Here is a 57,671-nt window from a genome sequence, read left to right on the forward strand (position 1 = left end):
AACTCGACGACGTGCTGCACGGCTTCGGGCGGTAGGAGACTTCGCTCATGCTTCTTGTGCCCTGGCTGACCACCGGGGCGGCGGCCCGTGGGCTTCTTCAGCGGACGCGGCGTGCCGGGGGCATCCGCGGAGGGGGGCTTCGAGGAGTTGCTCGAATTGAGATTCAGCCGCTCCTTGAGCTGCCGGTTCTCCTCGCGCAGCTGCCGGTTCTCCTCGCGCAGTTGCCGGTTCTCTTCCTCCAGGTGTGCGATGCGCTCCAGCGCCGCTTCCAGCAGCGCCTCCAGCTTCGCAATCCGCGCGTCCCGGGGGTCGAGTTCCGCCACGAGTGGCGGTGTGTCACGCCGCGTCCAACACCGTCGAGCGCCGTCCCGCCCACCGTCCGCTGCCCCGATGTCTCCTCAAGCAGGCACCAGCCGGTGAACGGTTACTCGCCATTTTGGGCCCGCCGCTCAAGCCGCCTGTGAGAGCGGCGGGCCCAAAGGGTGCGTCCCTTCCCAGGACTTCCGCGTCTACGGGCTGAACATGCCGGTGAGCACGCTAGCGCGGCCTCGAGGCAGCGAGCGCTTGAACGGGCTCGTCGCGAGGTTCGAGCCGGGCTGGTACCAGCTCTGGATTTCCGCGAAGTACGTCCCGCCCGCCCGCAGCACGTCCGGGGGCAGGTGCACGCTCTGGAGGTCCGTGTGGATTACCGCCACGCGCGACGCGGTGGTGGAGCCGTTGCTCGTGCCCAGCCGGTAGATGTTCACCACGTAGTTCGTGGCCGTGCCGACCGACGGCTTCGACCAGCGCAGCGAGGCGTCTGACCCCACGCCCGTGAGGTTCTGGAACGCGCCGCGCGTGTTCACCAGGGGCGCCACCACCGGCCCGACGAGGGGCTCCACGGGCGCGGCGGTGAACGCGCTCTCCTCCTGCTCCACTCGGATGTCCACGTTCATCGTGTAGGGCGTCGCGGTCCCCAGCGCGTAGCTCTTCGTGAAGCCCGCGGTGGCGGTCGCCACCTTCTGCCACGCCGCCGGGAGCGGGTTGTTGTAGGTCATGCTCCCCGTGACGATGTCCGTCCGCTGCGAGTCAGGATTGAGCTTCACGAGGAGCGGCGGCCCGCTGATGGACGCGCCCGCCGAGCTCAGCGCGGCCGGCCGGGAGGACATCCAGATCTCGTTGTACGTGCTGACCGCGGCCGGGTTCACCTGGGTGCGCAGGGCTTCGAAGGCCGAGCGTCTCCAGTCCACCGAGAAGGTGCCGGTCGCGGCGGGCTGGGTGAAGGTTCCGCTGATGGAGTTGGGCTGCCCCTCCACCTGCGTCACGCTTGAGAGGAGCACCTTGTGCATCGCGCGGTAGGGCACGCCATTCGCGCTCGTCCGAAACCGCATCTGAGCCAGGGAGAGCAAGTCCCCACGGCTGCTATCGAGCAGGACGGGGTTGGCCATTCTGGCGTAATCGAAACTCAATCCCGAGAGCGACGTGGCGCCCGTCAGGGGGCGTCCCGTGGCGATGGAGCCCGCGTAGCCGAACGCGCCCGCATTCAACGAATACACGTCCAGATAATCCTCCGGCTGCCAGGGAGACATGCCGGTGGCGGAAACCGTCATTTGCGTGGGCTGCGAGACGAAGGTGCCATCGCGGCCCCACGCCGTGGAGCCCAGGTCGAACGTGCGGCCGGTGCTCACCAGGTAGCGCGAGCCCAGCTTCAGGTACATGCGGCCGGAAGGGACGTTCGGCACGGAGATGGTGCCGTCCGCGGAGCCCGTTCCCGGGTAGGCCGTGAACGTCCCATTCGATGAATCCCGCGTGTATGCCACCACCGAGGTGGCGGACTGGTCGTAGGGCTTCGTCTCGTTGCCCGACATGGCGATGAAGGTGACCTGGCTGCTCCCGGTGACCTGGGTGGACAGGCCTTGCGTCGATTCAGAGGTCGCGTCCAGCGACGCGGAGACCTCCACCGCGTCAGCCCCGTCGAGCCCTCCGCAGCCAACCCCTGTCATGCCGACCAACAGCCCGACTGAAATCAATGACACTTTCATGGTGAAAGAAACCCTTTCGGCGACGCCATGAAGGCGCCGCGCAGGGAGATTCATACCGGATCGGTCTGACGTTTCCGGGGGCGCTTCGACTCCAACTTTCCCTCGGGGCTGTGAAAGCAAGCACGCTTGTCGGCAGGTGAGCCCGGCAACGGACTCCGTGACGACTGGCGCCATCCGACTGGTGACTGCGGTCACCGCCGGGGGCCTGGAGCGCGTTGCGCGGTGCCATCCCCTCGCCTCCCTGCCTTGCTCCCAGCAGCATGGCGAAAGTCGAGTCTGAGACGGGAGTCCGAATCCTCGGACTCGTTGATGTAGCGTGAGTGCAAGAGGTTGAATTGTTGTCCGTGTTGAGAGCGCGCGGGCTGTACGCCCCGCGACGAAAGTGAGCGAGAGCACATGCAGAGCGACATGAAGGGCATCATCCAGGCGGCGGTGGCGGAGGCGGTGGAGAAGAAGATGGGGCGGCAACTGGAGCTGCAAGAGCGCCAACTGGAACTGCTGGGGAGGATTGCCCACTTCCTGGGCATTGAGTCGGGCCCGACTCCAGTGGCGTCCGCGTCGAAGAGCCTGCCCGCGTCGAAGAGCCTGTCCGCGTCGACGCGCCCGACCTCGGTGCCCGTGCGGAAGTGGGCGAAGACGGATGCCACGGCGAAACCCACGCGGGCCGGACCCTCGCCCCAGAAGAGCCGCGGGCGCCCGCGCACGGCGGGCCGCACAGCGCCGGTTGCCGCAGCCGCCCCCAGCTCCAGTCCCAAACCCGAAACGCCCGCCTCGTACGAGGTGGGACAGGAGGTGCGCTACAAGCAGGGGCGGGGCACTTTCCCGGCGACGGTGAAGGCCGTCGACGAGAAGGCGAAGACGGTGACGGTAGCGCGCGTCTCCGACGGCAAGCAGGTGGTGCGCCCCTTCGACAAAGTGACTCCCGCCTGAGTCTGGGCCGCGAAGCGCCCTCTTCGGAGGGCGCTCCCGCGGCTCGTCGCTACGGCTCGTCGGCCATGGCGTCGAGCTGCCCCTGGGCGGTGGCGCGGTAGTGGGGCACGACTTCCACCTCGAGCACGTCCCGCATCTCCTGGCGGGCGCTGACGAAGTCTCCCTTGTCCTTGTGCTGGTACATCCGGTGCAGCGCGTCCATGAGCCGGCGAGTGCTCTCGCGGATGCGCCGAGACTCTTCTCGCAGCAGGCCCAGCGCCCCCTCTTCCGTGGCGAGTGCGCTCTCGGCCTCGCTGGCGCTGATTCCCACCTGGGCGGCCGTGCGCTTCAGCAGCGCTTTCTCCTTCCGCGTGAGGGCCAGGCGCTCTCCGTCAGTGAAGACACGACGGGCCAGTGCGCGAATCGGCCCCCAGTCAATGGTTTTACTCGCGAGTTAAATTTCCTTTACGAGCGGCCAGGACTTGCAGGTGAAGCCCTGGCTGGGGCGCCTTGCACCCAGGAGAGACGCTCATGGGGCTTTGCCCTGTCCGCTACGAGTGCCAGAGGGCTTCACAGGGAAGTAAGGCCATGTTAATTCGATGGTAAAGTCAACTAGACCTTGCGTGTCCCCGGAGAGTTGTCCGGTAACGGCGAGCCTCGTTGTCCGTGGAGCCGCACCCTTCTTTCAGGAGGATTCACAGCCATGACGAAGCGTTCGGAAGATGAAGTGACGACGGAGGAGTTGCCGCCCAGCCTCCCCACCCTGTCTGCACGCGGTACGTCGCACGTTCACTTCGAGGTGGAGGGCGTGCGATTCGAAGGCGTGAGGGAGTTGGAGGTGCGGCCGAATGGAGAGCGGCTCCTGGAGGTGGAGCGGCGCGTGGCGGATGGAGTGCTTGCCGGCCCGTGCCTGGTCCGCCAGCTCACCAGCCCAATCACGCACATCCAGCGGCAGAGGATGTACGAGGAGGTGCAGTTGGCCTTCCGCCTCAACCACCCCAACATCGCTCGAATCTTCCATGTGCGGGCGGATGACGAGGAGGACGCCGCCTACGCCGTCATGGAGTACGTGGGTGGACCCTCGCTGGAGACGCTGGTGTGCGCGGCGCTGGTGAGAGGGCAGCCCCTCTCGGAGGGGTTTGGCTTGTACGTGGGTGCGGAGGTGGCGGACGCGCTGCACTACGCGCACACGCTGACGTCGGAGAAGGGGGTGCCCCTGGGCATCATCCACCGTGACGTGAATCCCCGGCACCTCGCCTTGGGCCTCCATGGGGAGGTGAAGGTGCTGGACTTCGGCGCGGCGTACTCGCTGTTGGTGGGGCGTGAAGAGTCGCCGGAACTGCTACTCCGAGGCGACGTGGCCTACGCCTCTCCGGAGTACCTGCGCAAGGAAGGGCTGACGCCGCGCTCCGACGTCTTCAGCTTGGGCGTGCTGCTGGTGGAAGTCCTCACAGGTAAGCACCTCTTCGAGGTGCACGACGTCCCGGTGGTGGCGGCGAAGGAGACGCGGCTCCGCCCGGAGGTGCAGCCCTCACTGCCGCTGCAGCAGATGCAGGCCCTCATGGAGACATTCACTCCGGACGTCGTCGAGAAGGCCGTGGGCCACCTCAACGAGGACCTCAAGGCGGTGCTGCACATGGCCCTGCGCCTCAACCCCGAGGAGCGCTTCGCGACGGCGGCGGACATGAGGGATTCGCTGCGGGGTGTCGCCAACGCCCAACTGCGCGAGCCCTACGGGCGCGCGGAGGCCGCCAAGGAGGCAGCCCGTGTCGTGTCCGAGGGCGGGGTGCTGCGCGACGTGGTGGAGTTCGGCGAGGCCGGCCTCTACCCGGAGGGGCTGGAGAAGCACGAGCTGGGGCTCCCGAAGAAGGAGTAGGCCGCCGATGCTCTGCTTTCGCGTACTGCGCAATGGCCAACACCTCGCCACCGCGGGGGTGTCGGACTTCGGTGTCCTCTCCACCATTCTGACGTGGGTGCGCCGCCCTGATGATGAGACGCGCGACAACCCGGAGGTGGACCTCCATGTGGGGGGCTCCGTGGGCAGGGAGTACCGAGAGCACCTGAAGTGGTGTTACGTCAACGACATCCGCGCGGGCGACGTCCTCACGGTGGAGGTGCGTGAGGACTTGGAGCCTACGCCTCCGAGGGAGCGGCGTGTCGACGAGGAGGCGGGGCTGGACGATGTCGGCCGCCTCCGACTGAGAAAGAAAGCCCTGGAGGCGCAGCTCGCCGACTTGAATGAGGAGTTGGCGGAGCGCGGTGCGGCGTAGGCGTAGCGGGGTGCCTCCTTCTTCGGACGGGGAGGCGCTCCGCCATCGCTAGACCGAGGTTCGCGATTCTCGAACAGGTCGTGGAGCAATCAGGCGCGGAGCGAGCGGCGTTGCCTCGGTGGGCTGTGAAGAATGGCTCCCCGCTCACCTGTCGGAGGTGCCTGGTGGTGGTGAGCGGAGTGCGGGCCATCAGACTTCAAGTCTTGACATCCGGAATCTGACCCGCAGCGCAGGCTTGTCAGTTCTGACCCAGTCCGTGACAGAGGAGCGACGTCGAATCCTTGCAATAGCATTAAGCGCACTCTGTTATACACCCGCCGCGAAACCCTCACGAGAAGTGGAGACACCATGCCCCGAAACCTCTCAAGGTCGGCGTTGGCTGTGCTTTTCATTCCGAGCTTGCTGCTCACCGCCTGTGGTGAGGAGAACCTGGCGCCGAGTCCCAGCCTGGACCCGGAGATGGCCCGAGTGCCGGCGGAGGCCCCGCTTCGCGAGGGCTATGTCTGGAACGTGGAGAGGGAGAAGTACGTCCAGGTGACCTATGCCGAGGTGGATGGCCTGGCCATCCACGAGGGCGACATGGTCCTGGGAACGGTGAAGCAGATGGAGGCGCGCATGCGCGAGGTGAAGGCCCTGGGACTGGCGTCTTCGGGCCCCCGAGCCCAGGGCCTCGTCAAGACCGACCCGAACTCCCGCTGGCCCAACGCCGTGGTGCCCTACATCATCGACTCGGGCGTCGCGAACCAGAATCGAATCCAGGACGCCATCAATCACTGGCATGGCCGGACCCACATCCGGTTCGTGCTCCGCACGGCGAGCAACGCGGCGCAATACCCTGACTATCTTCGCATCCAGTCAGGTACCGGGTGTTATTCCAGTTATGGGCGCCAGGGTGGGGAGCAGGGAACGTGGCTGGATGGCAGCTGCAGCACCGGCACCATCATCCATGAACTTGGACACGTCCTGGGGCTCGACCACGAGCACAACCGGCAGGACCGAGACACCTACGTCATCATCCGGTGGGAGAACATGGTGGCAGGCGCGGCGGCCCACTTCACGCAGCACAACAACGAGGATGATGATTATTTTGGTTATGACTACGGGTCCATCATGCACTACGGCCCGATGCAGGGCTCGAAGAACGGTCGGCCTACCATCGAGGCCCGGGGTGGACAGTCCATCGGGCAGCGCAATGCGCTGAGCACGCTCGATGTGGTGACCATGACGCGAATCTACGCCCCGAGGACCATCGCCCTTCGTGCCTCGACCGGCCACTACGTGGTGGCCGAGGGCGGCGGCGGTGGCATCGTGAACGCCAATCGCGTCGCCGTGGGGCCCTGGGAGCGGTTCCAGTTGGTGGACCTGGACGGCAATGAGCTGAAGACCGGCGACCTCGTCCAACTCCAGACCATCAATGGCAACTTCATCCAGGCCACGAACGGCGGCGGCTCGACGGTGGACTCCCAGTCCATGGCGCCCGGCACCTGGCAGACCTTCCGCATGTGGAAGATGACGGGCACGGGTCTCACCACCATCGACGCTGGCGACGGCGTGGTCCTGGGCACACCCACTCCCGGCTACCCCAAGTACTGGGAAGCGGTGGCCGGCGGCGGCGCTGGAGTGACCGTCAACACCGACAGTGCCAACCTGGGCGCCGCGAACATCTTCATCGTGGAGTTCCCGTGAGCGAAGCATTCGCGCGATTCACGCAAGGACCTTCGCCTTGAAACGACACCGGGGATTCGGCCCGTGACGCGGTGACCGAATCCCCGGTGGAGTCGTAGAGCAAGCGGGCGCGGAGCGAGCGGGTGTGGCTCGACCTGCAGCCGTTCGCGAATCACGATCTTCGGTTTAGGGACCGCTCGGGCTGCGGGCGAGTGCTCCGGTACAGGGGCCCGAGGCATGGGGCCCTGCACGTCGGCTCTGCGCTCTGCGCGGAGACGCCGGAGCACCGGCCGCAATCCGCCTGGCGCTGGAGGGGCGGGTGCCTTCGGGGCGCTGCTTCAGCGGGCCAGCTCGGTGGCGACGTGGACGAGGGCGTCCAACTTCCCCTCGTCGAGCTTCCGTGCGACGAAGATGAGCCGGCGCAAGTTGGTGTCGTCCTCCGGGCGAGCCCGTGCCCCGCCGCTCGAGGATTCGGTGAGGCCCATCAAGTCCTCCGGGGAGACCATCAACTCGATGCACAGCTTCTTCATCGTCTCGACGCTGGGAATCATGTGCCCGCGTTCGATTCTGCTGTAGACGACAGAGTTCAGCCCCACGCGGTCCGCGACTTGGACTTGCGTCAGACTCATCTGCTCCCGAGCGAGGCGGACGATGGCGCCCAGGTGCGTTGCAAGCTGTTGGTTCATAGGTGTAATGGAGTATACCTGAGTTTCGAGTTGTCAAGGCAGTATGACTCCCTCAGCGCACGCCCGGCAGGAGTCGGATGAGGGCGAGCGCCTGGTGTGCGTCCAGCTGGCGCACACGGCGCAGCAGGGCCTCCTTGGCGGCAGCGACGACGTCCGGTGGCAGTGAGGAGGGGTAGTCCAGTACCTCGTTGGGCGTAGTGCGGAGGGCGGCGCACAGACGGTACAGCGTCGGGAGGCTGGGGAGTACTCGGCCGCGCTCCATCCGGCTGTAGACGACGGGGGAGATGTTGATGAGGTGGGCCACCTCTGTCTGCTTCAGGCCAGCCCGAAGGCGGGCCGCGCGCAGGGTGCCGCCGACGATGCCAGGCAAAGGACGGGAGGGCTCCTTCGGAGGGGCGAAGCCACGGGCATCAGGGTGGATGTACATTCCAAGCAAGTTGTACATGAGAGTCTAATTGACTTCACCTTATAGTGTGGCTTGGTGCCTCTGTGGCTGGTGTTTGGAGGTGGGGGAAGACTTCGCGCGATTTCCCCGGGCTTCTGGTACCGTGGGCCGGCGTCGGGGAGGGAGCTGCATGCGCGTGGCCGCAGTCCTGCTGTCCTACACAGTCTCCAGGAGGACGTCGCCATGAGGGACAACGGCCCCCCGGCCGTGCTGTCTCCCGGGGACGTGGTGAAGGGCTACACGGTGGTGAGGCACCTGGACCGAGGCGGCTTCGGCACCGTGTACCTCGCGACGAATGACGGGCAGCCCTGCGCCTTGAAACTCGTTGAGCGGCAGCGCGTGGAGGGGCGGGTAGAGAAGGAAATCTCCATCCTCTTGCTCTTGAAGCACCCCAACGTGGTGGGCATTCGCGGCTTCTCCTACTGGCAGGCCGGGGAGCGCGACTTCGCCCTGATTGCCATGGAGTACGTGGAGGGACGGAAGCTGAGCGCGTGGGTGAAGGAGGAGAACCCCTCGGCCCGGCAGGTGGCGAAGGTGACGCTCGACATGGCGCGGGCGCTGGCGGCCTCGCACGAGGCGGGAGTGGTGCACCGAGACGTGAAGGACGCCAACGTCATGGTGCGCGACGCGGACGGCCTGGCGGTGCTGGTGGACTACGGGATTGGGGACTACAAGGGCGCCCCCGGCGTCACCCAGTTCATGTTGCCGCCCGGGACGATGGAGTACCGGCCCCCCGAGGCCTGGCTCTTCATGAGGAAGCACCTGGGACAGCAGTCGGGCGCCCGTTACGTGTCCGTCCCCTCGGACGACATGTGGGCCCTGGGCACCGTCCTCTACCGCCTCCTCACTGCGAGGCTGCCCTTCGACGCTGGGACGGACGCGGAGTACGTCGAGGGCGTCATGGGCAAGTCGCCTGTGCCCCCTCACCTCGTCAACCGCTTCGTCCCGGAGCGGCTGAGTCAGCTGTGCATGCGGTTGTTGGAGAAGGAGCCTGCTGCACGTCCCTCCGCGAGCGCCGTCTGTGCGGCCCTGGAGGAGCTGCTGCCCGGGGCGGAAGGCGAGGCGTGGGACACCCCCTTGTTCGACACGTATGGCCCGAACTCGGCCACCACGGAGAATGAGGGCAAGGTGGAAGGCTTCGCTCGGTGGGCGAAGCGGCCCCTGCGCCAGATGCGCCGTGGCAAGGCGCCCGGGCCGGAGCTGCCGGGCGAAGGCCCGCCCGCGGCCTTGCAGCCCCAGGCCCCGCTGGTGCCTGCGGCCATTCGGCCTGTGGAAGCTCAGGGGTCGGGCTTGGCGCTCGATGCCGGAGTGGGGGCGGAAGCCGCAATGGAGGCGGACGCCGCGCAGCAAGGGGCGCCTGTGGCCCTCGTCGTCGACGTGGAGCGGCGCTCGTTCCTCGCGCGACTCAGGATGGGACGCGTGCTGGGCACGGGGCTGCTGGCCATGGCCCTCGCGTCTGGGGCGTACTTCTCACTGCGGACGGCCTCGCCGCAGCCGCAGGCTGACCCCAGCCAAGAAGTAGCGGCATATGCAAAGAAACCTCAAGCTGGCCAGGCCGCAGCTCCCACCGGGCCGGAGGCAACACCTGCGGCCGTCGCTTCCCCTGCGACGCTTCCCGAGGTGACTGCAACCGTGACGACGACGAAGAGTGACACCCCTTCCTCCCCGCCGGTGCCTGCCAAGAAGGCCACGAGGAGCGTCAGCAGTGCCCTGGCGACGACGGCCCTCTGCGGCGCGCTGGCTTGTTCGGGCCCCCAGGTGCGCCCTGCTCCGGAGCCCGAGCCGTGCCCGGCAGGAGCTGTGGAGGGCATGAGGAAGCTGGGCATGAAGATTGGGGGCCGGGAGGAGGCGGCGAGCTTCGTCCGGGGAGAGCAAAAATACGTAACGGTGAGGGAAGGCACTGCACAGATCGTCCTGGGCTCGGACAAGGCCACTCTGTCTGGGCGACTCGTCATCGCCGACCGCGTCTATGTCCGACTGACTCGAGTGCGATTTCGCGGAGAGAGCTTCCCCGTGTGCTTGGAGGGGCTGGACACCTCTGGCAACCGCGGGTTGGAGATAGAGGGCGGCGGAGGGGATACCGGAAAGGCACGCGTGTACTCTGCCGTTTTGGTCAAGGCGGTGAGTGAGTTTGAATGACATGCCGCTGTTTGGCAGACGCTCATGAGTCGCCAGCGGCGTTGCTGCTGGCTTGGTCGAGGAGAAACGTCGCGTGCATCATTCAGTGTCGGCCGTGCTGCTTTTCCTCCTCCTCGCGGGAGAGGGGGTGGCTCTGGCGCAGTCGCCCGCATCCACCGTGGGGCTGAGCGTTCGCCGAATCGAGCTGGTCTCGGATGATGCTCAGCCCGTGGCTGAAGTAGCGGTGAGCCCAGGACTCTCGACGGTGTTCATCTTCGATTCGGAGGTGAGCCGAGAGGGGGTGACGCTCGAGGGGCGCGAGCGCTTCTCGGTCCTGGATGCCGGCCTCAGTACGTTGCTGCGCTTGGTTCCTTCAGAGCGATTCAATGCGGGAGACCGGCTCAAGTTGACGGTGCGCTTTCAGGATGGTGCGGCCCCGGCGAGTGCGACGTTTGTCTTGGTCGCGCATCCTGCACGGTCAGAAGCGCTCATCGAGGTCTATCGGCGCAAGAGGAGCGTCGAGACGTACCAGGAGGAAGTCCGCCAAGCGCGCATCGAGGCTGAGCAATGCCGAGAGGAGAATGCTCGCCTGCGCGCGGAGCGGAGTGCTCCTGATGGGCTGACGGGACTCATCTCGACAGACGTCCTCAGTAAGCGAGGCGTTGACTTTATCGACGTGACCAAGGGGGTAACCCAGGCCCCGGGAGGGGCAGCAGCCAAATACGCTGTCTATGCATACCGCACAGCCAGTAGGGTGGCTGTTGAGGTCACCCTCCTTCACGTTGGCGACGCTCAGCCATGGACTGCTGCGGGGGCAATGCTCCGTGGCAAGGCCAACGAGGAGCTGAAGGTACTTCAAGTCTGGCAGTCCGGCCCTGTTGCCCCGGGCGCGGATGGCCAGCGCGTGGTGGTAGAGGCTGAGGCAGCATCCGAGGCCCCTCAAGGCCCCTTTACGCTGAAGCTTTGGGACGCGGATGGGCGCCGCACCGTCACCCTGGGCAACGTTACCTTCCCTTAACCTTATCGCGCACTGCCTCCAAGCCCTCTCGTGGGTTTCCGGCATTGGGGTTCGTGCCGAATGCCAACATAAGGTCCAATGGACTATACATATTGGTGTAGTCCATTCTGGCGTTCCCTGGATGCGACGTGTTCCCCACTGTGCTGGAGTGCAGGCGCGCGACTGCGCGCTTCCTTGGTGGTTGCGGAGAGCGCCCAAAGGGCGACGCACTTGACCCACCTTCATAGCTCCGCATCGAAGTAGGCGTTGGGCTCTCGCGCTGCGCAGAGGCCCCTGCGGTGCCGCGTGAGGCGCGTACTGGCGGAAGCCGTGCGCCGAGTAGCAGTCTGCGCTTCGTCGGGCTGCGTGCCTGACGGTCGCTGAGGAGCCCTTCCTCAGTCATCCCTCTTCGCGTTTGCCAAGCCTTCCTGGCGCCGTGACGTGGCACGTCTGCCCATGACCAAGCGCGGTCAAGGTGTCGGTGATGTCCTCAGTGCAATGCATCTACCCGTGGCCCGGCGCCCTGTCGGACCTGTCGGGGAAACTTCGTCCTTCCGACTGCACGGGGAGTTGCATAGGAGGTGCGCATGTCCAGGAGTCGATGTTGGGTCGCGATGTTGGTGCTGCCATTGTTGTTGCCCGGGATGGGCTGGGCACAGGAGTCCGACACCGCTGCCGGCGGGGACTCGGAGGAGACGCTCATTCTCGAGCCCGACGCCGATGCGCCGCCCGAGTCAGAAGACGGCGAGGCCGAGCCCGAGTCGTTCGCGCCCGCTTCGACACCCCGTCGATGGAAGTACCTGTTGCGGATGGAGGCCATGACGCTGACGCTGCAGCCACGGCACGGCGTCGGTGAGGAAGAGGGCTTCCTCCAGATGGAGCCGACATTTGTGGCCGACGGCGGCCCGAAGCTGGGCTTCAACCTGGGCGCGCCTGTGCGACTGCGGTTATGGGGCGGCGCTGAGGGTGGAGGCCCGGTGCGGAAGGAGGACTGGGACACGCTGTCCGACTGGGGCCAGGTGGTGCGCTTCTTCCGACTGGGGAATGAATCGTCCCGGGTCGCACTGTGGGGAGGTGCACTCGATAAGTACAGCCTCCTGTCCGGGCACTTGGTGCGTCACTACTCCAACCGGAGCAACCCGGACTACCACCCGGCGGGAGTCGTGCTGACGGGCACCGCGGGCCCGCTGTACACGGAGGCCTTCACCTCGGACATCCTGGGTGCCCGTCTCATGGGCGCGGAAGTCGCGCTGGACGTGCAGCATGTCCTCTTCGGACGGCCCCGGCGTCCTGGGCACTATGCGCTGGCGGTGTCCGCGGTGCATGACTGGGGACGGGCGGGTGGCACGTCGAAGCCGGTGACGCTGGCACACCTGGACGGCACCGTCGTCGTGGTGTCGCGACGAGACAGCCTGAGTGGCTTCGAAGCGCAGGTATTCGCCGGGTGGGGCGGGCGCCCGGGCGAGGGCGGTGCGTGGGGCGCGGTGGCCGGCGCGGGTGTGGACGCGGTGTCACCCACGCTGGACTTGCGCGCGCGGCTAGAAGTGCGCCGTCAGCACGGCGGCTTCCGGCAGGGTTACTTCGGCCCGGACTACGAGCTCGCGCGCTTCCAGGCGGCGGGCACCGCCGGCCAGCCATTGGCGGACGTCGCGTTCCGCGAGGGGTACTCGGCCTACGGCGAGCTGCTGCTGGGCTGGGATGCGGTGGGGCTGGGCGAGGTGGTGCAGCGGCATCTGCTCCTCACCCTGGGCGTGGAGGCCTTCAATTGGGGCAGAGTGGACGTGGACGGGCGCCTCGGGCTGCAGCTCTTCCAGCGCAGCCTGGAAGTGTCCGTGCAGGGAGTCGCGGTGGGGGCGCGTCAGCCCGGCACACGCTACCTCGCAGCAGGAGAGGTGCGCTGGCGCTTCCTCGGTGGAGGGCTATATGCGCTGGGGCAGGGGGGCACCTTGCTCTACCCGACACCAGAGGGCCCGCTGCGCCCGGGCAGCTTCTTCTCGCTGGGCATGGGGGTGGACAATGCGCGCTGAGACTCGGCTGCTTCGGTGGGTGGGCCTGTGGCTGACCGCCGCCCTTCTTTCAACTGGCTGCGCTTCGCTGCACTCTCCTCGGGTCGGCCACGACGCGACGTTCTCGCACGCCTTGGGCTTCACTCCCTCGCAGCGAGTGAGGGCCGCCGCCACCGCGAGCCTTCCGGAAAGCTCGTCCGGACTGGAGGACGACACGCCGATGTACCGCCGCTCCCCCGCTACCCAGGGGCAAGGAGCGGGGTGGGGGGAGATGACGCCTCTGCGGGCGTCTCATGCCATTGCCGCCGTGTGCGGCGAGCTGCCTTCCGGCTGGCCACACCTGGACTCGGAGGAGGAGGTGCTGGCGCCCTTCTTCGGGTGTACCTCCCCCGCGGCCTTCGTCGCCTTGCAGCGCACGGTGCACATGCCGCGGCTGGTGGAGTCCCTCTCCGACTGGAGTGCCGTCCGGCTAGGCGCCCTGGGGCCGCTGGACGCGAAGGCCTCGGAAGTCCTCAACCGGAAGCGCGCGGCCTTCCTCGTCACCGCCTCCGAGAAGTACGGCCTCCCCTATACCGAGGTGTTCGCCCTCTTCGTTATCCACTCCTCCTTCGATGATGAGCTGCGAGAGGTGCTGCGGCTGCTGGCCCAGGAGAAGCAGTTGGGCGAGACGCTAGGGCAGATGGCTGTCGTCCAAGAGGAGCTGCAACGGCGGGGACTGCCACTGGGGGAGTACCCGGAGCGAGGCGAGCGAGCGAGTGACGTGCTCCGAGGCTTGGGGAGAGCCGGCAGGGACATCCTCTCCAGCAGCCCGGCGAGCGATGGGGCTCGGGGCCAGAATCTCTGGGCGAAACGCGCACAGCTGCCACCGCCCTACCAGGATGCTCTCGATGAAGTGGGGAAAGCGCTGGCAGAGCGGCACTACGCGCCAGGAAGTACAGCGCTCGGGAGCTTCGACCACCTGACGTTCGGCGTGCCGCTGGGCTTCTACCATCTGGCGGCGGGAACGGGACACGGAGCGTACTCGCTGGCCCGGGGCAAGTACGAGCAGGCCACGCGCGAGTTGGCGCCTGCAGCGCTGATGGTGGCCATGTACGCGGGGGGCAAAGGGGCGCGTTACCTGTCCGAGGCTGCAAGAACCGGTCGGCGTATGCCCCTGCCAGCATTGGACCTGGAGGCGTTGAAGACGGTTCTGGGGCGACTCGAGGAGCGACTGGGCGGCGAGGCCATGCGCGACCTGGTCAGGTACATTCAGGCTAGCCGGGACGCGGGGCTTCTGGTGGCCGAGGGAGGAGAGTTCGCCGCGGCGGCGCTCTACGAGGCTCGGGGCAACGTGCCCAAGGCACGCAATGCTTGGATGTCTGTGGCCCGGCCCCCAGGGCCGGGTACCGCTCCGAATGCGAATGGAGCTAGAGGAACTCCCGGAAGTGTGGCTGTTGCAAACCCGCGTGTTCTGCGTGTGCTCGAACAAGTTCGAGAGAGAGCGGCGGATGGTACCTTTCGGCGCGCAGGCAGGTACCATGCACATTTCGGTGAGGCGCGCGTGCTTGAGATTTTGCGCAACCCCGATGCCATCTACGAGTCATCCGGACGAGTAGGCAAGCTCATCTACCGGCAAGGCGGTGACATCGTGGTAGTCGAGGGACCGGGAAGTGGCCAGGGCCAGGTTATCACCGGCTATGGTCCCAGCGGCATCAAAGCTGAGTCTGGAGCGCGAGCACTTGGAGGTGCGCCCACAGATATGGGGGCACCGGTCACCCACGAGATGATTACGGGAGGTACGATTCCAGTCCCTCCAAACAAGCAGAGCATCCCCGCGGCGACCCAGATATGGCCCTCTCCGGACAGTTCCCCATGAATAACACCACTCTTCGTTTGTTCTCGGGTCGTGCCGTGGATGTGGTCCCTGGCCGCACCCTCGCTACGCTGCCTGGTTGGACGATTGACGCGCTCAACGTGGGTCCGTTTCCCTCATCGCCGGGCTACGACGCCCACCTCGCGCGCACGCTAGGCAGCACCTTCGACTGGAGCGACGAGTTTCGGTTCGACAAGGACACGCTTCTACTTGAGACAATTATTCTCAAGGTACCAGAGCGGAACTTGAATCGGGGAGACATCGCGGCTTGGAAGGAGTGCCCCGCTACGCCCGGGCTGTTGCGCCTTCGCGAACACGAGTCATTTTCTTTCGATGAAACGGGTGCACGACACATGGCGCCTGACGGCTCAGCGCTCATCTGCTTCTATGAGGAGCTCACTTCAGAGGGTCACCGCCTGCGCATCAACATTGCGCCATCGCTTGATTTGCTTTGCATTGACGACCGTCATTACGGCTGGATGCTCTCGTGGCCAGCGCAGCATCTCATCCCAGACTCAAGGGGAGGGATATGCTCCCCTCCCTATCTGGAGGACGAACCTGAGGTTGTGCCTCTGGTGTGGGAATACCAGCAGCTCGTTTCGGACGATACGCTCGATAGACTCAATGAGAAGGACCCATCACTCTTGACTGCATTGAAAGCTCTACGAGAGAAGACTGGCCCGTCTGGGACGCTCCCTCGACAAGCGCTTCGGCAGCGCATTGATGCATTGCTCGATACATTCTACTGAGCGTCAGATTAATTTCTGCTGCTGACACGATGACAATCCTGGGGCGTTCTCCGTCCCAGGGTTTCTTCACGTGGGAAAGCGCGTCTGGCTGCCCTTCCTCCGCGCGCGCCGGTACATGCAGTCGCGCGAGTCGCTGTTGGAGTACTCGCTTAGGGCCCGAGCACCAATTACCCAACCTTGGTAGGTGCTCCGAAGTCGGAAAATCGGCCTCCGCGCTCAAGATCCGGACAGGTAGCCTCCGCTCGGGCCCTTAGGGACGCTCAGAAACTACTTAGCTGATTTCTGCGCCTGGAGACCGATTTCCCGGGGTGGGAACGCCTCTCAGGGCGAAGTAAATTGTGAGCGGGCCCTTACGAAGCACGCCTAGGACAATGCCCGAAGGCAAGACTCGAGGCAAATAGGTACTCGCCCTCTCGACACTTTTTTCCCAGACGTAGGGGGCGGAGGCCTTGACTATGTGCTGTACAACTTTGACCCGTCCGCTGCGGACTTCTCGCTGAGGCGCTTCGACGGGCTTGGCGCAGGCGTCTTAGCGTCGACGGGTTCCTCGAAGCTCCATCAACTCTTCAGTAACGAGCGTTGCAGGTAGCGGAAAGAAATCGAACAGCTCATAAAGAGGTCGAACGATTCGGTCGACCAGTTCCGGAAGCGTGTCGCTGATCTGGTCGGCCTGGACAGCGATGCTTGTGCGATAAAGGTCCTGCCGAGCACGGTAGCTTTCAAACAGCGGCCGGCGGCGGTTCCCAAATGAGACTAGTTCACGATTGGTTAGTCCAGTCCACTCAGCAATGAAAATGATTTGCGCCTGCGAATCTTCAAACTGCTGAGCCATGCTTGCTGCGTGCAACAGGATTTCTCCAGTGCGCCATGTTGGGAGCGTAATATCGAAAGCAGTGCCGGGCGATGTGTGACTGTTCTTCCAGCCGTCTTCCTCATATCCGCGAATGAGAAAGAACTGGCCTTGCGGTGATGCACGCCAGAAGTCTGAATGCGCAGGGTCTCGCCCCTCACGATTCCGACCGAGCCAGCACTCCGCATTGCCTTCGAATGGATATGGTGCGATTTCCGGCTTCGTTGGAACCCAGAACGGGGGCCACCCGGTATGCTTTACAACGCCACGTTGTAAAGTTTCGAGCAGCGCAGTCCCCTGTCTTGGTCGAATGTCGCCGATGATCTGATATCCAACTGCATACCGTCCGTGCTGGAGTCGTGCAGTGTGATCCGGCGGCAGCGGTTCTGTTACCTTTCGCCAGCGAGCGAGTGAATTGTCAAGCCAATGTGCTGCGCGATCCAAATCTGTTTCGACAGGCGTAGAGGCGCCGCCGGCAAGAATCGAGCGGAAACGATCGAGCAAATTGTCGCGAGCATTGGAAATGCAGCGGTGGATTAGTGTGTCCCATTCTCGGCCGGTCTGTGGTTGTTCGCTCTGCGGGCCTGGTCGGCGAACGTAGTATGTATTTAGTTGAATTCCCTGGCCTCCTGGGCCGCTGCGCTTCGCCTTAATGGGTGCTTGATGTCCGCCGGGTATGGTAATGACTGGATACGTCAGCTCGGTTCCAGGCCGCGTGACTATCTGCATGTCGCAATGGAAGGTCGGATCGATAAAGTAGTTTACGACGGAGTTGACGGTGTCGGGCGTATAAGTGACCAAGGTCGCTGGTCGTCCCTGCGCTTCAGTGACACCGTCTTCACTGTTCTTGAATCCAATGATGACGAATCCGCCGCCGTGATTTGCTATGGCGATTATGGCCTTTGCCAGTGTAGCTCGGTGTTCTTGGTTGTTTGTAATGTCGAGCCAGCCCTTAAGTTCTACCTCTAGAGTTTCCCGAGGGTCGCGTAATAGGTCGGCGAGTCGGCGTGTGAGTTCCTGTGGTGATGGCATTTGATTGATCTTTGAGCGAGTGCCGCGGTATTCTTAGTGCTTTGCAGGTGAGCTGGGCCGTGACGCTGCAGCGCGTGCTAACAATGATCGTATTTCTGCGAGCCTTCCGCGTCCTTCGCGAACCACATTCCGGCAACATCGCTGGAAGCGGGCTTTAGAGCCGCATGGGCATGGGGAGTTCTTTGACGGCAGAGCTACCTCCTCCTCAAGGAAGCGGTGGACGGATTGTTTCAGTTTGGAGCGGTAGAGTTGCTCGATGCCCGCGAGTCCGTGCGCAAGCGCAGGTCCCGGCCACCGCCCTAGATGCTTGAAGAGAACGATCCGGTGAAGGTGAACAGCTACATGTTGCATGTATCCACGCAGCCCCTCACGCCGATAGTTGATGTCGCCACTATCTGAATACTGCACACAGAGTTTCCCATCCGAATAGGTGTGCGCGTCGATTACCAACTTGATGCCTAGGTCATGCCGCAGCACCGCCACAACTGGATGAGCATTTGGATCGGGGAAGCTCAAGGGGACTTCAATCCGCAAGGCGAACGAGTATCTCCGCTGGCACGGGCCCTCCACCCAGGCAGTCCCTTCGATATGACCATCCTCTGTGAGAACGAAGCCAGGGGCGCTCGACAAGAACGCCTGAACTTGCCGCTCCCACTCAATAGGGCGTGACGAGAAAGCAGCAGACACGTTTAGGGAGGAGGGAGGAGGGGACTGGGCGCCCAAGCTGTTACTCTCCCCATGAACGGGCCGGTCGGATGCCGCCGGTTGCTGTTGGCGTCACACGCAGGCCGTCCGAGAGCGTTCCACCAACAACCACTCTTCCTCCCGAGTCGTATGCTTTGGCCGCCTCTTCCGCTTCGATGCGCTCAAGGTCGAAGTCTGCCACGTAGCGCTCCTTCTTCAGCGAAAAGAAGCCCTGAAGCGATTTCTCGATGCCCTCCCACAAACGTACGCTGATGGCGGTGTGGCCGTCACCAGCGCCGTCCTGCAACTCGGAGGCACACGGGATGGAGCGGCCGAGGACAGTTACCTCCTTGTCATCGCGCAACCCCACACGGCCAACAAGAATCTTCCCGACATCCGCTCCACAGGACACGTCCAGCGTTGCCAGAGCCGGAAAGAGTTCCTTGGCAAGGTCGACGGCGGAGCATAGGGCGGCGGCCGTCTCAACGGCTTTGCTTTTGAACCGCCCAGAAGTGCGCGCCTCGTACAGGAGGGCTTGGACTCGGTCGCCCTGGAACTGGATGAAGTCGCCGTCGTAGTCAGCAACGACGGCCTGCATCTCCGAGCGCAGGACATGAAGGAGTCGCAGCGCTTCCTTCTTTTCATCTTCGGTAGAGAGGCTGGCGACATAGCTCGTGAAGCCGGATAGGTCCCCGAAGAATGTTATGGCCTCCTCTAACCGCGCCACCTTCTTGCCCAGTGCCCCGTAGTCAATAGGTGCTCGAACGTCGGTGATGTCCAGGCTTTCCAAGGGATGAGCCTCAATGTCCTCCTCTACGTCGGCCTCGAAGCTGGTTGGCAGTTTCTCTCGAGCAGCCGCGGAGGGCAGTTGCTTCGCGAAGGGGGCCGCTCCGGCGGCGAGCCGCTCTTCTCCGGGATCGCTGGGTTTGCCCGTCAGAGCCTTAGCGGCTTCATTCGCCGGGCGGCCAACAAACAGCAACTGGCGACGTTTAGCCCGCGCGTTCATCGTGGCGATTGCCTCACCAGTGTCTACGCCGGCCTCAAACTCGAAGTGGATGTCTGTGTGGACCTGAATCAAGTCCGCCAGTTGGCGCATCTGCCCGACCAGCGTGACGGCCTTTACCAAGCGAGTGAGCGTTGCCCCTTCCTCGGTGTCGTAAGGCTTGAAGACGATGAAGTGGAGCCGCGCACCCTGAAAGTGTACCCGGACGGCGGCGCCGTCCTGCTGCCTGAACAACCGCTCGACCTGTCGCTGAAAGACGGTGAGGTGGCGAAGAAGCTTCTTGAGTTCGGCGGTATTCTCGCGTCGCGCCTCGAGCAAGCTCTGAAAGTTGGCGACGTCGAGATAGACGTGCACGCCCGTTACCGTCCGGGCCTGGCTCAGGCCGAGATTCTCAAGGTCCATTTCTCGTACCAGAGGCCGCAGGTCAATGTCGTCCATCTGCTCGTACGAATCCATCATCCGGGCGCGCGCCGCTGCTCGACTCCATGCCATGGCTGTCTCCAGGAACTACGTCGGGGGGCCAAGAACCGCCAAAGCTCGGACCCAGGTGAAGATAGTAATGAGCGCTAACCCCAGTGCTACGAGAAAGGCTAGGAGCGCCAATTTGAGCCAATAGAACTTGCCGCTAACGAGCCGGGCAATCTTTAGGTTTTCAAATGCGTAGTCGGCGGCTTGAGCCTCCAGGGACAGAGTGCCAAGCAGATTGACGTATTCATCTGGACTTCCGAGGGACGGTTGGAGTCTCTGGGGTAGCTTTTCAGACGGCCAAGCATAACGAAGAAGCCTGTCAATCCACATCACCCCTGGAGCCCCACTTGGTGGGGGGTACTTGTTCTCGGTGAAGCTCAGTCGCGGGTAGAGGACCGCCACCGCTAAGCAGATCGAAATGGCGAGCGCCAAAATGAAGACGCCTGCAGTCCAAAGGAACGTCACTAGCCAACCAGCTCCCGGGAGAGCCGCAACTGATTGAATCTTTTGAACGCATCTGGCGGCCGTGGCAGCTAGTTCGCCACCGACGAACGCAAGAACAAGAGCCTGAAGTGTCGCTAGTGTGGTGGCTTTCGCGTCCGCAACCTTCACCATATCCTGAAGGTTCTGATGTGTAGCCTGCGCGAAGCCATGTGCAGCATCCCAGGTTGGGTTCTGGGGGGCAGGCAGCGGCGCCGGGTTTGCGGGTCGCTGAATCGGGTTAACGGTCATGTTCCAACCTGAACAGCGAATGGGGGTAGTGCTTGCTCGCCAGATGGGCGTCCAGTTCCCTGCGGTAACTACTCTAAAGATTCACGTCAATAAGGAACACAGATGCCCTAAAGGGAGGGGTGAATTTAACCCCTGGGGGTAGATTCCTACTCTCTCCTTGGTCCCAAGTGCTTCGATGTTAGGGTGTCCTGCCCGCACCGCGGATTGAGCCTACTCCTATTAACCATAGCTACTCGAAGGAGGGTCCCCCTGGAAGTGCGTATGCAGGACAACTTTGCGGCGCGTTACCTCCAAAGGGAGACAGTCCAGTGTGTGGGGCGTTCCACCTGCGCCACGAAGATCACGAACATGCGATTGCCAATATCGCGATGGCATTGGGCCCTGGCGCCGAGTTCCTCTTCACCTCGGGCGCCGGCCACGGCTTCGTCGACGACGAGCTGATGAATGGCGTGCCATGCCGCTATCACTCGTACCGTGTCGACGGGGATCACGACCTGCTACGCGCGTATGGGCTCGTGCTGGAAACGATGCACGCGGCCCCAGGAGAGACCGTCTACTGCCTGTCGCGCAAGACTGGATGAAGTGGCTGCTCCCCATCGGCGACACACTGTTCTGAGTCGTTCCTGATTGCGCTGTCCTGGCCTCGTGCCTCAAGTTCGAGGGCACGAAGCGCGTTGCTCGCGCCCTCCGCCCGGGTGGCCGCTGCCTCATACCGACCGGCGAATCCGAAGGTGACGAGGTTCAGCAGGCTTCCTTCCGCCATGGATGTCCCCTCCGTGTGCTGGAAAAAACGGCGAAGATAGCAGTCCGCGATTTGCTAGAAAACTGGGCGGAAACCCATGCCGTCTTGCCCAGGCAGCCGGTGCTTGGTCACGCGCAGCTCCTCGTGGGTGGAAGGGCAGCCTCACCTCCGCGGATCAGCGGGCCGTCGTAGGGAGGTCGAGGCGGGCTTCTGCGCGGGCTTCTGGACGGCTCCGCACAGGAGAGGGCGAACGCGGGCGCATCCTCGGTCCGTCCGTCCTTGCCCAGCCGGAGCCACTACGGCGCGCGGGCAAGAGCAGAGAGGTGGGGCAGGGGGGCGTGCCGGGGACTCGGCCAAGAGGTTCTGAGAGTCGTCTTGGAGAGTCTGCGCCGCGCGACGAAATCGAGAATACCAAGTAACGGCGAGCCCTTTTTCGCTCTCTCGGTTAACAGGTGGCCTATTTCGGCCTTTTGAAAGAGGGAAATGACGCAACCCTGGAAGGTACGACATCGAAAGCCCTGGATTGTCAGAATCGGCTGCCTGCGGTGGTTAACAAAACTGTTAACCACTCTCGGCCTCTCTCTCCCCAAAACGGGCGAAAGAGCGCTTCAGAGAGCCCAATCGGCGGCGGGGGAGAGGGGGCATCTCGGTCTGCGGGGTGGAGAGCCGAGAGGGCCCTCTTCGTCACCGCGAGCCAGAATCCCTTGTGATTCAGGGGCTTAAGCACGAAGGCCCCGCGATTTTCATCGCGAGGCCCATATAAAACAAAAGGGCCCTACCGGTTGGTAGGGCCCTTCGTTCAGCTCCCCGACTGAAGCCCTGCGCGAACTTGTTCTCGGCCTTCTCTCCAGAGACTGCGACGGAAAACACGAGGAACATCCTGGGGTTAGGTGAAGTCGGGAAAATTCGGGGTCCGATTGAGTGTCCGCAAACTTCGGTGCGGCTGCTCCCGACTATCGCGAATTGGGGATGGCGTCCAGAATCCTTCATTGGAGGAAGGTGTGGGGAGATGTCGCATGGGGGGGTGGCCATGTGGGACTTCATGCAGCACCGTGGGGCGGCGCCACCGACTCCTGCGTGTCCGCTCCTCCAGCGAGCGCCCTGCCTGAAGCGATCCCGGCCCTGCATTCCGGTGGGAGGCTTGCTCGAGGCCGTGCGCTGGTGGCCTCGTGAGTAACGCCCTGCCTGCAGCGGCGGTAGCGCGGGCCGTTCCACTGTGGCTGAGCCGAATAACCTCCGTTGAGTGGGCGCTGGCGATAGGTGACGTCTGCCGACGGCGTCGTGCTCGGGACTGTGCATGGCGAGCATCACCTCTGGGCTTCACGCGGGCTCTTTGTCCAACGGCACAAGTCGAGGCTGCTCCTCCGCCGCGGTGAGGACGATCTGGCACGGCTTGGGACGCAGTCCCTCGACCGGGGCAGGCGCCCAGCTCGGCCAGGCGCTCACCTCCGCCACTTCCTCGAAGCCTCGGACGTTCAAGCAGGCGGGGGCCGGAGCTCGAATTTTGAGGTTGCGCAGTACCCTCGGTGTTTCCGGTTCCCTTCGCCGGCACAGGAAATCGATGGCGTCGCGCGCCGCGCTCACTCGCCTTTACCCGCTGCGAAGCGGACTTGACGTACCCATGACGCAACGGCGGAATTTGGAGTAGGCACAGGCATAATGAGGTCTCGGTTTTTCACCATCGGAGGCGCTCTTGCGCGGAGCCCAAGGTAGGTCGGATCGCGAGCTGGCGCTCCGCATGTGGGTGGGAGTAGCTCATGGGTAAGTCGCTGGCCCCAGCGCCTGAGATCACGGAGGAGATTGAACGTCTCTTCTGTGGCCCCAACGCACTTTATGGGCGGTACCGGCAGATGTCGGAGGAGCCTGGGGAGATCGTCATCCCGGACACCTTGTACCGCTTCACGCTGCTCGATCCGGACAGTCAGCGCGTGAGTCTTCAGGTCTACAAGGGAATCGCCACCATTGGCGGAGCCTTGTGGACTCGCGAGGTCCGCGCGCTCCTGCGCGTGTCGGCCCGCCAGCACCCCGTGTTGCCCCTCATCCTGGGCGGAGCGTACGTCGACGAGAGCGATCTGGCCTTCGTCATCACGGAAGCGGCGCGCTACCGCTTGTCGGACGAAGGCGCGATGGCATACGTAGCGAGCAACCGCGAGCAGGCCCTGCGCCAACTGGCGCTGCTCGCCCATGGCCTGAGCCTGCTTCACGAGCAGGGCCTCACCCATCGCAATCTCCACCCCGACTCCATCGAGTACATCGAGGACGGGGAGGACCCTGGCACCCGGGATGTCCGCTTCGGGCTTCGTCTCTCTCGCTTCGAGATGAGCGCGATGGTCAGCAACCTCGTGCGACGCCAACTGGGGGGCGAGCGGCTGCCCGCAGACGCCTTGCGCCGCCTCTATCTCGGCTCCTCGGACGAGACCTTGCCCTACTGCCCACCCGAGCGTGCGCAGTGGCTCTTCGAGGACGATCCCTCGGGCTCCTTCGAGAGCGACCGCGCCGATGTCTATGCCCTGGGCGTTCTCGCTTGGTGCTGGCTCGTGAAGGCCTACTCCTCGCAGGATCGGTCATTCGAGCAGGACCGGGTCGCCTGGTCCGGGCTGGAGCGGAGCCTGGGGTCGGTCCGCAAGTTCAACGAGTACATGCGCGCGCGGCTGCAGGACCCCCGGCTGCCGCGGCCACTGGCGGCACTGCTCCGAGACATGTTGGCCTGGGAGCCCCGGGACCGCCCCAGCATCTTCGCCGTCCTGCGTGATCTCACCCAGGACTACGGACGGCTGGTGGCGAGCATTTCCCAGGTGTCCGAGCCCGGCGTGTTCTACGTGGGCTTCATGCCCGACGAGAGCAAGAAGACGCTCTACAAGTGGGGGTGGGTTGACCAGGATCCGATGGGTGACGAGGGGCGCGAGCAGCTCCGCGGATTCTTGGAGGACGAGCTCCGTGGGGCGGAGGTGCTGTACTGCCCAGAGGGCTTCAGCGGGTACAGGCGGGCGCAGACCGAGCAGGAGCTTCGCTCCCTGCGCGCAGCCAAGTATGTCCTCGTTGGGAAGCAGGCGTACTGGTTCTGCGACTTCTACGTCGAGCCGGGCCCCGCCTATAGCCGCGAGGACCGGCGAGTCGAGAAGCTGCTCCTCATCAAGTACGTGATCCACCAGCGGCGAGGCTGGCGCCTGAGCGAGACGCCGCTTCGCAGAGGAATCCCTGGCGAGCTGCGGTTCCTCCCGGTGTGGGTGAAGCGCGCCCTGGAACTGGACCAAGTTCGGGCCGAGGGGCGGACGTGGAAGCCCCTGCTGCAGTCCATCGAGTTCGAGCGCTCCACGCCGGAGTGGATGACGGTGATGGACGACGCGCTGTCCTTCCTCATCGCTTTCAGGCACTGCGAGCTGGATGCTCGCGTCTTTCCCTTCGAGGTGCTTCAGCGCTCGGGGAATGTGGCGGATCTGCGCCTGGACACGACACGTGACCGCAGGCTCCAGTTCAATGACGCACTCCGATCCCTCTACTTCCGGGAGGTGCGGACGCCGATGGGGCGGTTGCTCGAGAGCCTGGACGGCGAGGGAACCGTGCCGCTGGCGATCTACGGGGATGCCGGGGGCACCCCAGACTTCCGAGCGGGCCCCATCGCCAAGGCGGTGTTCAAGCGGCGGCTGGATGACGACACCGTGCAGGTGCAGCTGCTGGGCGAAAACCAGAGTTTTCCGGACAACGGCTGGATCCGTCCCGACGAAGACCAGGGCAGCTACTCGCAGCTCGTCCGGCAGGAGGATGCCGTCCAGGAACTGCTGCGGGCGCGCTCGCTTCTGCATCAGCTCCACAGCCCGACAGCCATCAAGGGCATTCGCGCGCGGTGGAGCAATGTTGGCAGCGATCTGAGTGGGCGCAGCCCCGACATCGTCAAGGACATGCTCAGCAGCGAGCCCTTCTATGGTCTGCATGGCCCGCCCGGAACGGGGAAGACCACGGTCGCCTCCGTCGCCGTCTCAGCCCACCTGCGCTCCGATCCGAGTCAGCGAGTCCTCATCAGCAGCCAGTCCCACTACGCCCTGGACAACCTCGCCCTGCGGATCCTAGACCGCTGCCGCAAGGAGAAGCAGGACGTGGTGGCCGTGCGGGTGGCCTCGAACTTCGCGGTGGCTGAGGAGAAGCTCCACCCCCGCATGGAGGCCCTGCTGCCAGAGCGGCAGGCCACCGACACCGTGGATAGGATCAAGCGCGCCTGCCGGAAGGCCCTGGACGAACACAAGCTGCCCGACGGCCGTGCCCTGGATGAGCCACTCAAGGCGCTAGTGTCCGACTGGATGAGCCAGGCTCCCCGGGTCGAGTTGGAGATCCGGGACCGCATTCGCCGCGGCGCCAACCTTGTCTTCGCCACCACGGGGGCCTGCACGGAGCGCAACGTCTCCACGGGAGGGACCAGCGGGCTGTACGACTGGGTCATCGTCGAAGAGGCGGCGCGCGCATGGCCCACGGAGCTGGCACAGCCTCTGGTCCGTGGGCTGCGGTGGACCCTGATTGGAGACCACTTCCAACTGCCGGCGTTCGACGAACTCTCGGTCCAGGGCTTCCTGGAGGCCTGCCAGCGCAGTGACGTCGATGAGCTGCGGCTGCACGGAGATCGGCGCACGGCCTACATGGACGTCTTCCGGCTCTTCGGCAGCTTGTTCGACAACCGCTCCGACCGCCGGGAGGCGCGCCCGCGCTCGTCCCGCCTGACCGAGCCACTCGATGAGCTCGATCTCCAGTTCCGGATGCATCCGGATATCTGCCGGATCGTCTCGCAGGCCTTCTATTGCGAGCGCATCGATCCCGCCTCTGGAGAGCGCAAGCTCTATCCGGAGGGGTGGTTGAAATCGGCCCCGGGGACCGCGCTGCCTCATGCCCTGACCCGGCCATCCTTCCTCCGGGGCCGGGCCCTGCTCTGGCTCGACACGCAAGACGTGGAGGACACGAACGACCAGCGCGCCTGGAAGAACGAGGGGGAGGCCCGGGTGATCAAGCACCTGCTGGCGCAGATGTCGCCCGTGCCGGTGACAGGCGGGCGGGATGCACGAGATGACGCCTTCGCGCTGCTGACGCCCTACAGCGCGCAGAAGGAGGATCTGATGTTGCGGGCGGGTCTGCCGGACTGGGCGATCCCTCATCTGCACACCGTCGACAGCTTCCAGGGCCGCGAGGCGGACGTGGTGGTGGTCTCGCTGGTCCGCTCAGTCCAGCGTGACGAGAAGCGACCCGAGACGAACATCGGCTATCTCGTCTCGCCCAACCGGGTGAACGTCCTGTTGTCTCGAGCCCGCAAGCTCCTCATCATCGTGGGCCGGCTGTCGCACTTCGAGCAGCAGGCGATCTTGAATCCAGAGCGGAAGGACATCCAGTTCTGGAGCACCATCATCACGGAGATCCGGCGCCAGGGCGCGGTCGTGTCGGCGGCGAAGGTGCTGAGCGCGGAGAGGGACTCGTGAAGAAGCTGAGAGCGCAAGAGATCCTGATCCCCTGCATCTCCTTTGGTGCGCGGGCCCGGGTGGTCGCCAACTCCAACATGCTGACCCCCATTGAGCTGGTGGCTCTCAAGGCAATTGGCGCCGGTCTCGATGAGGTGGCGGCGCTCTCCCAGGTTATGGGGATCGGCCTCCGGCCCGTGTTGGATCTGATCTACGACTTCTGGCTGAAGGGCTATGTCGTCGTCCTCGCGACGGAGACCAAGGTCCAGTTGGCGGGAGAGGCGAAGAAGGCGCACGAGAGCGGTAAGCTGGAGACGCTGGCCACCGCAGAGAACAACCTTGAGGTTGTTCCTTTGATTCAGGAGATGGTCTCGGGCGCGGTACTGCCGCACATCGGGCGGCAGACCCCCTTCGGGCCTGAAAGCTCGCTCGTCCCGACGCTGCAGTCTGGCCTCGCTCTGGAGCGCGTCACGCGGGGAGAACTCCTGGATGCGGTTCAGCGTGAGATCGAACGGAACGCCCGAATGCTCGGCCGACCGCTGGTAGCCCAGGAAGCCTGGGTGGAGCCAGACCAGCTGCTTGTGGAAGCCCGCGGCGGCGACGCGCTGGTGCAGCAACGCCGGTTTCTTCCTCTCGTGGTCGACATCTCCCAGGACAGCGACTCGGAGCGGCTGATCTTCGACATCGTCGATGCGCCGCAGGTGCCACCCCCCGTGCGCAAGGCCATCGCGCGCAGCCTGTCGAGCCTGGCCGAGCGCCTTCCCGACCAGATCTTCTTCAAGCGCTTCCGCGAGGCGTTCGGAAAGGAGGCCAGGGAGGATGAGCCTTTTTCCCGCGTCTCCTCGCTACATCGCCTGGGCCGGACGGTGCAGAGCCTGGAGTCCACGGATCCCGGTGTGCTCAAGCAACGCCACGCCCAGCTCGTGCAGATGTACAGAGAGGCCACAGACGACATCCGGGCTCAGGCCCGGAAGGAGGCGGCTGTCCGTGCCGTCGAGGGCTACGAGGATCACGAGAAAGTGATTCGCGGATTGTTGCTCCAGGCCGAGACCCAACTGCTCCTGGGCAACCCCTGGGTCCGGCTTGAGGCGCTCCTGGCGCCGCTGCCTGGGGGCAACGAGAGCTGGTTCGACCTGATCCAGCGAGCTCTCGCTCGGGGAGTCCAGATCTTCCTACTGTGGGGCATCCAGGCGGACTCGACGCTGGACCTCAATGTCCGCAACGCTCTGGTGGACCTCGCCGAGCGCCACCCCGGCCGGTTTCTCTTCACGCTTCGCTCCAGCACGCTGCATGCGAAGTTCGTGATCCGCGACGCCCATCAGGCGTTGGTCACCAGCTACAACTTCCTTGATCCGCCTACCCATCGGGACAGCCTGGAGATGGGGGTGTTGATCGAGGGCAGCTCGCCCGGTAGGGCACCGGCGGCCGTGCTCTCCCTGCTGGACTGGGCCCGGGCCGCCTTCCCGGACTATCGCCAGAGTCAGCGCCTGCTGTTGTTGCCGGACGAACTGGGGGCGGTGGAGCAGCCTGAGCTGGTCGTGCCGCTGCCTCCGGACGTGCCGGAGCCCAGGGCGATCCAAGGAGACGCAGTGGGAGCGTCGCCGGCCATTCGTTTCTGGGCGACGGAGTGGTCCGCGGTGCACGAGAAACTTCAGACGCTCAGCCTCCAGCACCGGCATGGCGCTGAGCTGGTTGTTGACCGGGAGCACCGCGAGGCGCTCTGGAGGAGCCTGCGGAGTACCGAGCGGCGGCTGGCGATCCTGTCCGATAAGTTGAGTGCAGATGTCGTCACCGATCGTTTCGCGCGGCATCTGCGCACGCGTCTGGCGGGGGGGGCCTCCTGTGCCCTCGTCTACCGCCGGGAGGGAGCGACGGACATGGCGGACGGTCCCGCCGCACGCCTCGTCCCGCTGGCCCAGGATTACCCCGATCGCTTCTTCCTGACCGAGGCCCGAAGCCATGCCAAGATCCTGGTGTCGGATGACGAGGTCACCATCGGGAGCTTCAACTTCCTCTCCTATGGGGGCGACTACGAGGGAGCTTCGGGGCGGCGCGAACGGGCGGAGATCAGCGTCTGCATCCACGAGCCCGCGGTGGTGGACAAGGTTCTCCAGGTGCTGAGCCACCACTGGCCTCAGGAGTTCGCGCCGCTAGCCGCACGGACCAAGAGCGCGCTCGTGCCCGCTCTCGAGCACCCCGTGCCTCCTCCGCTCCAGCCGCTGTTCCGTGAGCTGCGAGGCACCGATGACCCCGGTGAATTGCTGCTGAGGTGGTTCGGCACTAGGGAGGCACCCTGGAATGAGCTTGAGGTACTGGAGCAGGCGCGTATCGCTGAGCCGTTGCTCGCTCGCGCTGCGGGCGCCGCCATTGCCAGCGCCGCCGAACTGGATAGTGAGGGCGGGAGGCGGTGGCGGTGCTGGCTTGCCGAGTACCAGTGGAGACAGACGGATTTCATCGGGAGCGCGCTCCTGATGCCCGAGCCGGACCAGGGGAAGCTCGGCCTCGAAGCATGGTTGGCGCGGTTCGCGGTGTCCGTGCAGGCTCCCACGCTGCCCGCCGTGAGCCTGCCAGCGGCGGAGGTGATGCGGGCCGGGCAGGCTCAGGCCGTCGCATTGCTGGTGCTGGTCTCCGCGCTGGAGCAGGGGCGCTTCGACGACCTGAAACTCCTGCGAAGCCTGGAGGCACGGCTTCCTGCGAGCTTCCGCTCATGGGCCCAGGCCGCGCGGACCTACTATGCCGAGGCGCTTCAGCCCCTCCCGATGGCCCTGCTCCGGCGGAGTGCGGGGCAGAAGCAGCGGCGGGAGAAGATCGACCAGGCCCGCGCGGAATTCGTCCGCGCGCTGGAGTCTGCGGAGAACATCGGGTTTCGGTTCCCACTGGGTGAGCACACGTGGGAACGGCTGCAAAGGCCCGACTATCTGCTGGGGAGGATGCGGGGGGGGCTGTCAGGGGACGACCCCGCTGGACTCGGGCAGTACATTGCCCAGCTCGATGAGGCAGGGATGGACGTCGAGCGCCTCATGGACGATGCCAGCTATGAGGAGCGGGATGAGCACAACCATCAAATCACTGATCGCAAGCGCCCCTCCTGCCTGAAGCGGCTCCAGATCATGCTCAAGTCGGCTCGGAGCTGGGTGGAGCTGGCGGTGCCCCCCGGGGTGACGGCTCCAGAGGCTCGGGTGCTGAAGGCCAGCGGGACGCTCAAGCGTGAGCTGGCGGGGCTCGGTGTGGAGCCCGGCACCCTCGACCCGTTGGCCGAGCCCGTGCGGCGCTTCGCGCTGGCCCGTCTCGAACCGCTCTTCAGCGCGGAGGAATCGTGAAGCTCGCCGACCTGCTCGCCGCATGGCCGTTGACCCGGCAGGGCCCCGAGTCGTGGCTCGCGGTCTTTGCCGATGTCGAAGATGCACATACCGTGATCCGAGCGTGTGGCGCCACGCTGGCGCGCCCGATGAGGCACGCGGACGTCATCGGGGCGCTCGTCCAGCAGGGCGAGTTCGAACTGGCCGCGCTGCTGCTTCAGGACGAGGCCTTCCTGACCCATGTGGAGGCCTCCCTCGTCAAGGACTTGGAGGCCCAGGTGGAGCGGGTCACCGCCGCGGCCATTGAAGAGCTGCGTGGAACACTCGCCGGGCTCTCGGAGCGCGCCCAGCGGCTCGGTGTCCGCGTTGAAGCAGAGGCCATTCTGAAACTGGGATCGAGGCGGCTGCGGGAGGGACGCTCACGGCTGAAGCCCCTTGAGCAGCAGGTGACCGAGGCGGAGTTCAAGCAGGTGCGAGAATTGGAGCGCCGACTCGGGGAGACAGCACGTCCGCCCGCGCTGAATGGCCAGATGTTCGAGGAGTGGAAGGCCAACGTCGCGCAGGCGCTCCGCCTGGGCGCGCTCGAAGCCGCTGCGGCTGCCATCGAGGCGGGGCCCAGTGCGGACCGTCCACCGGCGGTCAGCGTCCCCTCTCCCCCCATCTGGCCCTACTCGACGGAGCCCCTGGATGGCGTGGTGGACTGCTTCTTCGGAGACGGACTAATTCCACCAGGCTTCGAGAGGTATGTCCCTGATGCGTCCGATGAGGCAGCCTGGAGGCTGCTCAAGGCGCTCAAGGCGGTGGGGAAGGAGGAAGGCGAGCCCGAGCGGGCTGCCCTGCTTCAGGCCCTGGCGGCGGTGCTGGAGTGCGAGGTGCTCCGGACGGAAGCCTCCGCGGCCGGAACGGTGATCCACGTCGATGATCTCAGCGCGCCCGGGTTCCATGCCTTTGGCCGGCGCCGATGGCCGAAAGGCATTCCGCTCTGGCTGCCAAGCCAAGCGCAAGCGTCGCCGGCTGTCCCTGCCGGTGAGCTCGTCGTCCGAGTCGTCCGCGGTCCGCCGGACCCCGCCGACAACACCCTGCACCTGCGCCTCCAGGACGTCTTCGCGGTGCTGCATGATCACACCCGCCGCCGGTCCAGGCTGCTCGCGCAACTGGGGCGCCAGCTCCCCCTGGATCGTGCCTTCGATACGGTGATAGTCGACGAGTCCACACGCTGGGAGCGCCAGGATCTGCCCGGGGGGCTCCTCCTGGCTGAGCAGCCCACGCTGCTGGTGGCGGCCCCCGGAATGGGCAAGAGCACCCTGCTCGCCGAACTGGCCGCGCAGTCTCCGGAATCGGCGATCGTCGAGGCCAGCAAGGAGGGGGAGTTGCCACAGGCGCGCGTGCTTCTGATCGACGGCGTCGATCGCTTGAGCGCGGATGCGGTGCGGGGGATGACGCGGGAGCTTCACTGGGCACGGACCAGCCAGAACCCAGCGCCTGCGGTGCTCGTCGCGGTCCGCTCCGAGGCACGGGAGATGATCGAGCGCAGCGCCGCTGGCATGTTCCGCGTCATCGAATTACCACCCCGCTCCGCCGCCTCGCTCCGAGAGCAGGCGCGGGTGATGCTGGGGTGGGTCGGCATCGAGGCGGAGGTTCCGGGAAGCTATGACCGGCTCGCTTTCCTGGCGAGCGGCAACCCGACCCTCTTGTTCCACCTATGCCGTGCCTTGGCAGTATTACTTGCGTGCGCTGGGGGGCGGCGGCGGCGCTTCGAACTCGCGCACGTGGAGCAGGCCTGGCAGGGCAGCACCTTCAGTCAGGCTGCGCGCGAGTTGCTCTGGACTCCTCTGCAGTCTCATGAAGGGGCCGCAGAGGTATTGCGGGCCGTCGCGGACTTCGCCGAGCCGGGCAAGCCGCTGAGCCGGGAAGATCTGGCATGGGCGTTGGGCGGGCGGGAGGCGGCCTGGGTTGAGTCGCGTGTGCGGCTCCTTCGAGGATACGGGCTGCTGCGCGTCACCGAAGAGCGGATCGGTCTGGCGTCCGGCGGCGTGGCCCTGCTGGCGAGAGCATGGACCGCTCCCGCCACGACACCGAACACGTGAGGCCTCCCAGGCCGCGCTTCGCATTGGAGATCCTGGACCATGGCCCCGGCGACCGAGATCATCGACTTCGAGCTGGAGCGAGGGCGCCATGGCTCGCTGCTCGGCCGTGAGGATGTGCTGACGGAGCTGGATGCGCTCCTTCTGGGGGGGACCTCTCGTGGCTGGGTGCTGGTCAAGGGAGGACCCGGCTTGGGCAAGAGCGCGCTCATGACCGAGTGGCTGAGACGGCGCGAAGCCGCCGGGCAGCGCGTCCCCCATCATTTCCTGCAGCACGGCGTGGAGGATCGGGATCGGCCCGAAGTGGTGAAGCGCAACCTGGCGGCGCAGACAGAGAGTCTCCACCCGGAGTTGGTGGATTCAGAGGCACGCCCCGAGTCGCGCTTGACCAAGCTGCTGGTGAAAGTGTCCCAGGTGCTGGGGCCGCGCCAGGGACATCTGGTGCTGATGGTCGATGGGCTCGATGAGGTGGAGGAAGACGCGGACGGCTCCAATCCATTGTCGGGCTTTCTGCCGCCTACGCTGCCGCCCGGTGTGAAGGTGCTCTGTGCCTCACGCCCCACCTACCCCCATTTGAGCTGGCTAGAAGCACGGGACGGCCTGCGCACGATCGACTTGGATGACGAACGGTGGGCGCGCTCGAACCGGCAGGTGGTGCGCGAGTACTGGGCACAGGAGCGAGCCACCTCCCGGTTCAACCCTCCGCTGGCTCAGGGGTTCGTGGAGGAGGTCCTCCAGCGGGCCGAGGGAAACATCCTCTACTCGGTGAAGCTGGCGGAGTGGCTGGAGACCCAGCCCGTGGAGAAGAGGCAGGCGGAGCTTCTTCCGCGAGGGCTTGAGGCGCTGCTCGACGAGAGTTGGGAGCGCATCCAGAAGCTGGCTCCGGAACTCCGGGGCCTGGCGGAGGAAGGCCTGGGGGTGATGGCCGTGGCGCGTGACGCGCTGCCGCGGTCGATCTTGTCGGACGTGGCCGGCTGGCGGGCGATGGGTGAGCCCGATCGATTCCTCCGGGTGGCGCGCTCGTTCCTGCTGGAAGAGGTGGCACCTGGGCGCAACGAGAAGGCGTGGCGGCCCTTCCACGAGTCCTTTCGAAGGTTCGTCCTGACAAAGCTGGGTGCTGAGCGGGCGAAGGTGCTGCACTCGCGAATGGCCGGGAAGCTCTGTCAGTGGCCCGTGGCCTGGGGCGAGAGAGGCTTTCGCAAGAGCTATGCGCTGCGCCATGGCGTGACGCACTTGCTGAAAGCGGAGCAGTGGGAGCAGGCACGCAAGCTGTACACGGACATGGGCTACTTGGAGAAGCGGTGCCACGAGGCCGGAGTGCTGTCCGTGGAAGAGGCTCTGAAGAGCGCCGTGGTGGAGGTGCCTGAGCCCGAGCAGGAGTTGGCGAGGGCGCTCCTGCGTGCCATCCAGGCGGGCTCGCATGTCTTGAAGAGGGATGCGAAGGCGCTGCCCTTGCATGTCTACAACTGGCTTCGCTGTGGGGGATGGGAGAGGGAGCGGCTTGAGAAGGAGTTGGGGTTTCCAGATGGGATGCCCGAACTGCGGCTGAGGCATCCCGTACGGGCCGGGGCGCACGAGCGGACGTTGGAGGGCCACAAGGACGGGGTGAATGGCTGCGTGGTAACACCGGACGGGCGGTACGTGTTGTCGGCCTCTGCGGACGGAACGTTGAAGGTGTGGGAGGTGGAAACGGGGCGGGAGGTTGCCACTCTCAAGGGCCACGAGGGCGAAGTGACCGGCTGCGCGGTGACGCCGGACGGACGAAGCGTGGTGTCCACCTCCGGGGACAGGACGCTCAAGGTGTGGCAGGTGGAGACGGGGCAGGAGGTGGCCACGCTCAAGGGCCACGAGGGCGAAGTGACTTGCTGCGTGGTGACGCCGGACGGGGGGCGTGTGGTATCCGCCTCCGACGACGGGACGCTCAAGGTGTGGGAGGTGAAGACGGGGCGGGAGGTGGCCACGCTCAAGGGCCACGAGGGCAGGGTGCGTGGCTGCGTGGTGACACCGGATGGGCTGCATGTGGTGTCCACCTCCGTGGATAAGACGCTGAGGGTCTGGGAGGTGAAGACGGGGCGGGAGGTGGCCGTGCTCAAGGGCCACGAGGACAAGGTGCGGGGTTGCGCGGTGACGCCCGATGGGCGGCACGTGGTGTCCGCCTCCGAGGACAAGACGCTCAAGGTGTGGGAGGTGAAGACGGGGCGGGAGGTGGCCACGCTCAAGGGCCACAAGGGTAAGGTGCGTGGCTGCGCGGTGACGCCGGACGGACGAAGCGTGGTGTCCACCTCCGACGACGGAACGTTGAAGCTGTGGGAGTTGGAGACGTGGCAGGAGGTGGCCACGCTGGAGGGCCACTGGGACTGGGTCAATGGCTGCGCGGTGACGCCGGACGGACGGCGCGTGGTGTCCGCCTCTGGTGACAAGACACTCAAGGTGTGGGAGGTGAAGACGGGGCAGGAGGTGGCCACTCTCAAGGGCCACGAGAGCTGGGTGAATGGCTGCTCGGTGACGCCGGACGGGCGGCACGTGGTGTCCGCCTCAGAGGACGGGACGCTCAAGGTGTGGGAGGTGAAGACGGGGCAGGAGGTGGCCGTGCTCAAGGGCCACGAGGACAAGGTGCGGGGTTGCGCGGTGACGCCTGATGGGCGGCACGTGGTGTCCGCCTCCGAGGACAAGACGCTCAAGGTTTGGGAGGTGGAGACGGGGCGGGAGGTGGCCACGCTCAAAGGCCACGAGGACTGGGTGAATGGCTGCGCGGTGACGCCGGACGGGCGGCACGTAGTGTCCGCCTCTGCGGACGGGACGCTCAAGGTGTGGGAGTTGGAGACGGGGCAGGAAGTGGCCACTCTCAAGGGCCACGAGAGCTGGGTGAATGGCTGCGCAGTGACTCCGGACGGACGGCGCGTGGTGTCCGCCTCCGAGGACGGGACGCTCAAGGTGTGGGAGGTGGAGACGGGGCGGGAGGTGGCCACGCTCAAAGGCCACGAGGGCGAAGTGACTTGCTGCGCGGTGACGCCGGACGGGGGGCGCGTGGTGTCCGCCTCCGAGGACGGGACCCTCAAGGTGTGGGAGGTGGAGACGGGGCGGGAGGTGGCCACGCTCAAGGGCCACGAGGACAAGGTGCGGGGTTGCGCGGTGACGCCTGATGGGCGGCGCGTGGTATCCGCCTCCGAGGACGGGACGCTCAAGGTATGGGATCTCCGCTCCGGGCAGTGCCTTTATACCCTCCACGGCTTCAATGGATTCCTGACGGTGGCTATCGGGCCAGATTTCGTCTGTGCAGGAGACGTGAGGGGAAACGTCTGGATCCTTGAGACAGGTTCCTCGGTCGCCAGGACACCTGTTGATTCCACGAGGGCGACTTCGCCGGTAATTCCAAATCCCATGACCTTCTCCTTTCCGCCGCCCCTTCTTGACGCCTATCGTTCCAAGAAACTGGCCCTCTGCATCGGCTCTGGGCTCTCATTGAGCGAGGGCGTCCGGGGAAATTTCCCCAAATGGCTTCAGCTTCCCCATCGTTTCCTGGATGAATGTGAGCGTCAGGGAGTGCTCGACGCGGAGATCATCGCGGCCAAGCGCGTCCAGTTCACGAAGAAGATGCGTCTTGAGGTTATGCTCGCGGAGCTGGGCTCCCTGGTCACCGCGCTGGACCGCGGGTACCAGGACGCGCTCAACGACATCTTCCGGCCCCCTGATGCAGCCCCGGGCGTTGTCCACAACGTCATCGCCCGCCTTGGTATCGGTGCGATCCTGACCACCAACTATGACCCGCTCATCGAGGAACTTGGGGAGACACCACGTCGGCAACCGTACACCTGGAGGGAAGCCGATCGAGTGCTCAATGATCTGAAGGCAGGGCGCCGCGTCCTGTTCAAGTTCCACGGGACCGCCGAGCGATACGACACCGTGGTAATTACCGAGCGCGAGTACGACCGGGTCCGCTCCGATAAGGGCTATCAATCGGTACTGCGCCACCTGCTCCAAGAGTACATGGTCTTCTTCGTCGGCTATGGGATGAATGACCCGTTCGATATCGATCTGGTGCTCAAGTGGAATGCGGATGTGTTCAACTCCGCAGCTCGCCGCCACTACGCATTGTTGAAGGATCCGAGTGACACGGACAGCGATCGCTATCTTCGCGACTACAACGTCCAGGTGCTTCCATATAGCGATTACGCGGCCCTCCCCGGCATCCTTGATGCGTTGACGCGCACTGGGCCCTGATAACACCCAAGCGGCTATGAGGACCTTCGAGAGATGAGCCAGCGGCGCGTATCCATCCAAGATGCACTGGCGGGGCCGTTCGATGGCCCAAGGGGGGATGGGCGTTATCCGGTTCAGTGGACACCAACGAAGAGGCAGGTACGGTGTCCGACATGGCGGAAGCGAAGAAGGCGCGGCGTCACGCCACGCCGCAGTGACGGCTCTCCACGCGCTCCCCGACACGCCACCCGCCCTGCTGCGCCAGCCCTGGCTGGTGGAGGTGCAGCACCCTGACGAGGGCACCCGCCTCTTCGGTGATACCCTCTCTCTGTCCGGGTACACCCTGGACGGCACCATGTACCTGCTCGGACAACTCGGCGACGGGAGTACCGTTCTTGCCTCCTGGCGGCCCCGTTGGACGTGAAAGAGGGCCCTCGTCGGGAGCGCTCCCTGCTCATCGACGAGGGACACGCGCCACCGCACGCGGCCTGGGCGCGGGAGGCGGCGCGCTACGCCGTCATCTTCGGACTGCTCTTGGAGGCTGAGGGCTCCCCGCTCCGAATCGAAGAGGCGCGTCGACGCGACGCACACCTGAACCTGCCGGCGCGCGCCGTCTACCTGCTCGGCCCCGTGCCTGTCCCGGCGAGGTCGCCCGAGGCTGGCCTCGGCTGGCGCGGCGCGGTGGAGCGCCAGGCGCGCGGGTACCTCAAACGCCAGCGCCACGGGCCTCGGTTGGCTCTCTCCCGGTGGGAGTACGTCTCGAAGCGCTCCACGTGGAGATGGGTGCGGCCGGCGTCGTAGGAGCGGCCCGTCTTGCCGTGTACACGCGCATCCGCGGAGGCGCATCCCGCAGCCGTGCGCTCCGGGCAGGCACAGCACAGCGGGCCTTACGCCTGCCTGCGTGGCCCCAGGGGCTTCAGAGCGGGACGACCGCGAAGCGCGAGCTGGGATTGAGCCGCTCAATCTCCGCGCGTCGGGCCTCGGCGGCGTCGGCATCTTCGAACGCGTCGTTCTGCCAGGCGGCCTTGGTGGGCGCCATGCGGCTGATCGAACCGTCCTTGTTCACGGACTTCACCATGAAGCGCTTGGTGGCCTTGGCCTGGTTCGCGCGCATGGTGGTGTAGGCTCGGAAGGCGGTGGTGCTTTTAATCTTCATCGACGTCCTCGCGTTCTGCGGGGGCGTGGTTGCCTGTCGCGAAAGACATACACGCTCTTGCTTTCAGATGAAGCAAGTCCGTTTGGTCTGGAGGTCGAGCGCACTGGAGGCGTGCGAAATACTTGCGAGAATACGCGGGGTTTCACACGGGCATTGGCGCGGCTGTCCCCGGCCTCGGTAAATACCTTGGAAGCTCGGCCGAGGGGCGGGCGCGATAGGGGCACGCCATCCGCTGGGACCAGGGCACCTCCCTGGAGGAACCGCCCTGGGGCAGTGCGTTCCGAGGGCCCGTTTCTTGAGCGGGACGATCTTCCAGGCAGCGGAATCAGGCGTCGAGGTAACCCATGGGTGGCAGGGTGGTGCCGTGACGGTCAAGTATACTGGACCTGTTGGGTCGAGTTTGTTGGGGCGGGCGGGAATCTCTCGCCGAAGGAACTTGCTGCCTTGGGGCGGGCCTAGCTGTGCTGCGGCCCTCCATGTCCGACTTCCGCGAAGCCCTTGAATCGATTTCGGAGTCCCCATGCTCCGAGCATCCTGGCTTCTCCGCCGCCCTGGCCTGTACTCGTTGCGGCACCTTCATCTGTGCCTTCTGTGCCTCGTCCAGTGCGGGCTTGTGCTCTCGGTGCCTTCATGCGGCTCCGGAGCTGGCGACGCGCAGGGCCCGGCTCGCGGCCAGCCTTATCGATGGCGCCGCGCTCGTGCTCCCGTCCCTGCTCCTGGGCGTCCTCCGATGCCTGGCCGTGCCGGACGAGGCGGCGATGAAGGCTCCAGCCGTCTACGTCCCGGCGCTCCTCGTGTTGCTCGTGCAGGCGAGCCTGATTCGAGGCACTGGCGCGAGCCTCGGCAAGCGGCTCTTGGGAATTCGAGTCGTCCGAGGAGACGGACTTCCGGCGGAGGTGTGGCGTATTGCCCTGCTGCGGAACGCGCTCCCGATGGCGCTGTGCGGTTACTGCGTCTGGTTCGGCCTCGTGGATGCGCTCTTCATCGTCGGAGAGGAGCGGCGATGCCTCCACGACTGGGTGGCCGGTACGCGCGTTGTGAAGGCCGTCGGGCACGGCACGCGTTCGCTGGGTGGTGCGTGACTGGCAGGAGCGTTGGTTTCGAAGTCCCTTCACCGAGAGGGGAGAATGAGAGGCAATGACATGGAGGGAGTGGTGAAGTCCGGGGGCTCCCGGTGGTTGGCCGGGCTCGTGTGTACGGTGGTGGCGCTGGCGTTGGGGTGCGCCCGGCACACGTGGAAGCGGGACGACGTCATGACGTGGGAGGGTTGCTGCGAGGGCACTGACGCGTGCCTTGCGCTGCTGCAGGAAACCCACGGCCCCGACACCGGGGAGAAGTGGCCGGCACCGGAGCAGGCGTGTGCGGCCTGGAAACTGGGGCGCGAGAGAGAGGACGTCGTCCCTCGACTGGTTTCGCTGCTTCGGCACCCAGAGCGTCGCGTCCGCGGCGGTGCGGCCCAGGCGCTGGCGAAGATGGAGGGAAAGGCCACGGGCGCCGTGCCTGCGCTCATCGAGGCGTATGAGAGGGAGCCCGATGGGCTGGCCCTGCACGCGCTCTCCTCCCTCGATGACGAGAGAGCAAGGCCAGCCCTTGTGCGCCACCTCCTGGAGTCGCCCACGTCGGCGCTGGAGCGCCTCGGCCCGACATTGGCCCCGGTGCTGTTGGACGTGCTGGAGGACCCGGAGTCGAACTGGGAGACGCTGGTGCTGGTGCGCCACGTCCTCTCCCGGCGCGCCTCCATGTACTCGGCGACCTTCGTCCCGCGCCTGCGGACGCTCCTCGCGCGGGAGCTGGAGGCGCCCACGCTGCGGCGCCCACCCGGGACGTCCTGCCCGTCGGCGCCTGCGCCAGGCTGCGAGGCAGTTTTCGACGGATGCACCCCGCGCGCAGCCTACGTGGCGTCCGTGCTGGCGGCCCACGCGCGCGAAGGGGCGAAGGGCGAGCCCGAGGCGCTGCGGGCGCTACAGCGGGCGGATGCGCACCTCACACCCGTGGCGATGCAGGCGCTGGTGGCCTTCGGGAGCCCTGCTGCGGTGCCGGGCGTCCTCCAGCAACTCGCCGTGCCTGAATGCCGTGCCCGGGCACTCACGAGCCTTGCGTACCTGGGGCCTGTGGCGCGGCCAGTCGCGACGGAGCCGCTGCTGCGGCTGCTCGCCACGGGGAAGGAGGGGTGGGAGCGCGCACGGGCCGCAGAGGCCCTTGGGCGCGTGGGAGACCCGGCGGCCCTCGAAGCGCTGCGCCAGGCGGTGTACGCGCCGCACAGCGAAGTCCAAGCCGCGGCGGTTGATGCGCTGGGTAGCTACGCCTTCCGAGCGCATACGGAGGAGTTGGTGTCGCTGTTCCAGCAGGTGGTGGCGACGCACGCCTCTCCGGTGGCGCGGAGCCACGCGAGGTTGGCCCTGGAGGGGCTCTCCGGGCAGGAGGTGCAGCCCGCGGAGTCCATCGACTGCGCCCGCCTCATTCCGATTCCAGGGCGCCACGGGGAGTGGACGCTGCGCGAGGGGCACGCCTCCGTCCAGTTGCAATGGGACAAGCCGAAGGCGCCCCCACCAGGGAGCCCGTGTGCATCCGTGCCAGGAGGGGACTCCGCCTCCGTCCTCGAAGCCATGGGGGAGGCCTGCCTCGTCGGGTGGGACGACGGGGAGTTTGGGGGCACGCTGGAGGTGCATGAAGCGGGGCGGGTGACGGTGCTGGAGGAGCCCCATGCCAACCCGCTGCACGTCGTGCGGATGCACGGCTCCGTCGTGGTGGTGGAGGGCCTCGCGCACATGTTTGGCGGTGCGGGGAGTCTGGTGCGTGTCGACGCGTCCGAGGGGCGGTGGCGTGCCACGCCTTGGGTGACTCTCCCAGGCGGGCCGATGGCATACGCGCTGGATGAGGCGGGAGACCTCGTGGTGGGGACGACGGACCAGCGACTCGACGCAGTCGTCTGTGGCCGGGCTGGCACCTTTGCACCCGCCCACGTGGTGCGCGTCACGAGGGACGGGCGACTGGCCCCCGTCGAATCGGACGGACGGCCCTGAAGCTACCGCGTGGGAGAGGGTGGCCCTCCCAAGTCTTCAGGCCCGTGACGCCGGGCTGCTGTTGCCGCTGTCACGGAGGCACGTGTGCCGGCGCTCGTCGGAGGGGCGCACCGGGCGAGGATGCGCTTCCACCCATTCCGCGCCGCTGCGGCTTCCCGGACGAACTCCACCACCTCGCTCAGCGAGACACGCTCATCACATGGTGCTGCGCTGGCCACGTAGTCGTCGGCGAGCGCCATGCGTGCCTGGCGGCTGCCGCCGGTTTCGAGGATGCGGCTGTACGCCTCGCAGGCATAGGCGAACGTCTCGCGCTTCCGGTAGTCGATGTCGAGGAGCCACTTGCGCCGACGTGTCTCGGGCAGGCCCGCCGTGCGGCGCTTGCAGTTGTGGAAGACGTGGGCAGCCTCATGGACGAGGAAGTCGGCGAAGGGGGACTCCTCGTCGAAGTACGAGAGGGAGACGTAGCATGTGGTGTGTTCGCTGAGGCCAAGGATGCGGGGCGCGTCCCCTCCCAGCAGCTCCGCGCCGACGCCGAGGAGGTACAGGTTGGCCAGGTCCCAGGCGGTATTCAGCCAGGAGGACTTCAGCAGGACTTGGACGATGTTGGCCGGAGTGACGAATACGACGGAGCGTTCCAGGACGGCGAGGACGGCGTCCTGTTCCGCGCGGGGGAAGAGGCCTCGCACCATGGGCTCCACCTTGCGGCGGGTGAGGGAGACGATGTCGACGCCCCGGAGTCGCTCATCGGCTCCCAATGCCGCCGTGCGTCGCTGTACCTCCTGCACGAGGGACTGGCGAAGCTCCTCATGCGCGCGCCGCTCCCTCTCAATGCGGTCGCCTGGCCAGGCTCGGCAGTGCGCGTCGTGCTCACCTGTGCTCAGAAAGTGCTGAACCGCGTCTCCCGTTCCCATGAAGGGACGTAGTTCAGCCCCTTGTAACGAAGGCCGCAACATTCGAAGCAAGGGACTGTGGGGCCTGTTGCTTCGTCGCCATGGCGGGCCTCACTCCTCAGCCGGGGCGAAGAGGGCCGCGACCTCCGGTGCCCCCATATCGACGAGATAGTGGCGGATAGCGCGTCGGAAGAACTCCGTCCGACTCGGCATGCCCGCGTCGCGCCAGGCCTTGTCCAGGGCTGCCAGGTCCTCCGCGTCGAAGGAGAGGGGGATGACGCGCTTGCCGTCCTCGCGCACCTTCACCTCGCGCTCGGGACGGGGCCCCACTGGGACGCGTCCGGCCTCCGCCTCCCGAATTTTCCACTGGAGGTAGCTGACATTACTGCTGGCAGTCGGTCGCCCGACGACTTCGCGGTACTTCTCCTGCAACTGCTGCGGCGACATGCCGGCGAAGCGCTCGCGTTGGCGGGCAGGCTGCTGCGTACCCTCTGCCGACGTGTCGGCCTGTGCCGCGGGCGCCGGGGGCGGAGCGCTGGGCGCAGTGGCCGCCACCCGGCGGGTGGGGCTGCGCCGCTTCTGGGCGGCGAGGGCCTCCTCGATGCGGCGGATGAGGTACTTCTTGTTGGGGGTGCGCGTCTCCTCGCCCACCACTTCGCGGTAGCGGGCACGCAGCTCCGTCAGGTTCATGGACTCCAGCTTCTTCGACTTCGGGGCGGTGGTGCGGGGCATGGTAGTGTTCTCCTTTCCGGGCCGTGGGTACACGTCTGCCATTCACAAGGGCGGCCCGGCGGCCCTCATGCGCTGGTGCCCCGCTGGGCGGGGCATGGTTGGTGAGAGGAGACGCTACTTGCTGCTGGCGCTGCTGGCGGCCTTGCCGAGTTGGTATGCCTCTTCGAGGGCGGCCCTCACACACCAGGCTGCGACTTCCTTGAAGTCGATGCTTCCGTGTTGTGTTTTGAGGGTTTCGAAGAGGAGATGCTTCTGCGAGATGCGCTCGAGTTGGGCTTTGAGGATTCCCTCGGGCGCCCGGGCAGGCTTTGCGGTGCGGGGCTTGCGGGGTGTCATTGTTTCATTCCTTGGTGCGCCGTTGGGTGGCGCGCGTGAGGCATACGCGCTCTGTTTCGAGAGGATGGCAAGTCATTGTGCGCTGGGATTGCGCAGATGCGTGAAGCACTCCAGGTCGATGGCGCGCGGGTCGACATGGACGAAGGAGGTGGTGCCGTCCAAGCGGACGGGAGCTGCGTCGATGCGGTCCTCTGCCGTGACGCCCCCGAGGCGCGCCAGCTTCTCGTCGTTGTCCAAGTAGTAGTCGTCCGCGTCCGGGTCGGCATCGGGGCGGAGGCCGCCGCGCAGCACTGCGAAGATGCGGACCTTCTTCCCTTTGAGCCCGGGGATTTCGTTGCCGAGGTAGGTGGTGTCGGTGCCGATAATCATGGGTGTCTCCCTGGCGCTCGGTGGGGAACGCGCGAAGACATACACGCTCTGCTCGCGAGATATAGCAAGCCGAGAAGGGAGTTGTTCGGGGGCGCTTTGAGGCGTGACAGGCTGCGCGTGCTCTCTGTTTTGCTGGCGGTGTATGCCTATTAGCTGGCCTCTTCCGAGGCGCGGGGGTGTTCGCCGGGCGGCACCTCGATGTGCAGGCCCTGCGGAAACCAGCGCTCGCGGGCCACTTGAGACAGGGGCCGCGCCACCACCTTGCTGGCGCCACCTCCCTTGGGCTTGAGCCCCGTGTGCAGGCGCCCGCGTTGGACGAGCTCTGCGTGGAGGTGGCCGACGAGGAGCTGGTGCAGGTGCCCGAAGCTGCCTGGCGCCGGATGCTCCGGCTCGCCCTCCGGCGCGCGGATGAGGAACTCGGTGGAGCAGCAGGCGGGACAGGGCGGGAGCTGGACGAGGCCGTCGTCCACGTCCTCGCGACGCGCGACGCCGACCTCCAGGGTGCCAAGGGAGAGGCGATTTCCTCTGCCGCACCGGGCGCAGCGTTGAAGCACGTCGTCGGCGGTGACTTCGTGAATAGCCATGGGTGGAGTCCTCACGCGACGGCGGTGTACGAGCCGAACCAGTACGTCGAGGCGAGGCCTGGGAGGGTTTGGTGGGTGTAGAAGGCGAAGCCATCTCTGTCCGGCACCATGACGGTGGGATTGCCGACGAAGCTTCCGGCGAACGCGTAAGGGCTGAGGGTGATGGAGGAGGGCGCGGTGGGAAAGCGACTGCGGAACGTCACCGAGCCGCCGCCGGAGAGGCTGTCGTGCGCGGCGGTGTCGCTGTTGCTGTACTGGAGGCCGAGCCGGCCCACCTCTCGCACGCTGCCCGCCAATTCGAAGGAGGTGTTGCTGGTGGTGCTGCTCAGGGGGAGCCGCAACGTGCGCGTCCAGGAGGCGAAGCTGGCGGTGAGACTGGCGTCATGGAGGAACTCGGCCTCGTTGCGCGAGAGGCGGAAGCCGGCGGCAGCCGCGCCAGTGGTGTCCCGGGCCCAGGCGCTCCCATTCCATGCGGCGTTGAGGGTGAACCACACCGAGTCGCTGTCGGCGTAGAGGCGCAGCCGCGCGGCGACGCCTCCCGCGCCCTGGGCATCGAGGAGAAGGATGCGGACGGCGCCGAGGACGGGCTGGACGATGGCCTTGTGCTGGCCCGCCGCCGCCTCGTTGCTGCGGAAGTGCCCGCCGCTGAGGGCCGAGAGGACTTCCGCGAGAGCCGCTTCGACGGTGCCCGCCGTCAGCAGGTTGCCCGCGTCCGCGACGGAGACAGCGGAGGCCTCATGCGCGTCGGCGGACTGGGTGACATGCCCGTTGAGGAAGCCCAGCAGCGCGGCCACCTGCTGCTGCCGCAGGCTGCTGGCGGGGAGGGCGTGGGGCGTCCCGGCAAGCGCGTCTTCTCCTACACGAGAGGAGCCGGGGCTGTTGGCCGTCGTCTCTCCAATGTGGGTGACGACCTCCTGGAGCTGGGCCTGCACGCTGGTGCTGCTGACGTAGCCGTGGGGTGTGGCGCCAATGGCGCTGGCGTGGTGGGCCCCGGTGGCGGCGCCCTGGTGGGTGTTGAGGAAGCCCAGCAGGGAGGAGATCTGCGCGTCCACGGTGCCCGCCGGCAGGAGGTTGGGCGTGCCGGGCACTGCGTCCGCGCCCACGCGGGAAGCGCCCGGTGTGCCAGAGGCGGCCGAGGAGAGCTTGTCGACGACTTCGTCCACGGCCTCTTGCACGGTGCTGGAGGAGATGAAGCCGTGGGGTGCGTAGTCCACGGCACCGGCCGCATGCCTCCGGGCGTCGCCGGAGAAGTGGTCGGTCAGCTCGGCGTCCACCTCGTCCAGCGTCGCCTGCACCGTGTCCGCGCTGGGGCTCAGCACGTCCCAGGTGCCGCTCTCCACGGCCACGGAGGTGCCCCGGGCGAAGATGAAGGCCTGGCGGCGGGACGTGTCCAAGTCCGCGGCGAGAATCTGCGTCTGCCCGGGGCGTAGCCCGTCTAGGCCATCAAAACGTCCTCTTCCATTCTTCTCGACTCTCATCGACTCTTGAGGGCAACCCTCGATCTGGATACCGTGCGCGAGTGCACAGTGGTACTGAGTTGCCCGGAGCAATCTCGATGACAGCAGAGCCTTGGGTCTCGGTCGAAGTCGTCGCCAAGCACCTGGGTGTTGCGAAGGACTCGGTATACCGCTGGATTGAGTCGCGGAAGCTCCCGGCTCACCGGATTGGCCGCCTCTGGAAGTTCAAGCTCTCCGAGGTCGACGAGTGGGTCCGCGCCGAATGCGCCGCCGAAGACTCCAAGGGGGACCGCTGATGGCCTTCGATGTCTCCACGCTGAGCGACGTGCAGCGCCCCACCGGTCTCTGGGCCGCATCTCTGCTGCACGCGCTCGCTCGCGACGAAGCGACCGGCCGACGTCGCCCGCGCCTCACCGAACCGAAGCTCGACACGTGGACGCGCTTCCGTGGCCGCCTCTCCAGCGTCGACCTCGTCTCGCTCCTCTTCGAGGACGCCGCCGTCCTTCACCGCGTGCCCTTCGAGCCCGCCGTCGTGGGCGGCACGCTGCGCCCCGACCGTCTGCCCGAGACCGTGACCGACGGCTGGCTCGACGCCATCGGCTCGCTGCCGCTCGGCACCGCGGGCGCCGACTACATCCTCGAGCAGGCGAAGCTCCTCGGCTTGCCGACGCGCATGGCCCGCTCGGATCTCCACGTCGTGAAGCCGCACCAGAAGGTGCTGGAGCTGCCGGGCACCGGCGGCCAGTTCGCGCACCACCTCGTGAGCGGCCAGAAGGACCTCACGCTGCAGGACAACTTCGTCGTCGCCTGCGGCTCGTGGCAGGAGATGACGCTCGCGGGGATCGTCGGCCTTGAGCTGGGCGCACCGCACTCGGACTTTGTCACCCGCGCCGAGAGCGCCGACCTCAAGAACGCGGAGCACTCGCTTCGTCAACGCTCCTTCGACTTCGTCGTCGGACTTCACCCCGACAAGGGAGGACTCTTCCGCGTCGAGGACCAGCTCGCGATCTGGTTCCCGACCGCGAAGGTCCTGTTGGTGTAAGCGATGGCGGCCAAGTTCATTCAGATCGGCGAGCCCGCCCACGATGCCGAACGACAGGCGCTGCGCTTCCTCGTCGAGGGGCTTCCCGAGAGCTTCACCGTCTACGGCAACGCGTGGCTCGTCGAGCGCAGCGGCGTCGTCTACGAACTGGACGCGGTCGTCGTCGCCCCGCACGCGATCTTCGTCGTCGAGATCAAGTCGTACCGAGGCCGCATCGAAGGCACCGACAACGACTGGTGGCTACCCGAGAAGATCCGCAGCCCGCTCAAGCTCAATCGCATCACCTCGCAGGTGCTCAAGTCGCACCTGAGGAGCGCGAGCTACCAGGCGGGCCAGGTGTGGACCGAGGGTCTCGTGTTCCTCTCGGCCACCACCGATGTCGGCGTCCGCGGCCCGGCGAGCAACGATCGCGTCCACACGAAGAAGACCATCCTCGCCGCGCTCCAGGACGACGGGCTCATCAAGCGCATGAGCGGTGGGCGCGCGCTCACGCCCTCGTCGGTCGCCGAGCGCGAGCTGCTCGAGATCTTCACCGGCGTGCAGAAGGGCCCGCGGCCCGTGCGCCGCGTCCGCGAGTACGAGGTCGTCGAGACGCTCGACCACCACGACACCTTCACCGAGCTGCTGGGGAAGAACACGCTCTCCGGCGCCGAGCGCGTGCTGCGCATCTACAGCACCCCGCCGCTGGCCACTCAGGCCCAGCGAGACCGCATCGCCGAGCGCGCCCGCTGGGAAGCGCAGGTGCTCGGCCGCCTCGGGCGCAGCGAAGGCGTGCTCACCGCCGAGCAGCCCTTCTCCGACGAGAGCAGCATCGTGCTGCCCCTCGAACACTTCAAGGGCATCTCGCTCACCACCTGGGTCGAGCGCTACGGTGTCGACGGTCGCGGCAAGGAGAAGGTCGACCTCCGCGTCCGCACCAATCTCTGGATGCGCATCGCGCAGACCATCGACGAAGTGCATCGCCAAGGCGTCGTCCATCGCCTGCTGCGACCCGAGGTCGTGCTCGTCGAAGACAAGCAGGAGCCGACGGAGGTTCGCGTCACCGGCTTCGATCTCGCGAAGCAGATGACGAGCGACGCGACCATCGCGCTCTCGACCATCCACGACGATCGCCTAGTCTACGCGGCGCCCGAGGTGGTCACCGCCTTCAGCAGCGCTGAGCCCGCGTCCGACCAGTTCAGCCTCGGTGCGATGCTCGCCCTCATCCTTACGGGCAAGCCGCTCTTCGAGAACACGCGCCAGCTCATGGCCGCGCGGCGCCTGATGCGCCGGGTGCGCGACATCTCGCCGCGCCTGCCGCTCAGCCTCGACGAGGCCGTCGCCAAGATGGTCGAGCTGCGCGCCACCGACCGCTATCCGTCGCTGGCCGAGGCCATCGAGGCGGTGCGCGTCGGGCGCGATCCGTCGCCCCTCGTGCAGCAGGCGCTCCTGTCGAACGCCACGCGCGCGCCGCTCGACGCCGACAACCTGCAGGCGGGCACGCGCGTCGGCTCGGACTACGAGATCGTCACGCGCCTCGGGCAAGGTGGGATGGCCGTCGTGTACGCTGCGCGCCACCTCGTCAGCGGACGCACCCGCGCGCTCAAAATCGCCAAGAGCGACGACGCCGCCGAAGAGGCACTGCGCGGCGAGTACCAGGTGCTCACCAGCCTCGACCACCCGAACGTTGTCCGCGTCATCGACCTGACGAAGATGGTCGAAGGGCGGCTGACGCTCGTGATGGAGCGCGTGAGTGGCGTGAACCTGCGTCAGTGGCTCGCCCAGAACCCGGCGCCCGCGCCGACGTCGCAGCGTCGCCTCGCTGAAGATCTCATCGCGGGCCTCGACTACCTCGAGCAGAAGTCGGTCACGCACAAGGACCTCAAGCCCGACAACCTGCTGGTCTCCGACGGCCAGCTCACCATCATCGACTTCAGCCTCGCGGGCATGCCCGAGGACGCGCCCTACGGGGGCACGGCCCTCTACCGCGATCCCGCGAGCGCGCGCTGGACGCACGCGACCGACCGCTTCGCCGCCGCGCTCTGCCTCTTCGAACTCTACGCCGGGCGCCACGCCTTCGAGGGCCGCGTGCCCGAGCCGGGCCAGGCGCCGATCGTTAACGACGACGACATCCAGCCCTCGGGGCTCGCCGCGTTCTTCCGCAAGGCGCTGGACCCGACGCCCGAGAAGCGCTTCCCCTCGGCGCGCGCCATGCGCGAGGCGCTGCTCGTCGCGCTCGGAGAAGACACCACCGTCTCGGCCTCGGTGCCGCCGCCGAAGCAGATCGACGTGATGACGCCGCTGCGCACCTCCGGGCTCTCCTCGCGCGCGATCAACGCGCTCGCCCGCTGCCAGGTTCACACCGTCGGCCAACTCCTCGCGCTGCCCGCAGCTTCGGTGCGCGCGATCCACGCCATCGGCACGAAGACCGCGAACGACATCATCGCCTTCCAGGAGACGCTGCTCGGTCGTGGGCTCGAAGGTACGGGAGACCCGGGCACGCTGGAGCCGCCGCTCTTGCCCGACCTGTGCGACTCGCCCGAGCCCGTGCAGAAGCTCCCGCTCGGTGAGGCGCTGCGCTCGGCGCTCGCGGCGGGCGGGCTGCCCACCGTTGGCGCGGTGGCCTCGCTCACGCGCAGCGCGCTCCTCGGGCTGCCGGGTATCGGCCGCAAGAAGCTAGCCGAGGTCGTCGAGGCACTGCACCAGTTCCGCGCGTACACCGATGGCAAGTCGGCTGGTGGCGATGACGGCGCGCACACGCTCGACCGCATCTGGGAGCTGGCGACGCGCCCGCTCACGCCCGAGCAGCGCATCGCCGTCGAGCGCGTCATCGGCATCACCGGCGAGCCCGAGACGCAGGAGGAGATCGCCGAGGACCTCGGCACCAACCAGCCGAAGGTCAGCCACGATCTCTCGAAGGGCCTCGAGCGCATTGATCTGTCGGCGCTTGCCGACCTCACCAGCGCGTTCGACGCGGTGGTCGACGGCTTCGGGGGCATCGTGCGCCTCGACGAGATCGGCCAGCGCTTCGAGAGCGAGTGGCCCGCCGGCGTCGTCACGGGTGAAGGCATCGTGCGCGTGCTCGTGCGCGTCACGCCAGGCCGCGCGCACATCTTCGAGGTCGACGGTGCCGAGCATCCGCTGCTCGCGCGGCCCATCTTCGACCGCGAGACGGTCAAGGCCTTCGCGGCCGAAGTGGTGCGCCTCGCCGGTCAGTGGCCGCCCGTCGAGCCCGACACCGCCCGCCGCACGCTGGCGGGGCTGCTCCCGCACTTCGACGGCGATCCGCTCGCCCTCGGCGTGCGCATCTGCGAGGATGTCGAGCTGGCCGAGACGGGCCACCTCTTCATCGGCCCGGTGGACCCGAAGCACAGCATCGGCTTCGTCGTCGACCAGGCGCGCGAGTCCATCCCGCTAGAGGATCTCGCGGTGCGCGTTCGGCGCGTCTTCGGTCCGCACACACCGTACCCCGATCCCGACCACCTGCTCGCCATTCTGCGCGAGCTCGACTGCCGCGTGCAGGGCTTGCTGGTGCTGCCCGGCGGCGCGGGCTCCATCCTCGCCACCTCGCCGCTCGCGGCCGACGAACTGCCGAGCGCCCTCGGCGCCGAACGCAGCCCCGAGCTGGTGGTATGCGACATGCTGAAGGAGGCCGCCGGTTCGCGCGGCTTCCGCATGCTCGTGACTCCGCCCGAGGCACACGCCGAGATCGGCCGCTCCGTCGCTACCGCGCTGGGTGGCAAGTGGGTCTCGTTCGACGACGCGTTCTTCGGTGAGCACGCCGCTGACATCAAGTCGCTCGAGCGCGCCGAGCGCTTCGTGGCCCAGCGCGAGGCGCTGTCCGAAGCCGCTGAGGCGACGCTGTTCAACTTGCTCAAGGAGCACGGGCAACCGGGTAACGTGATCGTCCTGGGCGACACCGCGCTCTTCGGCCTGTGCGAGGCGCTGGACCTTCCGCGTCGCCTCTACGACGAGACGTTCTCCGGTAGCCGGGGCTTCTGGATCCTCGTGGTCCCGGGCGTCATCCACAACCGTCAGCCGCGCTTCAACGAGGGCCCCGCCATGTGGCACCTCGAAGGCGCGACGCTGCCTCTCCTGAACCTGTTGCCGGGCTGATCCACAGGATGAAAGCAAACGACCGAGCCCGCCTGACCACTGCGCTCCGCGACCACGTCGCGAAGATTGCCGCCGACCTGCGCGCCAAGATGCGTGCATCGGGCAGCGCCGCGCGTGCGGCCGCCGAGCAGCTCCACAAAGACGAACGTGTCGCCGAGGACTTCGAGGTCTGGACCGACCTGCTCTCGCGCCGCGCGGCGGTGCTCTGGGTGCTCAAGAGCGTCTACGTGCGCGTGCTCGAAGACCGGGGGCTGCTCCAGCCCGGGCGCCTGCTCGATCCCGAGGCGCAGCAGCTCTTCGAGAAGCTCGCGCCGAACCTCGGTGAGACCGCGTTCCTGCGCTGGATTTACAAGGACCTCGCCAGCATCAAGGGCGGTGTGCCCGAGCTGTTCAGCCCGCAGCCCGCCGAGGTGGCGCTGCCGTCCGACGAGCTGTCGAGGGCGCTCATCGCTTTCTGGCGCCATCGCGACGCCGACACGGGAGCGGTGTGGAGCTTCGCCGAGGAGAAGTTCGAGGGCGAGCTGATGGGCGACCTGTACCAGGAGCTCGATCCGGTCGTGAAGGACCGCTTCGCGCTCTGCCAGACGCCCGACTTTGTGCGCGCCTTCATCCTCGACCGCACGCTGACGCTGGCCATCGAGGAGTTCGGCGCCGACGACGTGCGGCTGGTCGATCCCGCCTGCGGCTCGGGCCACTTCCTCATCGATGGCCTGAAGCGCTTGGTCGCCGCGACCGCCGAGGTGCACACGGACTGGTCGCGCGAGAAGGTGGTCGCGCACGCGCTCGACCGCGTCGTCGGCATCGATTTGAACGACTACGCCTGCGCGCTCGCTCGCACGCGCCTCATCATGACGGCCGCCGAACTGGCGGGCGTGACCAAGCTCGCCGACGCCGCGCGCTTCCACCCGCACGTGTACTGGGCAGACGGGCTCGAGCAGGTGGAGCGCGAAGAGCAGAAGGCGATGGTGCAGACCGACCTCTTCACGAAGGTCGAGGAGAGGCCGCGCGCGACGCTCACGCGATCGGATGTGCGCGCGGCGCTCAAGAAGGTCTTCGAGAAGAAGTTCCACGCGGTGGTGGCGAACCCTCCGTTCATCACTGAGAAGGACGTGGCGCGGAAGGACTACCACCGCGAGAAGACGGGGAAGAACCAGCGCTACGTCTCGGCGTACCGCGAGTACTCGCTCGGTTCCCCCTTCACCGAGCGCTGCTTCCAGCTCGCCGAGAAGACCGGCTTCGTCGGGCTCATTACGAGCAACAACTTCATGAAGCGGGAGTTCGGCAAGCCGCTCATCGAGAAGGTTCTCGCGGGGTATGACCTCTCACTCGTCGTCGACACCTCGCAGGCGTACATCCCGTTCCACGGCACGCCGACCGTCCTGCTCTTCGGTCGCAACCAGCGACCCGCAGGTGACGTGGTTCGGGCTGTCATGGGCAAGCGCGGCGAGAGCGGTACCCTTGATGACCCGGCCAAGGGTAAGGTCTGGACGAGCATCGCCGAGGGTTGGGACCAGGCCGGGTTTCAGAACGAGTACGTCAGCGTCGCTGCACTTCCACGTGACACCCTCGCCAAGCACCCGTGGAGTCTCGGAGGTGGCGGGGCAGCCGAACTCAAGACGGACCTCGAGGTAGCTTCGACGAAGAGACTCAGCGACCTCGTATCGGCGGTTGGGGCCGTCTCGGTGATACGCGCCGACGAGGCCTACGAGGTACCCGAGGGAGCGCTGCAGGGTGGGCTACCTGCGGATGTCACCCTTGGACATGTTGTCGGGCAGGACGTGCGCGACTGGTACGCGAAGCCGTCGTCCCACGTCTTGTTCCCCTACGATCGCGATGCGGCGGTTCAAGAGCAACCGGCAGTCCTCCACCGCCTCTGGCCGTACCGCACGTTGCTGAGCGGCCGGGTTGCATTCGGAAAGACGCAGCTTGAGCACGGCCTCAAGTGGTTCGAGTACTCGATGCTCTTCGCGGAGCGGTTCCGTGGTCCGTTGCTCATCGTATTCGCCAACGTGTCGACCCATGCCCAGTTTGCGTTGCTGCGTAATCGCGTAGTGGTGAACAGCAAGGCACCGGTCATTAAGCTCGCCGATGGAACCAGCGAAGAGGACTACCTCGCGCTGCTCGGCCTCTTCAACTCGTCCACGGGCTGCTTCTGGATGAAGCAGGTGTTCCATTGCAAAGGTAGCCAAGGCGTCAACGAGGGGATGAAGAGCCAGCTCTGGGAGCAGTTCTTCGAGTTTGATGCCACCAAGGTGAAGCTCTTCCCTGTCGTCGACACGAGTACCGAGGTCGCCCAATACGCAGCGAAACTGGACGCTGTCGCGCGTGACCGCGCGCGACGCTCGGTGCGTTCGGTTGTCGACGACGGTGGATGGAGTGATGGAGTAACGCTTCGGAGCGCGCTCGACAGCCGCCATAAGGCAGACTTCGCTGACATGGGGAGGATGGTTGCTCTCCAAGAGGAAGTTGACTGGCTCTGCTACGCCCTCTACGGCCTCGACACCGCGAGCGATGTCGTCGCACCCGATAAGGTCGAAGCGTGCCCACCCACGTGGTTGCCGTGGAACCTCTACTTCGCCGAGAAGGACACCTCGAACCGCGCAGCGCTCGAACGTGGCGAAGAGCCCGACGAACAGCCCTCGGACTGGTGGACGCGTCACGGCTGGGAGCCGCTCACCGAGCTGCCGAAGGAGGCGTCCCCCGCGCTGAGAAAGCGCGTCGAGGCCCGCCGTACGCGCACCGCCGCGACGCCCGCGCTGGCGCTCATCGAGACCGCGAACTTCAAGCGCCGCTGGTATAAGCCCGACTATGCCGAGCAAGAGCGCATCGCGCTCACCGAGTGGCTCACCGATCGCGTCGAGCAGGCCGCCAAGGTGCGCACGCAGGCGTTCTCGCTCGAGCAGCTCGTCGCCAGCCTGCAAGACGACGCGCGCGTTCTCGCTGTGTGCGAGGTGCTCACCGGCCGCAAGGACTTCAGCCTCTCGCAGCTCGTGATGAGCGCGCTCCAGGGCGACACCGTCCCGAGCCACCGCTTCCATGTCTACAAGCCCGCGGGCCTCGTGAAGCGCGAGGTCTGGGAACGCACCTGGGCTGACCAACGCCGCGAAGAAGCGGGCGAGAAGGTCACGCCCGAAGTCCCCCCCGCCTACGGCTCCAGCGATTTCCTCAAGCCCGACTACTGGCGCCTGCGCGGCAAGCTCGACGTCCCGAAGGAGCGCTTCATCGCCTTCACCGAGGTGCCCGGACGCGCTGGCGTCGAGACGCTCTACGGCTGGGCGGGCTGGACCGCGCAGCAGCGCGTGAAGGCCATCCTCGCCATCGACGAGGAACTCGAAGACGCCTCGGTGCCGCTCACCGACCGTATCGGCCTCCTCGACAGTGCGTGGCGCCTCCTGCCCGACGTGGCCCGCGAAGACGCCGCCGCCGCGAACCGGTTCAAGGCTGAGCTGCAAGCGCTCGTCGGCATCGAGGGCCCGTCGAGCGCGCTCATCGAAGACTGGAAGAAACGCTTCCCGCCGCCCAGCGCCCGTGCCGCCGGGGCGCGGAAGGTCTCGACGACCGAGGTCGAGGAGGACGCGTCCCTCGAGGACCTGCCGTCGGTCATTCCCAACGTCTCCGACGAGGCGCACGCTGCCATCCTCATCTGGGCGTTGCTCCACGCCTCGGGCGGCTCGGCAACCCGCATGGACCTCGCGCGCGCCTTCGCGCTGCGAGCACGTCCCGCGCTGCTGAAGAAGCTCGCGCCCGCGTCGCTCAAGGGCGAGGTCGCGCACTGGGCATCCACGGTGGGCTTGCGCTCGGTGAAGGCCGGCCCGCTCGCATCGACTCTGAAGGGGCTGCACCGCCAGCAAGGTGTCTCGCTCGGTGTGGATGGCGAGGGACGCTCAACCGTGAGCACGAGCCCGCATACGCGGCCGGAAACGGAGATCGACCCCTGGTTCGTCTTCGAGGCGCACCTTGCCCTGAAGGTCCTGCGCGCACAGCCCGAGGAAAAGATCAGCGCAATCGACAAGTCTCTCAAGGGCGCTGACCGCAAGCTTGTGGAGGTCGCTGGATGACCGCTGACCAGATGCGCCTACCGGGCATCGACCCTCCCCAGCAGCTTCGCCCGAGCGCGGAGCGAGGGGCTCCTGCGTTTTGGATTCACCGCCTACGGATTCTCAGCGAGCTGAAAGCGGGCGAGGAGTACGTCGTTCGCGACGTCGAGCTGCGTCGCGGGTTGAATATCGTCTGGGCCGCGCATCACTCGGCAGGAGCCGACAACAAGCTGTTCCGGGATGGCGTTGCCGGTCATACGGCCGGCAAGAGCACATTCTGCCGCCTCCTGCGTCACGTGCTCGGCGATGGCGGCTTCGCGCCCGACGGCGTGAAGCGACGCATCCGCTCGAACTTGGAGCTGAAGAACGCCTGGGTGACCGCCGAGGTCGTGGTGGACGACGTGCCTTGGGTGGTCGCGCGCCCGCTCGGGCTTGGGCGCAGTTCCTTCTGCCTTCGCGATCGTTCCATCGACGACGTGACCGACGAAGACGCCGAGCGTCTCGACTACCACAAGTTCATCGACGCGCTCGCCGGGGGGACGATGGCTCTGCTGGCGTCGAGGAAGTTCCCCTCGACCGACAAGGACAAGCCCATTGCGTGGGCGCACATCTTGCCGTGGCTTATCCGGGATCAGGACTGCCGCTTCGCCGATCTCGTCGAGTGGCGCCATAGCGGCAGCGGCTCCGAGGCCCCTGCGCTCAACGTCGAGGAGCGCCAGTTCCTCGTGCGGACGGTGCTCGGCCTCATCTCCGAGGGCGAGCGCAACGAGCTACAGCGCAACGCGAAGCTCGTCTCCGACAAGGAGGAAGCCACGCGCACGGCGCCACTGCTTCGGCACCAAGCCGAGACCGATCGCCAACGGCTCATCACTGCGCTGGGGAAGGACCTGCCGCTCACGTCGACGCCGCTCTTCGCCTCGGCGGCCCGCGCCGAGCTCGAGGCACGTCGAGAGGACCTGAAGAAGCGGAAGGCGGCGCTGGAAGCCGGTGACCAGCGCGAGGAGCTTCAGGCTGCCGTCGAAGCCGCCAGCAAGCAGGAAGGCGCGCTCAAGGAGAAGCTCAGCGGCATCCAAGACCGACTCGACGCCGTGCAGGGCGTGGTGGGCGAGTTGGCGGGCACCCAGCAGTCTGGGCTGTTTGCTGCGCTGCCGCCGCCGCTCGACATCTGCAACGTGCCGCTCCGCGTGGCCCGGGAGCACAACTGCCCCCTCGTCGTGAACCAGCCCATCGACTTGGCCGCGAAGCGTAGCGAGGTGGCCGCCAAGAAGAGCGAGCAGGTTGCGACCGAAGAGCTGGGAGCGCAACGCCAGATCGTCGCTGCACTTCAACAGGAGAAGAGCCGCATCGAACGCGAGATTGCAGACGCCGAGCGCGCGACGCAGGCGGCGCGCCGTAAGTTCCTCTCCGCGAACACCGCGCACGTCGACGCGAGCGGGAAGCATCAGGACGAGGCGTCGAAGCTCGATCGGATCGCGGACCTCATCGATGCCGCGGAATGCGCCTCCAAGGATGCCGCGTCGAAGGCCGACTCCATCAAGCAGATCGCGAAGGACATCGACGACTCGTACACTCAACAGGAGAAGATCCGCGAGGCCCAGCGAACGGCCATCGGTCGCTTCTCGGCCCGGTTTGACTACGTCGTCCGCGCGCTCATCGGCGACCAGGTCGCGGCCCGCATCGACACGTCGGGTCGCTCGCTGTCGTTGACCGTCGAGGAGCACGGCGAACGCGACAGCACCTTCATCGCCACCGTGAAGGTGCTGGCCTTCGACCTGGCCGCCGTCCTCGCGAGCATAGAGGGACACGGCGCGTTCCCTCGCTTCCTGGTCCACGATGGCCCGCGTGAGGCGGACATGGCGCCCGACGTCTACGAGCGGCTCTTCCTGCTCGCCCAGGAGATCGAGAAATGCTTCAAGGGGGAACCGGCGTTTCAGTACATCGTCACGACGACGACCACGCCTCCCGAGAAGTTCATCGAACGCGACGCACCGTGGCTGCGCCTTCAGCTCTCTGGGCTGCCAGCACAGGAGAGGCTCTTGAGGCAGGACCTATGACGACCGGAGCTCAACCATGACCACCATCACCGAGGCCTTCGAGCTTCCGCGCCTCGAGGACATCCGGGCGATGGGCTTCGTGGTCAAGCTGCGCGAGCTGGACCCGAACTCCGACGAGGTCGAGCAACTCGCGCGCGACTACGTCATCACGCCCGCCGTCGAGAAGGAGCTGCCGCGCATCCTCGACGACATGAAGCAGGTCTTCGACCGGGGCGAGGAGTACGGCCGCTTCATCCACGGCAGCTTCGGCAGCGGCAAGTCGCACTTCATGACGATGCTCTCGCTGCTCGTCGAGGGTGCCACGCCCGCGTGGAAGAAGTTCCGCCCGCTGCTCAACGCCCATCGCGACGCGAAGGCCAGCAAGGGGGCCGAGGCCGTCGACCACGAGGCGTGGCTCACCAGCGCCGGGCTGCTCGTCGTGCGCATCCACATGCTCTCGGTGCGCGGCAAGAGCACCGGCTTCGACCGCGCCGTCTACGAGGGCTTCAACGCGGCGCTCAAGCGGCGCGGCAAGGCGCCTTTCGAGTTCCTTAACGTCGACGCCATCTTCGACGAGGTCCGACGTGAGGCGAAGGAGTACGGCGACGTCGTTTGGAAGCGGCTCGAGGCCGAGAGCATCGTCGGCGGGCGCGAGGACTTCGAGGCCATCGCCGCAGGATCCATCCAGGGCAAGGAGCGGTTCGCGCGCACGTGGCTCAAGTACAAGGGGCGCGACCCGGCCGACGCGGGCATCGATCCACGCTGGAGCGAGGGGCTCAAGCGCATGGCCGAGCACGCCAAGGACCAGGGCTTCGGCGGCATCGTGCTGATGATCGACGAATTTCTCCTCTGGCTCGCCGAGAAGAGCGGCCAGGAGTTCGTCGCCGAGATCAACAACCTCAACGTCATCGTCGACCACAACACGGGCCAGCGCCCCGCGCCCATCTTCGTGTTCGTCGCGCGGCAGCGAAACCTGCAGGAGTTCTTCCCCGACCTCGTCGACGAGTCGAAGATCCACGAGCACCTCGACCACCACGCCAAGCGCTTCGAGATCACCAAGCTCCAGGACGTCGAGCTGCGCCACATCGTGCGCGGCCGCGTACTGCGCCCGAAAAACGCCGACGCGGTGAAGTCGGCGGTGAGCGCGCTGTCGGAGAAGCACAGCAAGGTGCTTCCCGCGCTGCTCGCCGGTGGCGACCTCGACTACCTGAAGGACGTCTACCCGTTCCACCCGGCGCTCATCGAGATGCTGGTGGACGTCACCTCGCTCATGCAGCGCGAGCGCTCGGCGCTGCGGCTGCTCTACGAACTGCTCGTCGTCCACTACCCGAAGCTGCCGCTCGGCGAGTTCCTGCCGGTGGGCTCGGCCTTCTCTGCCATCTTCCCCGAGTCGGGCGTCGAGGCGAGCAAGAAAGTGGAGCTGATGCAGGACATCCACCACCAGTACTACTCACGCCTCGCTCCGGCGATGGCGAAGATGGCCGAGGAAGGCGGCGCCGAGTTCAACGACGAGCGCCGTCGCGCGCTCGACCAGCTCGTGAAGACGGTGCTTCTGGCCGAGGTGTCGCCGCGGCTCAAGCAGGGCGGGCTCACCATCGAGCGGCTCGTGCAGCTCAACGCCGTCGACGTCGAGGGCGAGACCTTCCGTGGCCAGGTGCGCGTCGCGGAGA

Annotated in this window: 39 protein-coding genes (1 of these 39 running past the window's edge); 24 read left to right on the forward strand and 15 right to left on the reverse strand. The window is 66.3% G+C overall.

Annotation, left to right across the window (positions count from 1 at the left end; genetic code table 11):
* Positions 1-323 (reverse strand): DUF6444 domain-containing protein (locus tag HV826_RS08920; protein WP_368670877.1); only part of this gene is annotated, 323 nt, incomplete at its 3' end.
* 186 nt (positions 324-509) lie between these two features.
* Entirely contained in the window at positions 510-2,021 is a 1,512-nt protein-coding gene (locus HV826_RS08925; protein WP_176416577.1) for an ABC transporter substrate-binding protein, read from the reverse strand.
* A 396-nt stretch (positions 2,022-2,417) separates the two neighbouring features.
* On the opposite strand from HV826_RS08925, the gene HV826_RS08930 reads away from it, so the two are divergent.
* Positions 2,418-2,951 (forward strand): PspA, encoded by a 534-nt coding sequence (locus HV826_RS08930; protein ID WP_176416578.1) that lies wholly within the window; start codon positions 2,418-2,420, stop codon positions 2,949-2,951.
* A gap of 49 nt (positions 2,952-3,000) precedes the next feature.
* Here the strand turns inward: HV826_RS08930 and HV826_RS08935 are convergent, their stop codons facing one another.
* Positions 3,001-3,369 carry a DUSAM domain-containing protein gene (locus tag HV826_RS08935; RefSeq protein WP_176416675.1) on the reverse strand — a complete coding sequence of 123 codons (369 nt, stop codon included), beginning with the start codon at positions 3,367-3,369 and terminating at the stop codon, positions 3,001-3,003.
* Positions 3,370-3,633: 264 nt separating this feature from the next.
* Between HV826_RS08935 and HV826_RS08940 the strand changes: the two genes are divergently transcribed.
* The 3 genes from HV826_RS08940 to HV826_RS08950 all read left to right on the forward strand — a co-directional run bounded on the left by HV826_RS08940 (position 3,634) and on the right by HV826_RS08950 (position 6,886).
* On the forward strand, positions 3,634-4,806 hold the full coding sequence (locus HV826_RS08940) for a serine/threonine-protein kinase (protein ID WP_176416579.1): 1,173 nt from the start codon (positions 3,634-3,636) through the stop codon (positions 4,804-4,806).
* Positions 4,807-4,813: 7 nt separating this feature from the next.
* On the forward strand, positions 4,814-5,200 hold the full coding sequence (locus HV826_RS08945) for a hypothetical protein (RefSeq protein ID WP_176416580.1): 387 nt from the start codon (positions 4,814-4,816) through the stop codon (positions 5,198-5,200).
* A gap of 381 nt (positions 5,201-5,581) precedes the next feature.
* Positions 5,582-6,886, forward strand: a complete 1,305-nt coding sequence (locus HV826_RS08950; RefSeq protein ID WP_368670880.1) for a M12 family metallopeptidase — start codon at positions 5,582-5,584, stop codon at positions 6,884-6,886.
* Between the two features lie 317 nt (positions 6,887-7,203).
* On the opposite strand, the gene HV826_RS08955 is transcribed toward HV826_RS08950, so the two are convergent.
* Both HV826_RS08955 and HV826_RS08960 read right to left on the reverse strand, forming a co-directional pair.
* On the reverse strand, positions 7,204-7,551 hold the full coding sequence (locus HV826_RS08955; protein WP_176416582.1) for a helix-turn-helix domain-containing protein: 348 nt from the start codon (positions 7,549-7,551) through the stop codon (positions 7,204-7,206).
* A 52-nt stretch (positions 7,552-7,603) separates the two neighbouring features.
* Positions 7,604-7,921: a helix-turn-helix transcriptional regulator gene (locus tag HV826_RS08960; RefSeq protein WP_255217117.1), complete on the reverse strand. Its 318-nt coding sequence runs from the start codon at positions 7,919-7,921 to the stop codon at positions 7,604-7,606.
* A 258-nt stretch (positions 7,922-8,179) separates the two neighbouring features.
* Here HV826_RS08960 and HV826_RS08965 point away from each other — a divergent pair, with 258 nt between their 5' ends.
* From HV826_RS08965 to HV826_RS08985, 5 genes are all read left to right on the forward strand, one after another.
* A complete protein-coding gene (locus tag HV826_RS08965) occupies positions 8,180-10,135 on the forward strand; it encodes a protein kinase domain-containing protein (RefSeq protein ID WP_176416583.1) in 1,956 nt (651 codons plus the stop codon).
* A gap of 73 nt (positions 10,136-10,208) precedes the next feature.
* Entirely contained in the window at positions 10,209-11,132 is a 924-nt protein-coding gene (locus HV826_RS08970; RefSeq protein ID WP_176416677.1) for a DUF2381 family protein, read from the forward strand.
* Positions 11,133-11,698: 566 nt separating this feature from the next.
* Complete coding sequence (locus HV826_RS08975; protein WP_176416584.1) at positions 11,699-13,138, forward strand: hypothetical protein; 1,440 nt, start codon at positions 11,699-11,701, stop codon at positions 13,136-13,138.
* A gap of 250 nt (positions 13,139-13,388) precedes the next feature.
* Positions 13,389-14,972, forward strand: a complete 1,584-nt coding sequence (locus HV826_RS08980; protein WP_176416585.1) for an HNH endonuclease — start codon at positions 13,389-13,391, stop codon at positions 14,970-14,972.
* The gene (locus HV826_RS08985) at positions 14,969-15,718 is read left to right on the forward strand and encodes a hypothetical protein (protein ID WP_176416586.1); all 750 of its coding nucleotides are present in this window, start codon (positions 14,969-14,971) and stop codon (positions 15,716-15,718) included. Before HV826_RS08980 ends, HV826_RS08985 begins: the two co-directional genes overlap by 4 nt.
* A 529-nt stretch (positions 15,719-16,247) precedes the next feature.
* On the opposite strand, the gene HV826_RS08990 is transcribed toward HV826_RS08985, so the two are convergent.
* The 3 genes from HV826_RS08990 to HV826_RS08995 form a co-directional block, all read right to left on the reverse strand.
* Positions 16,248-17,600: a helix-turn-helix domain-containing protein gene (locus HV826_RS08990; protein WP_176416587.1), complete on the reverse strand. Its 1,353-nt coding sequence runs from the start codon at positions 17,598-17,600 to the stop codon at positions 16,248-16,250.
* A 33-nt stretch (positions 17,601-17,633) separates the two neighbouring features.
* Positions 17,634-17,951: an SEC-C metal-binding domain-containing protein gene (locus HV826_RS38030; protein ID WP_368670881.1), complete on the reverse strand. Its 318-nt coding sequence runs from the start codon at positions 17,949-17,951 to the stop codon at positions 17,634-17,636.
* A 376-nt stretch (positions 17,952-18,327) separates the two neighbouring features.
* Positions 18,328-19,779, reverse strand: a complete 1,452-nt coding sequence (locus HV826_RS08995; protein ID WP_255217118.1) for a hypothetical protein — start codon at positions 19,777-19,779, stop codon at positions 18,328-18,330.
* Positions 19,780-20,795: 1,016 nt separating this feature from the next.
* Here HV826_RS08995 and HV826_RS09000 point away from each other — a divergent pair.
* From HV826_RS09000 to HV826_RS09030, 7 genes are all read left to right on the forward strand, one after another.
* The gene (locus HV826_RS09000; RefSeq protein ID WP_176416588.1) at positions 20,796-21,068 is read left to right on the forward strand and encodes a hypothetical protein; all 273 of its coding nucleotides are present in this window, start codon (positions 20,796-20,798) and stop codon (positions 21,066-21,068) included.
* 1,918 nt (positions 21,069-22,986) lie between these two features.
* A complete protein-coding gene (locus tag HV826_RS09005; protein WP_176416589.1) occupies positions 22,987-26,685 on the forward strand; it encodes an AAA domain-containing protein in 3,699 nt (1,232 codons plus the stop codon).
* Positions 26,682-29,984, forward strand: a complete 3,303-nt coding sequence (locus tag HV826_RS09010) for a hypothetical protein (RefSeq protein ID WP_176416590.1) — start codon at positions 26,682-26,684, stop codon at positions 29,982-29,984. Before HV826_RS09005 ends, HV826_RS09010 begins: the two co-directional genes overlap by 4 nt.
* A complete protein-coding gene (locus tag HV826_RS09015) occupies positions 29,981-32,050 on the forward strand; it encodes a hypothetical protein (RefSeq protein ID WP_176416591.1) in 2,070 nt (689 codons plus the stop codon). Before HV826_RS09010 ends, HV826_RS09015 begins: the two co-directional genes overlap by 4 nt.
* Positions 32,051-32,089: 39 nt before the next feature.
* Entirely contained in the window at positions 32,090-36,268 is a 4,179-nt protein-coding gene (locus HV826_RS09020) for an SIR2 family protein (protein ID WP_176416592.1), read from the forward strand.
* Between the two features lie 193 nt (positions 36,269-36,461).
* On the forward strand, positions 36,462-36,671 hold the full coding sequence (locus tag HV826_RS09025) for a hypothetical protein (protein WP_176416593.1): 210 nt from the start codon (positions 36,462-36,464) through the stop codon (positions 36,669-36,671).
* Positions 36,668-37,048 carry a hypothetical protein gene (locus HV826_RS09030; RefSeq protein ID WP_176416594.1) on the forward strand — a complete coding sequence of 127 codons (381 nt, stop codon included), beginning with the start codon at positions 36,668-36,670 and terminating at the stop codon, positions 37,046-37,048. The genes HV826_RS09025 and HV826_RS09030 overlap by 4 nt, the downstream gene beginning before the upstream one ends.
* Positions 37,049-37,163: 115 nt before the next feature.
* Here the strand turns inward: HV826_RS09030 and HV826_RS09035 are convergent, their stop codons facing one another.
* Positions 37,164-37,403, reverse strand: coding sequence for a hypothetical protein (locus HV826_RS09035; RefSeq protein WP_176416575.1), 240 nt, complete (start codon positions 37,401-37,403; stop codon positions 37,164-37,166).
* A gap of 698 nt (positions 37,404-38,101) precedes the next feature.
* On the opposite strand from HV826_RS09035, the gene HV826_RS38035 reads away from it, so the two are divergent.
* Together HV826_RS38035 and HV826_RS09045 are read left to right on the forward strand one after the other, a co-directional pair.
* Complete coding sequence (locus HV826_RS38035) at positions 38,102-38,485, forward strand: RDD family protein (RefSeq protein WP_368670878.1); 384 nt, start codon at positions 38,102-38,104, stop codon at positions 38,483-38,485.
* Positions 38,486-38,545: 60 nt separating this feature from the next.
* Entirely contained in the window at positions 38,546-40,426 is a 1,881-nt protein-coding gene (locus HV826_RS09045; protein WP_176416679.1) for a HEAT repeat domain-containing protein, read from the forward strand.
* A 2-nt stretch (positions 40,427-40,428) separates the two neighbouring features.
* Here the strand turns inward: HV826_RS09045 and HV826_RS09050 are convergent, their stop codons facing one another.
* The 6 genes from HV826_RS09050 to HV826_RS09075 all read right to left on the reverse strand — a co-directional run bounded on the left by HV826_RS09050 (position 40,429) and on the right by HV826_RS09075 (position 44,815).
* Entirely contained in the window at positions 40,429-41,211 is a 783-nt protein-coding gene (locus tag HV826_RS09050) for a hypothetical protein (RefSeq protein ID WP_176416596.1), read from the reverse strand.
* A 216-nt stretch (positions 41,212-41,427) separates the two neighbouring features.
* Positions 41,428-42,048, reverse strand: coding sequence for a ribbon-helix-helix domain-containing protein (locus tag HV826_RS09055; protein ID WP_176416597.1), 621 nt, complete (start codon positions 42,046-42,048; stop codon positions 41,428-41,430).
* Positions 42,049-42,162: 114 nt separating this feature from the next.
* The gene (locus HV826_RS09060) at positions 42,163-42,384 is read right to left on the reverse strand and encodes a DUF6900 domain-containing protein (protein WP_176416598.1); all 222 of its coding nucleotides are present in this window, start codon (positions 42,382-42,384) and stop codon (positions 42,163-42,165) included.
* A 72-nt stretch (positions 42,385-42,456) separates the two neighbouring features.
* Positions 42,457-42,753 (reverse strand): hypothetical protein, encoded by a 297-nt coding sequence (locus tag HV826_RS09065; protein WP_176416599.1) that lies wholly within the window; start codon positions 42,751-42,753, stop codon positions 42,457-42,459.
* 149 nt (positions 42,754-42,902) lie between these two features.
* Complete coding sequence (locus HV826_RS09070) at positions 42,903-43,337, reverse strand: hypothetical protein (protein WP_176416600.1); 435 nt, start codon at positions 43,335-43,337, stop codon at positions 42,903-42,905.
* 11 nt (positions 43,338-43,348) lie between these two features.
* Entirely contained in the window at positions 43,349-44,815 is a 1,467-nt protein-coding gene (locus HV826_RS09075) for a hypothetical protein (protein ID WP_255217119.1), read from the reverse strand.
* Positions 44,816-44,892: 77 nt separating this feature from the next.
* Between HV826_RS09075 and HV826_RS09080 the strand changes: the two genes are divergently transcribed.
* The 6 genes in view from HV826_RS09080 to HV826_RS09105 are tightly spaced (at most 16 nt apart) and all read left to right on the forward strand, a layout consistent with a single transcriptional unit that may run on beyond the window.
* Positions 44,893-45,090 (forward strand): helix-turn-helix domain-containing protein, encoded by a 198-nt coding sequence (locus HV826_RS09080; RefSeq protein ID WP_176416601.1) that lies wholly within the window; start codon positions 44,893-44,895, stop codon positions 45,088-45,090.
* The gene (locus HV826_RS09085) at positions 45,090-45,836 is read left to right on the forward strand and encodes a hypothetical protein (RefSeq protein WP_176416602.1); all 747 of its coding nucleotides are present in this window, start codon (positions 45,090-45,092) and stop codon (positions 45,834-45,836) included. Before HV826_RS09080 ends, HV826_RS09085 begins: the two co-directional genes overlap by 1 nt.
* A 3-nt stretch (positions 45,837-45,839) precedes the next feature.
* Positions 45,840-49,931, forward strand: coding sequence for a protein kinase domain-containing protein (locus tag HV826_RS09090; RefSeq protein ID WP_176416603.1), 4,092 nt, complete (start codon positions 45,840-45,842; stop codon positions 49,929-49,931).
* Between the two features lie 8 nt (positions 49,932-49,939).
* Positions 49,940-53,989, forward strand: a complete 4,050-nt coding sequence (gene pglX / locus HV826_RS09095; RefSeq protein ID WP_176416604.1) for a BREX-2 system adenine-specific DNA-methyltransferase PglX — start codon at positions 49,940-49,942, stop codon at positions 53,987-53,989.
* Positions 53,986-56,022 (forward strand): DUF2326 domain-containing protein, encoded by a 2,037-nt coding sequence (locus tag HV826_RS09100; RefSeq protein ID WP_176416605.1) that lies wholly within the window; start codon positions 53,986-53,988, stop codon positions 56,020-56,022. The genes pglX and HV826_RS09100 overlap by 4 nt, the downstream gene beginning before the upstream one ends.
* 16 nt (positions 56,023-56,038) lie before the next feature.
* Positions 56,039-57,671 carry the start of a DUF6079 family protein gene (locus HV826_RS09105; protein ID WP_176416606.1) on the forward strand. The gene runs 1,988 nt beyond the window's last position, so the window shows 1,633 of its 3,621 coding nt (coding positions 1-1,633); its start codon is at positions 56,039-56,041; its stop codon lies off the right edge, out of view.

Origin of the sequence: Myxococcus sp. AM010 (assembly GCF_013372585.1) — a bacterium.
In the GTDB taxonomy this organism is placed as follows: Bacteria; Myxococcota; Myxococcia; order Myxococcales; family Myxococcaceae; genus Myxococcus; species Myxococcus vastator.

Excerpts from the sequence above, each read along its gene's own strand:
- HV826_RS09055 (WP_176416597.1), bottom strand. The coding sequence starts at position 42,048 with ATGCCCCGCACCACCGCCCCGAAGTCGAAGAAGCTGGAGTCCATGAAC.
- HV826_RS08945 (WP_176416580.1), top strand. The coding sequence starts at position 4,814 with ATGCTCTGCTTTCGCGTACTGCGCAATGGCCAACACCTCGCCACCGCG.
- HV826_RS08965 (WP_176416583.1), top strand. The coding sequence starts at position 8,180 with ATGAGGGACAACGGCCCCCCGGCCGTGCTGTCTCCCGGGGACGTGGTG.
- HV826_RS08955 (WP_176416582.1), bottom strand. The coding sequence starts at position 7,551 with ATGAACCAACAGCTTGCAACGCACCTGGGCGCCATCGTCCGCCTCGCT.
- HV826_RS08925 (WP_176416577.1), bottom strand. The coding sequence starts at position 2,021 with ATGAAAGTGTCATTGATTTCAGTCGGGCTGTTGGTCGGCATGACAGGG.
- HV826_RS08930 (WP_176416578.1), top strand. The coding sequence starts at position 2,418 with ATGCAGAGCGACATGAAGGGCATCATCCAGGCGGCGGTGGCGGAGGCG.
- HV826_RS09075 (WP_255217119.1), bottom strand. The coding sequence starts at position 44,815 with ATGAGAGTCGAGAAGAATGGAAGAGGACGTTTTGATGGCCTAGACGGG.
- HV826_RS08975 (WP_176416584.1), top strand. The coding sequence starts at position 11,699 with ATGTCCAGGAGTCGATGTTGGGTCGCGATGTTGGTGCTGCCATTGTTG.
- HV826_RS08940 (WP_176416579.1), top strand. The coding sequence starts at position 3,634 with ATGACGAAGCGTTCGGAAGATGAAGTGACGACGGAGGAGTTGCCGCCC.
- HV826_RS08990 (WP_176416587.1), bottom strand. The coding sequence starts at position 17,600 with ATGCCATCACCACAGGAACTCACACGCCGACTCGCCGACCTATTACGC.
- HV826_RS09045 (WP_176416679.1), top strand. The coding sequence starts at position 38,546 with ATGGAGGGAGTGGTGAAGTCCGGGGGCTCCCGGTGGTTGGCCGGGCTC.
- HV826_RS09035 (WP_176416575.1), bottom strand. The coding sequence starts at position 37,403 with ATGAAGATTAAAAGCACCACCGCCTTCCGAGCCTACACCACCATGCGC.
- HV826_RS09085 (WP_176416602.1), top strand. The coding sequence starts at position 45,090 with ATGGCCTTCGATGTCTCCACGCTGAGCGACGTGCAGCGCCCCACCGGT.
- HV826_RS08995 (WP_255217118.1), bottom strand. The coding sequence starts at position 19,779 with ATGGCATGGAGTCGAGCAGCGGCGCGCGCCCGGATGATGGATTCGTAC.
- pglX (WP_176416604.1), top strand. The coding sequence starts at position 49,940 with ATGAAAGCAAACGACCGAGCCCGCCTGACCACTGCGCTCCGCGACCAC.
- HV826_RS09100 (WP_176416605.1), top strand. The coding sequence starts at position 53,986 with ATGACCGCTGACCAGATGCGCCTACCGGGCATCGACCCTCCCCAGCAG.
- HV826_RS09020 (WP_176416592.1), top strand. The coding sequence starts at position 32,090 with ATGGCCCCGGCGACCGAGATCATCGACTTCGAGCTGGAGCGAGGGCGC.
- HV826_RS38030 (WP_368670881.1), bottom strand. The coding sequence starts at position 17,951 with ATGCAACATGTAGCTGTTCACCTTCACCGGATCGTTCTCTTCAAGCAT.
- HV826_RS08980 (WP_176416585.1), top strand. The coding sequence starts at position 13,389 with ATGACGCCTCTGCGGGCGTCTCATGCCATTGCCGCCGTGTGCGGCGAG.
- HV826_RS08985 (WP_176416586.1), top strand. The coding sequence starts at position 14,969 with ATGAATAACACCACTCTTCGTTTGTTCTCGGGTCGTGCCGTGGATGTG.
- HV826_RS09070 (WP_176416600.1), bottom strand. The coding sequence starts at position 43,337 with ATGGCTATTCACGAAGTCACCGCCGACGACGTGCTTCAACGCTGCGCC.
- HV826_RS09080 (WP_176416601.1), top strand. The coding sequence starts at position 44,893 with ATGACAGCAGAGCCTTGGGTCTCGGTCGAAGTCGTCGCCAAGCACCTG.
- HV826_RS09060 (WP_176416598.1), bottom strand. The coding sequence starts at position 42,384 with ATGACACCCCGCAAGCCCCGCACCGCAAAGCCTGCCCGGGCGCCCGAG.
- HV826_RS09005 (WP_176416589.1), top strand. The coding sequence starts at position 22,987 with ATGGGTAAGTCGCTGGCCCCAGCGCCTGAGATCACGGAGGAGATTGAA.
- HV826_RS09065 (WP_176416599.1), bottom strand. The coding sequence starts at position 42,753 with ATGATTATCGGCACCGACACCACCTACCTCGGCAACGAAATCCCCGGG.
- HV826_RS09090 (WP_176416603.1), top strand. The coding sequence starts at position 45,840 with ATGGCGGCCAAGTTCATTCAGATCGGCGAGCCCGCCCACGATGCCGAA.